The organism is Psychrobacter sp. L7, assembly GCF_002810365.1.
In the GTDB taxonomy this organism is placed as follows: domain Bacteria; phylum Pseudomonadota; class Gammaproteobacteria; order Pseudomonadales; family Moraxellaceae; genus Psychrobacter; species Psychrobacter celer.
This window is the reverse complement of sequence record NZ_NEXR01000007.1, coordinates 1-57,671: the sequence shown is the minus strand read 5'-3', so window position 1 is coordinate 57,671 and position 57,671 is coordinate 1. Positions and strand designations below refer to the sequence as shown.

At 47.4% G+C, this 57,671-nt stretch carries 42 protein-coding genes, 2 tRNA genes and 1 other RNA gene (1 of these 45 running past the window's edge); 20 read left to right on the top strand and 25 right to left on the bottom strand.

The features are described 5' to 3' along the window. A protein-coding gene (locus tag CAP50_RS08860) for a L,D-transpeptidase family protein (protein ID WP_172953105.1) crosses the window boundary here: on the bottom strand, positions 1-1,356 show its 5' portion. 60 nt of this gene lie to the left of the window's left edge; the window shows 1,356 of its 1,416 coding nt (coding positions 1-1,356); its start codon is at positions 1,354-1,356; its stop codon lies beyond the left edge, outside the window. 365 nt (positions 1,357-1,721) lie between these two features. On the opposite strand from CAP50_RS08860, the gene prmB reads away from it, so the two are divergent. Then, complete coding sequence (gene prmB / locus CAP50_RS08855) at positions 1,722-2,897, top strand: 50S ribosomal protein L3 N(5)-glutamine methyltransferase (RefSeq protein ID WP_075101710.1); 1,176 nt, start codon at positions 1,722-1,724, stop codon at positions 2,895-2,897. 103 nt (positions 2,898-3,000) lie between these two features. Beyond that, complete coding sequence (gene aroC, locus CAP50_RS08850; RefSeq protein ID WP_075101709.1) at positions 3,001-4,104, top strand: chorismate synthase; 1,104 nt, start codon at positions 3,001-3,003, stop codon at positions 4,102-4,104. Positions 4,105-4,206: 102 nt separating this feature from the next. Here the strand turns inward: aroC and CAP50_RS08845 are convergent, their stop codons facing one another. From CAP50_RS08845 to CAP50_RS08835, 3 genes are all read right to left on the bottom strand, one after another. Then, a complete protein-coding gene (locus CAP50_RS08845) occupies positions 4,207-4,407 on the bottom strand; it encodes a hypothetical protein (protein WP_075101708.1) in 201 nt (66 codons plus the stop codon). Positions 4,408-4,523: 116 nt separating this feature from the next. Continuing rightward, the gene (gene creC / locus CAP50_RS08840) at positions 4,524-6,236 is read right to left on the bottom strand and encodes a two-component system sensor histidine kinase CreC (RefSeq protein ID WP_075101707.1); all 1,713 of its coding nucleotides are present in this window, start codon (positions 6,234-6,236) and stop codon (positions 4,524-4,526) included. A 46-nt stretch (positions 6,237-6,282) separates the two neighbouring features. Then, complete coding sequence (locus tag CAP50_RS08835; protein ID WP_075101706.1) at positions 6,283-7,098, bottom strand: response regulator; 816 nt, start codon at positions 7,096-7,098, stop codon at positions 6,283-6,285. Between the two features lie 311 nt (positions 7,099-7,409). Here CAP50_RS08835 and CAP50_RS08830 point away from each other — a divergent pair, with 311 nt between their 5' ends. Beyond that, positions 7,410-8,081 carry an alpha/beta hydrolase gene (locus CAP50_RS08830; protein ID WP_075101705.1) on the top strand — a complete coding sequence of 224 codons (672 nt, stop codon included), beginning with the start codon at positions 7,410-7,412 and terminating at the stop codon, positions 8,079-8,081. A gap of 85 nt (positions 8,082-8,166) precedes the next feature. Then, positions 8,167-8,525, top strand: a transfer-messenger RNA (tmRNA) gene (gene ssrA / locus CAP50_RS08825). A gap of 20 nt (positions 8,526-8,545) precedes the next feature. Here ssrA and CAP50_RS08820 read toward each other — a convergent pair. The 9 genes from CAP50_RS08820 to CAP50_RS08785 form a co-directional block, all read right to left on the bottom strand. Then, positions 8,546-8,731 carry a hypothetical protein gene (locus CAP50_RS08820; RefSeq protein ID WP_075101658.1) on the bottom strand — a complete coding sequence of 62 codons (186 nt, stop codon included), beginning with the start codon at positions 8,729-8,731 and terminating at the stop codon, positions 8,546-8,548. Between the two features lie 668 nt (positions 8,732-9,399). Next, a tRNA-Leu gene (locus CAP50_RS08815) sits at positions 9,400-9,486 on the bottom strand. A gap of 126 nt (positions 9,487-9,612) precedes the next feature. Further along, a tRNA-Cys gene (locus CAP50_RS08810) sits at positions 9,613-9,686 on the bottom strand. A 177-nt stretch (positions 9,687-9,863) separates the two neighbouring features. Further along, positions 9,864-9,998 carry a putative transporter small subunit gene (locus CAP50_RS12835; RefSeq protein ID WP_208855952.1) on the bottom strand — a complete coding sequence of 45 codons (135 nt, stop codon included), beginning with the start codon at positions 9,996-9,998 and terminating at the stop codon, positions 9,864-9,866. Positions 9,999-10,092: 94 nt separating this feature from the next. Beyond that, positions 10,093-11,760, bottom strand: a complete 1,668-nt coding sequence (locus tag CAP50_RS08805) for a sodium:solute symporter family protein (RefSeq protein ID WP_075101635.1) — start codon at positions 11,758-11,760, stop codon at positions 10,093-10,095. 912 nt (positions 11,761-12,672) lie between these two features. Then, positions 12,673-13,749: a formate dehydrogenase accessory sulfurtransferase FdhD gene (locus tag CAP50_RS08800; protein WP_083608563.1), complete on the bottom strand. Its 1,077-nt coding sequence runs from the start codon at positions 13,747-13,749 to the stop codon at positions 12,673-12,675. A gap of 127 nt (positions 13,750-13,876) precedes the next feature. After that, positions 13,877-16,249: an FdhF/YdeP family oxidoreductase gene (locus CAP50_RS08795; protein ID WP_075101634.1), complete on the bottom strand. Its 2,373-nt coding sequence runs from the start codon at positions 16,247-16,249 to the stop codon at positions 13,877-13,879. A 197-nt stretch (positions 16,250-16,446) separates the two neighbouring features. Then, on the bottom strand, positions 16,447-17,370 hold the full coding sequence (locus CAP50_RS08790; protein ID WP_100749771.1) for a c-type cytochrome: 924 nt from the start codon (positions 17,368-17,370) through the stop codon (positions 16,447-16,449). Further along, entirely contained in the window at positions 17,367-18,752 is a 1,386-nt protein-coding gene (locus CAP50_RS08785; protein WP_083608562.1) for a cytochrome c, read from the bottom strand. The genes CAP50_RS08790 and CAP50_RS08785 overlap by 4 nt, the downstream gene beginning before the upstream one ends. 199 nt (positions 18,753-18,951) lie before the next feature. Between CAP50_RS08785 and CAP50_RS08780 the strand changes: the two genes are divergently transcribed. Then, positions 18,952-21,033, top strand: a complete 2,082-nt coding sequence (locus CAP50_RS08780; protein WP_075101631.1) for a PhnD/SsuA/transferrin family substrate-binding protein — start codon at positions 18,952-18,954, stop codon at positions 21,031-21,033. A gap of 147 nt (positions 21,034-21,180) precedes the next feature. Beyond that, positions 21,181-21,858: a response regulator transcription factor gene (locus CAP50_RS08775; RefSeq protein ID WP_083608561.1), complete on the top strand. Its 678-nt coding sequence runs from the start codon at positions 21,181-21,183 to the stop codon at positions 21,856-21,858. 91 nt (positions 21,859-21,949) lie between these two features. Here the strand turns inward: CAP50_RS08775 and CAP50_RS08770 are convergent, their stop codons facing one another. The 6 genes from CAP50_RS08770 to CAP50_RS08745 all read right to left on the bottom strand — a co-directional run bounded on the left by CAP50_RS08770 (position 21,950) and on the right by CAP50_RS08745 (position 30,314). Continuing rightward, positions 21,950-22,744 (bottom strand): ABC transporter ATP-binding protein, encoded by a 795-nt coding sequence (locus CAP50_RS08770; RefSeq protein WP_100749770.1) that lies wholly within the window; start codon positions 22,742-22,744, stop codon positions 21,950-21,952. A gap of 66 nt (positions 22,745-22,810) precedes the next feature. Continuing rightward, positions 22,811-23,710, bottom strand: coding sequence for an ABC transporter permease (locus CAP50_RS08765; RefSeq protein ID WP_075101629.1), 900 nt, complete (start codon positions 23,708-23,710; stop codon positions 22,811-22,813). Positions 23,711-24,006: 296 nt separating this feature from the next. Next, positions 24,007-25,044, bottom strand: a complete 1,038-nt coding sequence (locus tag CAP50_RS08760) for an ABC transporter substrate-binding protein (RefSeq protein ID WP_075101628.1) — start codon at positions 25,042-25,044, stop codon at positions 24,007-24,009. 108 nt (positions 25,045-25,152) lie between these two features. Next, on the bottom strand, positions 25,153-26,196 hold the full coding sequence (locus CAP50_RS08755; RefSeq protein WP_075101627.1) for an ABC transporter substrate-binding protein: 1,044 nt from the start codon (positions 26,194-26,196) through the stop codon (positions 25,153-25,155). A 302-nt stretch (positions 26,197-26,498) separates the two neighbouring features. Then, positions 26,499-28,568: a methionine--tRNA ligase gene (metG, locus tag CAP50_RS08750; RefSeq protein WP_198411613.1), complete on the bottom strand. Its 2,070-nt coding sequence runs from the start codon at positions 28,566-28,568 to the stop codon at positions 26,499-26,501. Between the two features lie 330 nt (positions 28,569-28,898). After that, positions 28,899-30,314 carry a GntP family permease gene (locus tag CAP50_RS08745; protein ID WP_075101626.1) on the bottom strand — a complete coding sequence of 472 codons (1,416 nt, stop codon included), beginning with the start codon at positions 30,312-30,314 and terminating at the stop codon, positions 28,899-28,901. A gap of 356 nt (positions 30,315-30,670) precedes the next feature. On the opposite strand from CAP50_RS08745, the gene CAP50_RS08740 reads away from it, so the two are divergent. The 8 genes from CAP50_RS08740 to dcd all read left to right on the top strand — a co-directional run bounded on the left by CAP50_RS08740 (position 30,671) and on the right by dcd (position 38,597). Next, positions 30,671-31,384 (top strand): CoA transferase subunit A, encoded by a 714-nt coding sequence (locus CAP50_RS08740; protein WP_075101625.1) that lies wholly within the window; start codon positions 30,671-30,673, stop codon positions 31,382-31,384. Positions 31,385-31,559: 175 nt separating this feature from the next. Beyond that, positions 31,560-32,189: a CoA transferase subunit B gene (locus tag CAP50_RS08735; protein WP_075101624.1), complete on the top strand. Its 630-nt coding sequence runs from the start codon at positions 31,560-31,562 to the stop codon at positions 32,187-32,189. A gap of 50 nt (positions 32,190-32,239) precedes the next feature. Further along, the gene (locus tag CAP50_RS08730) at positions 32,240-33,040 is read left to right on the top strand and encodes a 3-hydroxybutyrate dehydrogenase (protein WP_100749769.1); all 801 of its coding nucleotides are present in this window, start codon (positions 32,240-32,242) and stop codon (positions 33,038-33,040) included. Between the two features lie 259 nt (positions 33,041-33,299). Continuing rightward, positions 33,300-34,652 carry a magnesium transporter gene (mgtE, locus tag CAP50_RS08725; RefSeq protein ID WP_100749768.1) on the top strand — a complete coding sequence of 451 codons (1,353 nt, stop codon included), beginning with the start codon at positions 33,300-33,302 and terminating at the stop codon, positions 34,650-34,652. Between the two features lie 195 nt (positions 34,653-34,847). Continuing rightward, on the top strand, positions 34,848-36,080 hold the full coding sequence (gene apbC / locus CAP50_RS08720) for an iron-sulfur cluster carrier protein ApbC (RefSeq protein WP_075101724.1): 1,233 nt from the start codon (positions 34,848-34,850) through the stop codon (positions 36,078-36,080). A 94-nt stretch (positions 36,081-36,174) separates the two neighbouring features. Beyond that, a complete protein-coding gene (locus CAP50_RS08715) occupies positions 36,175-36,600 on the top strand; it encodes a hypothetical protein (protein ID WP_153045438.1) in 426 nt (141 codons plus the stop codon). A gap of 23 nt (positions 36,601-36,623) precedes the next feature. Further along, a complete protein-coding gene (locus tag CAP50_RS08710; RefSeq protein ID WP_075101620.1) occupies positions 36,624-37,745 on the top strand; it encodes a DUF2804 domain-containing protein in 1,122 nt (373 codons plus the stop codon). 276 nt (positions 37,746-38,021) lie between these two features. Next, on the top strand, positions 38,022-38,597 hold the full coding sequence (dcd, locus tag CAP50_RS08705) for a dCTP deaminase (protein WP_075101619.1): 576 nt from the start codon (positions 38,022-38,024) through the stop codon (positions 38,595-38,597). 152 nt (positions 38,598-38,749) lie between these two features. On the opposite strand, the gene CAP50_RS08700 is transcribed toward dcd, so the two are convergent. From CAP50_RS08700 to CAP50_RS08675, 6 genes are all read right to left on the bottom strand, one after another. Continuing rightward, a complete protein-coding gene (locus CAP50_RS08700) occupies positions 38,750-39,175 on the bottom strand; it encodes a ClpXP protease specificity-enhancing factor (protein WP_075101618.1) in 426 nt (141 codons plus the stop codon). A gap of 190 nt (positions 39,176-39,365) precedes the next feature. Beyond that, positions 39,366-39,980 (bottom strand): glutathione S-transferase N-terminal domain-containing protein, encoded by a 615-nt coding sequence (locus tag CAP50_RS08695; RefSeq protein ID WP_075101617.1) that lies wholly within the window; start codon positions 39,978-39,980, stop codon positions 39,366-39,368. 329 nt (positions 39,981-40,309) lie between these two features. Further along, complete coding sequence (locus CAP50_RS08690; RefSeq protein ID WP_075101616.1) at positions 40,310-41,026, bottom strand: cytochrome c1; 717 nt, start codon at positions 41,024-41,026, stop codon at positions 40,310-40,312. Beyond that, complete coding sequence (locus CAP50_RS08685; protein WP_172953106.1) at positions 41,026-42,231, bottom strand: cytochrome b; 1,206 nt, start codon at positions 42,229-42,231, stop codon at positions 41,026-41,028. Before CAP50_RS08685 ends, CAP50_RS08690 begins: the two co-directional genes overlap by 1 nt. A 22-nt stretch (positions 42,232-42,253) precedes the next feature. Continuing rightward, complete coding sequence (gene petA, locus CAP50_RS08680) at positions 42,254-42,838, bottom strand: ubiquinol-cytochrome c reductase iron-sulfur subunit (RefSeq protein WP_075101614.1); 585 nt, start codon at positions 42,836-42,838, stop codon at positions 42,254-42,256. Between the two features lie 469 nt (positions 42,839-43,307). After that, positions 43,308-45,248 carry an ATP-binding cassette domain-containing protein gene (locus tag CAP50_RS08675; protein ID WP_075101613.1) on the bottom strand — a complete coding sequence of 647 codons (1,941 nt, stop codon included), beginning with the start codon at positions 45,246-45,248 and terminating at the stop codon, positions 43,308-43,310. Positions 45,249-45,488: 240 nt separating this feature from the next. Between CAP50_RS08675 and CAP50_RS08670 the strand changes: the two genes are divergently transcribed. The 6 genes from CAP50_RS08670 to CAP50_RS08645 all read left to right on the top strand — a co-directional run. Further along, a complete protein-coding gene (locus CAP50_RS08670; RefSeq protein WP_100749766.1) occupies positions 45,489-45,746 on the top strand; it encodes a SlyX family protein in 258 nt (85 codons plus the stop codon). Positions 45,747-45,914: 168 nt separating this feature from the next. Beyond that, a complete protein-coding gene (locus tag CAP50_RS08665) occupies positions 45,915-46,991 on the top strand; it encodes an RNA-guided endonuclease InsQ/TnpB family protein (protein ID WP_100749765.1) in 1,077 nt (358 codons plus the stop codon). Positions 46,992-47,182: 191 nt separating this feature from the next. Next, positions 47,183-48,412: an OmpP1/FadL family transporter gene (locus CAP50_RS08660; protein ID WP_100749764.1), complete on the top strand. Its 1,230-nt coding sequence runs from the start codon at positions 47,183-47,185 to the stop codon at positions 48,410-48,412. A 683-nt stretch (positions 48,413-49,095) separates the two neighbouring features. After that, on the top strand, positions 49,096-50,481 hold the full coding sequence (locus CAP50_RS08655; RefSeq protein ID WP_075101610.1) for an OmpP1/FadL family transporter: 1,386 nt from the start codon (positions 49,096-49,098) through the stop codon (positions 50,479-50,481). Between the two features lie 254 nt (positions 50,482-50,735). Then, positions 50,736-54,419 carry a transferrin-binding protein-like solute binding protein gene (locus CAP50_RS08650; RefSeq protein ID WP_100749763.1) on the top strand — a complete coding sequence of 1,228 codons (3,684 nt, stop codon included), beginning with the start codon at positions 50,736-50,738 and terminating at the stop codon, positions 54,417-54,419. Between the two features lie 691 nt (positions 54,420-55,110). After that, on the top strand, positions 55,111-57,671 hold a 2,561-nt coding region (locus CAP50_RS08645), incomplete at its 3' end, for a transferrin-binding protein-like solute binding protein (protein WP_172953103.1).

The window sequence follows — 57,671 nt, the reverse complement described above, 5'->3', positions numbered from 1 at the left end:
GTTGGTCAGACGCACACAGCCTGCTGATGCTTGACGGCTGATGCCTTCAGGCTTTGGCGAGCCGTGTAGACCATATGATGGCTTAGACAGACCCATCCATACGACGCCGACTGGATTGTTTGGGCCTGGTGGCAGCATGTGTACTTTTTTCTGCGAGCCTTTACCGACAGTCGCTTTGTACCAAGGCATTTTGACCTTATTGATGATTTTGAAGGTACCTTGTGGAGACGGGGTGGCGTCACTACCTACGGTGGTAGGATAAGTGGCCACAAGCTTGTCACCATTATAAGCATACAGTGTTTTGTCGGCTTTGTTGGCGACTACGCGGTTGATACGTTGGTTGAGAGGGTCTCGGGTGTTTAGGACAGTGATGGTCTCGCCCGCTTTGTAGGTTTTGTTTTTATTGAGTTTGTCCAAGTAGCGAATGTCCATATGAAAGCGCTCAGCCAGCATCTCTTTGATGTCTTGGTAGTATAGGCCTTTCATTTTTGACTTGGCTTCTGAGCCTGCAGGTGTACTGGCAAAGTTGGTTTTGATGTCGTCATCAGTCAGTGTATAAGTCACCAGTACCGGCTTATTGGCGGGGATGTTTTTGGTTAAGGCATTCCACGTTTTTTGATCCATCCTGCCGGTGGCAGGCAAGCCTTTCATGGTTTGAAAGTTGATCAATGCTTTTTTGCTGTTCATGCCCCAGCCACCATCGATAGAACCAGGAGAGGCATGGTTCCAATCTAGCAGTGCCTGCATTTTTATCGTCATCGCTGAGTTGACTTTCATGTTCGGCGACCAAACGGCGTTGTTGACTTGTTTGGCATAGCTTGACAAGTTCAGCGTGGTATAGCGCTTACCGTTTTTGTCTTCGATGCTTTTGATGGTAGGATCGTCGCTGAAGTCTTGGCGTTTTTCGTTGTCTGGTAGCTCAAAAGACAGCGGGTCAGAGGAGTCGATAGCATCGATATTGCTAGGCGCAGCAACGGCTTGGCCTTCACTGATGTCATCTGTGCGCTCAGACTGCTCATCCTTTAGAGTCAGCTCGGCGGCACTCATATTATCAGCCGCGTTTGCCTTGGGGGCGGCATCTGAGGCTTGTTTTGAGTCAATCAGCTGCGTCATGCTGTCGCTTGAGGCGGATTTGTTTGGCTTGACGCTGGGCGTCGCATCAGTCGCTCGCGGCTCGATTGCGTGACTCCGGTTTTCTTGCACATCAAGACTGACTTTTTGTGCAAGACTTGGTAGGGTCTCAGCCGTACGTACTGGCAATGTGCGCGCGGTCTCATCGGGCGCGGCAAACGCGCTAACACTGGCGCTAATGATAGCGATTGAGATAGCGGTAATAAGTGGCTTTTTTTTCATCATATGACGTTACTTGTGGTTGCTACTAATGGGGTTATTATGCGCATAATTGTGGCGCTTCGCAAACTTTTGATACATGTTTTTCTATCTTAAGACGTCTAAACGTCAACTGCTGACGTATTCACTACAGTTGGGCAATAATATAGTGAAAATGTGTAGACGGCCAAGTAAGCTGCTGAGGCAATCTGATACATAAAAGCAAATAGAAACAAAGATAAATGTGACAGTATAAATGCAAGTATTGGCGCAAGTTACGGTTTGCGTCTATAATGGTAAACGAGATTTTTATTTAGTAGATCGGCTTTTATTATCAGGCGATTTAATCCATCCGCATGCTATCCGTGAGCATGCAATCAGCAAGGTGCGATATGTCAGAAGAGCAAACAATGAGCGCAGAAGCGTTTCAAAATCAGTACTTCAATGAAGAGGGCGCGCAGGTCGCAGAAGGTGATATGGCGTATGATTTAGAGACCGGTCTGCTCGGTGAGCATGAGCAATTTGCCAATTTACATGCTGAGCTTGCAGAAGCACGTGAGCAGCTTGTGAGTATTCGTGATTTTATCCGTTTTTCGGTCACCCAGCTGCGCAATTATGATGTGGTCGTCGCTCAAGGCACCACGGATGAGTTTGCCGAAGCCTCTGCTATCGTCTTACATTCTTTGTCTTTGGACTGGTCGGCCAATGAGCAGATCCTCGATTGTCGCCTGACGTCTTCAGAAAAGCAGCTGGTGCTTAGCTTATTGGAAGAGCGTATCGCTGAGCGCAAACCGTTAAGCTACTTAATCAACTTATCGTACTTTTGTGATTTACCGTTTTATGTCGATGAGCGTGTGCTCATCCCGCGCTCGCCCATCGCCGAGCTGATTCGCCAGCAGTTTCATCCGTACTTTGAGGTCAATGAGCTGGCCAAACCGCTCGGCGTCGATGTCAATGAGCAAACCTCGGTATTTTATGACCATGGTTTGGACATCAAACAGCTATCACAGCCTGAGCGTATCTTAGACCTATGTACAGGCTCTGGCTGTATTGCCATTGCGCTTGCGACCCGTTTTGTCGACGCGTTGGTTGATGCAGTCGACATCGATAAAGGGGCGCTAGAAGTGGCGATGGTCAACGTTGATCATCATGAGCTTGGTCATCAAATCAATGTCATTGAGTCAGATTTGTTTGCCAAGATACCTGCTGAAAATCAATACGAGCTAATCGTTACCAACCCGCCATACGTCGATGCTGCCATCATGGCTGATTTGCCGCCTGAGTTTTTATATGAGCCTGAGCATGCATTGGCGGCAGGTCAAGACGGTTTGGACTTGGTACATCGTATCTTATTTGAAGCGCCAGATTACTTAAGTCCTGAAGGCTTGCTGGTCTGCGAGGTGGGCGATAGTGAATGGGCGCTAAAACAAGCCTATCCTGATATCAGTTTTGACTGGTTAAAATTTGCTCGTGGTGGTCATGGGGTATTTGCCATGACTTATGATGAGCTGGTGGCAAACCGCGAGCTGTTTGCCGCTTATGTGCAGTTATTGGATAGCGCGCAGTAGTCGTATGTAGGCGGTGCTGTTAGATGACAAATAAAAGCGGCGACCATGCGTCAATACCTCAACAGGATAGCGCGCAATAGATTTTACGGATTTAAGGACAGATATGGCAGGCAATAGTATTGGGCAGGTTTTTACCGTCACGACGTGCGGTGAGTCACATGGCGCTGGATTAATGGCCATTGTCGATGGCGTGCCACCTGGTTTGGCACTGTCGGCAGAGGATTTGCAGGTAGATCTGGATCGCCGCAAGCCAGGCACCTCTAAATACTCAACCCAGCGCCGTGAGGCCGATGAAGTCGAGATTATCTCAGGCGTCTTTGAAGGTAAGACCACAGGCACTTCGATCGGGCTGCTGATTCGAAATACCAATCAAAAATCCAAAGATTATAGCGACATCAAAGATACCTTTCGCCCCGGTCATGCCGACTATACATATAGTATGAAATACGGCTTTCGCGATTATCGCGGTGGTGGACGCTCGTCAGCGCGTGAGACGGCGATGCGGGTAGCGGCTGGTGCTATCGCCAAAAGATACCTGCAAGATCGCTTGGGCGTGCAAATCCGTGGCCATGTAACGCAGATAGGCGATCAATATAGCAGCGTCACTGATACTAGCCAAATTGACTGGGAGTTTGTTAATAGCAATCCGTTTTTTACGGCAGATAAAGACGCTATTGGTCGGTTTGAGGCTTTGATAGACAGTCTGCGCCGCGAAGGAAGCAGCTGCGGCGCGCGTCTAGAAGTGATCGCCAGTGGCGTGCCTGTGGGTCTGGGCGAGCCGGTATTTGACCGTCTGGATGCGGATATCGCTCATGCCATGATGAGTATCAATGCGGTCAAAGGGGTGGAGATTGGCGATGGCATGGCGGTAGCAGGGCAGTTCGGTCATCGCTCTCGTGATGAGCTGACGCCAGAGGGTTTTACGGCCAATCATGCTGGTGGTATTTTGGGCGGTATTTCATCAGGACAAGATATCCGCGTGAGCATCGCCCTCAAGCCAACTTCTAGTATCACCACGGCTGGCAAGAGTATCAACACCCAAGGCGAAGCTGTCGACATGCTGACCAAAGGTCGTCATGATCCTTGCGTTGGGGTACGTGCCACCCCCATCGCCGAGGCGATGCTAGCGATTGTGTTACTCGATCATTATCTGCGCCACCGTGGTCAAAACGCCGATGTCGAGCCGCCGGTGTCCTCAATTACGTAATATCGTGAGATAGCATCAGTTATCTAGCGTATCAGCCCTTTAGCGTCTTTAGTGTGCCATGACTAAAAATGCTAAAGGGCTGTTTTGTGAGTGGTCAATCAGTTACGCTGCCAGCGGATAGGTATCAATCGCCACGCACTGCTGATGCCGAAATATCAATAGTAGCTGCTGACTGGGTATGGCAAGCCAATGACCAAACGCGATACTATCTATCCCTTGGCCGGATAAAGTCTGAGCACAGCACTGACGGCTTTGCCCCACTAAGTTTTTGACAACAGACGGATGCATTAATAACTGTGACATGCGGTCTCTACTCCTAAGATAAGTGATGAATGTGTATAACGTCATCGTAAGACAAGCGAGTAGAAATCCTGTGCAGTTCTGATGAAAAATCTATGAATTGGTATAACGGGTGTGTTTTAAGCCAGCGGTAAGGTAATGCGTACGCTGACACCAGCGTTTGGACTCTTGTCATGTCTAGCAAAGGCTTGCTCTGTGCCGATATTACTGATCTTCACATGACCGCCATGGTGTTCGATCACTTGCTTGACTAAGGTGAGGCCCAGCCCCGTGCCTTTTTTAAGGGCTGTATTAGCCTGATCAGGTGCTGTCTGCGGGCTTTGATGCGAGAGACTAAAATAGCGATCAAACGCTTTAGAGAGGGCATATTCGGGCAGTGGTTTGCCATCATTAAAGATATCAATGGTCACGGTTTTGTCGCTACTATCGTGAGCGTGGCTATACACAGTAAGTGTGACCTCAGTGTTGGCAAAATAAATGGCATTATCTAACACATTTTGTAGCGCTTGTACCAACCAAAACGGATCAGCAAAGACATGCGGATTTGTCAACGCATTGGCTTGTATTGGAGTGTCAGCGATGACTAGGTCAGTCACGCATTTATCCTCACTATAAATCTTGATAGGTGGTAGATTTTGTTGTTGTAGTTTGGCGCTGTTGTTTTTTATGAGGGTTTGCAATACTGGCAGTACCGCTGTCAGTTGCCGATTGAGCCTAAAGGTGGGTTGTTCGACCTTGGCCAGTAGTAATAAACGATCAATCAGTTGCTGCATTTTGATGCTTTGTTCAGCGACCGAGTGGTTTAACATCTGCCGATCTTCTGCATCTAGTTGCTCATCTTCTAATAGCTCGCTACTAGCACGAATGGCAGTTAGCGGGCTTTTGAGCTCGTGAGTTAGGGTGTGGACATAGTCGGTGACATAGGCGCGGTTTTCTAACCGATGTTTCATAGACTCGATCGTATCTGTCAAGCTGTTGAGCTCATGACCGAAATAAAAATAGGGTTTTTTGGTGTCTTCAGCTAAGGCATTGGTGTAGTGCGTGACCAAAGTAATGCTCTGTTTGAGCCACCATGCCACCAGTCCTGCGAGGATAAGAGCGGCAATGCTCATCAGCAGCGCGGTGATGAGCATGCGATTGCGGGTATTATCAAGATAGGGCAGCACGCTATCGACCGGTTTGCCAACACTGACGACACCGATCACGGTACCCCTGCTATCGATGATAGGCTGCGCTACATACATAATAGAGCTACCACGAGTGCTATCGATATCTGCCGTGCTCCTCGCGCCGTAGCGCCCTTGCAGCGTAAGGTACACATCATTCCAGCGGCTATAGTCCTGACCTTCGGCATTGAGCGGGGCAGGTAGAGAGTCGTATATGACCACGCCATTTGCGTCTGTTACATAAACGCGAGAGTTGCTATTGTTTGAGGGCGCTTGGGTAAGCTCGAGGGTAGAGCTCGCGGCTGAGGTATGCTTGAGCGTCGCATCAAGGGTGGCTTGATAAGTATCATCGTACAATTGCCCTGATGACAATGGCAGCTGTAGCGTCGCAGCCAGCAGTTTACTGGTATCTAGCAACGTGTCTTCGATGACTTGTTGGGCGGTGGGTTTGACGTAGCCAAACAGCTGCGTGAAAGCGACCACACCGCAAATGCTTAGCACCAATGCGACTGCAAGCCAAATCCGAAAAAATATGCTCAAATTTAGCAGGCGTTTCGGACTGCGGGTTTGTTGCGCGGTCCCAATGGGGTGCAGTTTGGCATACCAATTGCTCTGATTGGCAGGTGTTTTTTCAAGATGACGATGACTCTTATCAGGAGCGTTCATGTCTTTAGCACTTTAGTAATATCATAAATTGAGTATAGCGGATGAGCTAAGCTGGGCATAAGGCATACCCCAAACCGCGATGCGTGTAGATAACATCGCGGCTAGGATCGACGATCGCCAGCTGCTTACGGATGGATTTGATATGACTGTCTATCGTCCGTGCGAGGCGATGATCAGGATAGTCGCTTACCGCATTTAGCAGCTGCTCACGGCTAAAGACTTGGTTGGGCGCTTGTAATAAGGTTAATAAAATCTTACGCTCGGTATTACTCAGCTCCAGTTTTGTATCTTGCCACATCAAAGAGTAATTGAGCGGCTGGTAATGCCAGATGCCAGATTGACACTCAAAGCTCAAGGCTTGCCCTGATAGATGATGAGCAGGAGTGTTGCCAGATGAAAGGGTAGATACATGCTGATTGGCGTTCTCAGCCGCCTCAGTAACAGTCGCCGTGGCCGCTGATTGCTCAAAGAGCAGCTGCTCACGACGCCAAATGGCTTTTAGGCGTGCGACCAGCTCACGAGGGCTAAAAGGCTTGGCGCAGTAGTCATCGCCGCCCATCTCTAGTCCCAAGATACGATCAACCTCATCGCTACGCGCGGTCAAAAACACCACAGGTATATCTTTTAATCGGCCGATATCTGGTGTATGGCGTATCTGTTGACAGAGACTGAGCCCATCACCATCGGGCAGCCCAACGTCTAAAATAATAGCCGATAAATCTTGCGCCTCATTACTGTGTAGCATCGGCAATACACTACTGGCGTTATCGAGCCACGTTATCTGCCAGCCCTCACGCTTGCAAGTAACTTTGAGCGACATAGCTATCGCCGGATCGTCTTCTACCAGTAAAATATGAGTCATAAACGTAATATCTTTATTAAAGGGTGCCTGCTATATAGGGCACTGGTGATATGAGATTGAAAAATATAAATAAGGCGTCATACAGTAGTGAGCGCAGTGTTTGATATCAGTCGTACTTGCTCTGCAGCAATTGGTATCAGTTGTAGCAGAGTCTATAATTATCGTAGCACAAAAGCTTGGCTGGATTTTGTCAGTCAGTGCAAAACACTGTGAAAAATTGATGAAAATAATAGGGATAAAGGCGATACAAGCGCCATCTCAGTTCTATATTTGATGCATATTTTATGCTTTATAAAGGGAAACTAGCGATAATGAGTAAGTATCTAGACGTGGTCACCGCCGAGCACAATCCGGCGCAAAAAAAGGTAGACAGAGCGGTCATTTGGTTACATGGCTTAGGGGCCAGCGGTCATGATTTTGAGCCTGTGGTGCCGCAGCTCGGACTGGCTGACGACATGGCAGTACGGTTTATCTTTCCGCATGCGCCCAAGCGTCCTGTCACGGTCAATGGTGGGATGGTAATGCCGGCTTGGTACGATATTTTGGAGATGAGTCTTGAGCGCAAAGTTGATGTGACACAAATTGAGACATCTTCGCAGCAGATTCGCGATTTGATTGCTCGTGAGGTTGAGCGCGGCGTCAAGCCTGAACATATCGTTATCGCTGGGTTTTCGCAGGGCGGGGCGGTCGCTTATCATGTGGCACTCAGTCATCCAGAGCGCTTGGCGGGTCTGATGACGCTCTCTACCTACTTAGCAACCAATGACAATATTGAGTATAGTGCTGCCAATAGAGACCTACCGATTTTGATTGAGCATGGTACGCATGATCCAGTCGTACCCGTGATGCTAGGCGAGCAGGCGCAGCAGTTATTAGCGAGCAAAGGCTACAATGTTGAATATCATACTTATCCGATGGCACATCAAGTCTGTATGCCGCAGATTCAAAACATCGGCAAATGGCTAAACACCGTCTTGGCTTAAGATGATTCGCTGTAACGTAATGTAATAAGGGTTATGTATAGGTTGAAAAACCATCAATAAATCCTATATAATAGTCAGTCTTATTGGGGATGTTCTGGCTTCGACGCTGGTGATGAAACTTAATGATGCATGTCGAGAGTGTATGTCCTCTCGTTAATCAAACATATATTGTTATAGTCGCAAACGACGAAACTTACGCTCTAGCAGCTTAAACCCTGCTTACTGCGCTGCCGATTACCTATAGTTGGTTAGCCCAGTTGAAGCGTCCGCATATAGGTTCGCCACAAGTGATTGTCTCAATCGCTTGGGTTCAAAAGTAGAGAATCGTCCAATCCATCCTGACTGTCGGATCGGTGCGGATTAAAACCAAAGACAGAAACTAAACATGTAGATTCATGAGCGTAATGCTGGCGGACGCGGGTTCAACTCCCGCCATCTCCACCAAATATTTTAAAAAAAGTCAGTCACTTAGGTGGCTGGCTTTTTTTATGACAGGCTTTTAGGTAATGCTGACAGACGACCGTTGCCTTGGTTTTTTCTTGCATGGTCTGCATGCCAAGTAGGTCGTAGTGCGCGAGGTGATAAATCAGCTCGGTGCTTTGTTGCAGCGGCTGCCAAAAAACCAAAGGGAATGTGTAAAAATAAGCCAATACGGTTACGCATACCAAGCTACCGACTTTTTGATACCCATACCTGTTATTGAGGGAGAAGGACGATCTGTTAGGTGGTTTTTGATGAATGGGCTAGGAGTGGCGCTGTTCTTTAGAGACGGTTGAGACTCCAGGTCTCCTTGTACCGCAGCGAATCCCACTTCATCAGTGATATTATCTCTAATAAATATCGAAAAAATCGGCTTGTCAGTTTGGAGGTGCTGTAACAGCGTGAGGTTTACCTGTTTTAATATTCAATTTGGATATGGCGCTACCACCGTTGACATAATGTGATGAGCAGTCCGAGCCAAAGTAGGATTTAGCCGCTAATGCAGAGTAGCAGAGTGTGGTTTGTCTTTTAGTATAAAATCAGGGTATGACCGACATGCTCGACGAATGGCGTGTTTTATCTCAATCAGCGCAGTGTTATCTACTGACACCGTGCTTATTACGTCACGTCATTAGCGCCGCTTTGGTGAGTGTTATTAAGGCTGCTCATTGCTATTTGTAAGCCGTGTGAAGCAGTAATCGGCAGATCCATAGGTATCAGAATGTGCTCCGATAATAGGTTTGCTCGATTTGTTATCAGTTCTGTAATTTATGTAGTTGACATAAACGCAAAAAAACCGCAAATCGTTACGATTTGCGGTTTTTCTGTACTGCTATAATGGTACCCGGAGCCGGACTTGAACCGGCACGCTATTGCTAGCGAGGGATTTTAAATCCCTTGTGTCTACCAATTTCACCACCCGGGCAAAACTTGTGTTATCTATACATTAAAAAGCGTTGATAGTGCTTTTCGCTGGTAAGATAAGTGGTCGCTATTATAAGCGGTTATGCTGATAATGCAAGCCTAAATTAACATGACGTTAATAAATAATTGGAGGCTGGAGTCGGAATCGAACCGGCGTTAACGGAGTTGCAGTCCGCTGCATGACCACTCTGCCATCCAGCCAATCAAGGTGGACTATATTAGCAAAAATAATTTAAATTACAAGTCATTTTTTGGCTAAAAATAGCTTATTTGTTCACTTGTGCTGATTTTAGTGCTTTTTTATGAGTTTTTTACGTATTCAGGCTCATCAGTGAGCCGGACCCACTGATGAGAGTACTGATTATTGAGTATGTACTTTTATAATATCTCTTCGTTATTACGTTTGGCTCGTTTGATATCGCGATAAGTCGCGGTACAAATCAATACCAGCACGCCGAGCGTAATGGCTGGCCAAATTAAAATATATAAGCCGTAGATAAAGACGTTGTCCATGATATCTCCTTATAGTATTTATGAAGGGTTGCCTGTGCAGCTGGTCACATATTGACCAACTGCCAAACCCGCAAGCGGTGCTCGCTACCTGTGTTTATGAAAGCTCAGAGGTCGATGCCTTGGCTTTTTTATCATAATCGCCAACACGTTGATTGATTAAAGCAAAATCAAAGTGTTCATCACCCATGAGGCTAACGATGATACAAACGATGGTGCTGGCACCATAGGCCGTTAGTGAGGCCAGTAGTACCATGTACTGACGTAAGAAGCCTGTGGCAAAAATGAGCATCAGTACCAGCGTGATCGCTGCCGCTACCATGCCGATTTTACGACCCAAAAAGCCAAAGACCATCAGTCCAATCACGACTGCGGCGCCCACACTGGCCAGTATTTCAAAGAAAAGGGCAGTAAAGCCTGTCATCGGTAGCAGCTCAAAGCGTACCACACAGAATAGCAGCAGGCCGATGATGACCGCCGAGGTAAAGGCGGCATTGGTCACGCGGTTCCAAAACACACTGGCGATGACCGGGAAAACAATCGCGCCCCACAGCGCCCCTACAAAGACCAACATCACCAAGATATCTAGCTTAAAGCTGGCAAAGATCAGTCCGGCAGCGGTGGCGATAATCATCGTGCTACGACCAACGAGCATCATCGTTTTAGGCTTGACGCGGCCTTTGGCAATGTTTTTGCCATACACGTCCGCCATCATAATGGTCGATAATGCCGACAAATCCGAGTCGGCTGTCGATGATAGTGAGCCAATGACCAAGATAAAGAACAAGGCGATAAATACAGGGTGCAAGTAAGTGCTGACCATCTGCGGGATGAGGTTATTCATATTGCCATCTAGTGGCTCGATACCGATGGTCAAAGCCATCAATCCGATCATACCAAGACCGATGACGATACCAGCATAGCCGACTGTGGCGGTAATAAAGGTCTGTTTAATCTTAGTCTTATCGATCGCAAACAAGCGCTGCGTGATGGTTTGGTTACCAATCGCATAAGCAAGTACAGCGACAAAATAGGGCGCCCCTTGCTGAAAAAACGCTTCGGATGAAAAGAAATCCTGCTGTTCAAGCGTGAGGTTAGAGAGGCCATCGACCATGACTTGTGGCCCGCCCATCGCAAACAGTACCGCTGGAATAATGACAATACCGATGGCCATCAAAGCGACCAATTGCGCAAAGTCTGTAAAGACGGAAGCGCGAAACCCTGAGGTTAAGGTATAGCTTAGCACCCCGATACCTGCAATCATGACCCCTGTCTGAAACGATAATGGCGATAATACCGACACCAATGCCCCAGCCGCAGTAAAGTTGACCATCAAGCTAATTAAGCTGCCCATAAGGTTGGATATGGCTAAAATTAATTGGCTTGATGAGCCATGGCGGGCGTGGATAAGCTCACCTAAGGTATGACCATCGGGCGCAAGCTCACGAAAGCGCATACCAAAAGGATAGATGAATAAGATCATCAGCGCGCCCCAAAAGCCGTAATGTATCGGCCCTGACACGCCATACTTGTAGCCAGAGGTCGCCGCGGCATAAAATGATGCGGCCCAAATCCAAGTAGCGGTCATACTAGCAGCACCCATGCCAAAGCCGACACCGTGGCCTGCTACCATAAATCCTGAAGTGGTTTCTTTGTCTTTTTTGATCAGCAATGACAACAAATACGTGCCGCCATAAAACGCTAACAACAATAAAATAATGGTTAACGATGAAAATTGGAACAGTGACTCAGTTTTCAAATTCATACCTCGCGATTATTTTACATAAATAAAAGTTTAATAGGATATCTCTACCCAAAACTGTTAAGAATACAATAAAGCCCATAAAATTCTTATGTAGAGGCATCACACAGTGCTAACAGTTGGCCGTCATAAAAAGCGGTCAGCGCCGATCCAAATGTAGCGCGCTGGCGCACTTGGTGTTTTAAGAGTAGATCCTGCAACCTGTAAATGACAACTGCCCATTGACATCATGCCGGTTACTCACTGTTGTACGTCATTTGAAAAAATCACATGCAACAGTGAGCCATGTCTCACAAAAATCGCAGGGCAGTCATCAGCATGCGTCTATTGATGGATAATCCATCACGCTGTCAAGTGGTCATACTTGATAGTAGCTGGCTGCTATAGAGCGCTGACAAGGCAGGTATCTACAGCAAAATTATGGATAAGCACTCAGCCATCTGCTGATGACGATGCTAAGTGTAGACAGCTTTATCGGCTAATATTATGTATAGCCGGCTGAAATACACCCAAGCATGAGCGAATTTTTGCCCATGATTAGGTAATTGACGCATTACCTGTAGTTAAGTATCAAACACGCTACAGCCCTGATGCGTCGCACCATAGGCTCGGTATTTATAAATAAAACTACAGCTATGTTAACTATGTGTAACATACTCGTGCGCTAAGGGTACCCTATTCTGCCGTGAAGCTCAAATCTATCGGTCAGTTATTTATCATCAATGACCAAAAGGCAGAGACCGACCTCAAGAAAAATGGCATTGACAAATGGGGTTTATGAAAAGGTGTTTGTGAGGGTGTCAATAAGGCTAACGTATTGAATGGTGGCAGTATTAAATGCTCAATGTGAGGGTATCAAAGTAAACGAATCGGTGATAACGACAGGATTTAGAAAATGTGGTTAGGCAATACTCATCAAATACCAGTGTAGTAGGTGACTCTATTGTCACGCAAAAACCCAGCCAGCCCCAAACCATAGCGCTGGGCGACCCGTACGGCCGTACTGGTGGGCGCAGACATGCCAACAAGCCAAGGGATACGCCCACGAATCGATTTTTGTACCAGCTCGATAGACAAGCGTGAGGTCATCAGCACACAGTCTGCCTCTCGCTTGTTGCGCAGCTGCCAGCCAATCAGTTTGTCTAGCGCGTTGTGGCGGCCAACATCTTCAAACAAATACAGCTGCTCGTCATGCAGGGTCGCTGCAGCGTGTACCGCCCCTGTTAGCTGATGGGTATGTTGCATGGCAGTGATTTGCTGGCGCATATCCAATAGATAATCCAGACGCGGGCAGGCTGCCTGAATTGGTTGGCTATCTTGCGTATAAGCGCTCAAATCAGGTAGGGCTTGTGTCAGCCCCGTGATACCGCACATACCGCAGCCCGTTCGTCCCGCCAGTTGTCGCTTTTGGGCTTGGATGCGCTGATGGCAGCGTTGGCTCAGTCTGAGCTCTACCACATAGACGTCATAATCTTGCAGCTGTGTGAGAAGTGTCTCAAGCGTATCTGGCAAAGCGGCTGTATCTATTGCATTGTTTATAGGCGAGTTTTTAATAAGGGGCGCTTGTGCCCATGGTTGGCAACTGGCGCTGTCTGTCAATTGGGTGACTTCCCAATCGAGCAGCTCATGGCTATGCTCGATCAGCCCTTCGCTAAACAAAAACCCAACCGCCAAATACTCTAACTGATGAGGGCTGGCCATTAAGACGGCATAATGGATACCATTGATAACGATAGCGACAGCTGCTTCCACTGCCAAGTCCGCCGATTGCTCTTCACTGTGAAGCTGAGACTTATCCATTTGTCCAGTATTGTCTGGCATACGGCTATTGGCAAAGGTAGGTTTATCGGGCAGATAAAAATGCTTTTTCGCACAGTGGCTGCGGGCGAGTGGGACGGTGGTAGGCGATCTCGTAGAGACAGGCAGGGTGTTTTTTAGCGGATAGCTTCGCTCATTATCACTCTCAGGTATGGGGTTGCTTTTGCTTATCATGATGACTCAACACGCTTTATTGCCATGACAGATCGTCTGGCTGTTTTGGAATAACAATCAATATGGATAACACACCCATACGGCGCTATGCTAAGCGCCTTTATGGGACACGGCCTACGCTGACAATTTATGCTGATAGTACAGGGTCAGATAATCGCGCGGCTGTCGCAACACGCTGCAAAACCACCGTTGTCGATTTGTAGGCAGGTATGTGCGAGTCTGGCGCATGGGTATCCAAATCAAACAGGTCGTTACATTCAGGATAATAGGCGGCGACGGCATTGGCGGCGATATCCATTTCAGTCAATATGAGCGGCCCTAGTACGCGCGGCTTGTTTTTATGCGCTGTGTGGCTTGAGCTGCTGGCGTGCCGCGATACCATTACCTGATCTCCTTTTTGCCAGCCTAGGCGGCTCATCTCGTCTGGATGCATAAATAGCACGTCGCGGCGGTTGGTCTGGCGATAGCGATCGTTATAGCCAAAAATCATGGTATTAAATTGATCATGACTACGTACACTGGTCAATTGCCAGATTTTTTGTTCGATATTTTGGTCGCTGTCATTGCCAGAGGAGTTTAAGCCATCATTTAAGGCAGCGGCGGTGTCGGCCATTTGGGCTGCGACATAAGTGATGGGGTATTTCGGCACGATAAACTGTGCTTTACCACTGTCTGTATTCCACATGCGGTGGCGCGCTGGGTGGTATAAATGAAAACCGCGCTCGGCTGCCCGAATGCGCGTGTTGAAGTTCTCAAAGCCGTCAATCGCTTGGGCGATATAGTCGCGAATGAGATCGAAGTCGGTACTCATCGCCTGCCAAGGAATGTCGGTATCAGTCTTGAGCACATGCGTGGCGATATCGGCGACGATCTGCGCCTCGGATTTGAGCGCGTCGCTGACGGGTGTTAGGGTGCCTTGCGTCGGGACAATCTGACACATAGAGTCTTCGATGGTGGCAAACTGCTCACCTTTGGCCGTCACGATACGCTCAGTACGCCCTAGACAAGGCAGTATTAGGTTATGCGCCCCTGGGTAGAGCATGGTTTCATTGAGCTTGGTGCCCACAAATATATTGAGCTGTGTGGTGGTGAGTGCTTGCTCGATAGCGCTGGTATCGGGGGCGGCCACGGCATAGTTACCGCCCATACTCATAAAGACTTTGAGTTTGCCGGCGATCAATGCTTTGGCACCTGTCACCACATCAAAGCCTGCTGCTTGCGGCATTGGGCGCTTAAAGACGCGCGCTAGGCTGTCGAGTAGCTTTTGCGCTGGGCGCTCATGGATACCCATGGTGCGATCGCCTTGTACGTTAGAGTGTCCACGCACAGGAGATGCGCCTGCGCCCTCAATGCCAATCATACCCATCAATAATAATAGGTTGGTAATCATCGCTACATTGTCATCGCCTTGTACATGCTGAGTGATGCCCATGCCCCATGTGCAAATGGTCGCTGGACTATCGACGACCAACTTAGCAAGCCTGATAATCTCTGTCTGAGCGATACCGCAGCCTTGCTCGATATCCGTCCAAGATTGCTCGGTCAGCCATTGTTTTAATGGCTCGAACCCTGAGGTATGCGTTGTAATAAAATCGGTATTAATTTTATTATTCTCAATCAGCCATTTGGCAATGCCGGTCAGCAGCGCCGCATCGCCGCCGATTTGGATTTGCACGACTTCATCGACCATGGTGTCGCTTTGGCCTGCTGCCATATGCGTGGGTTTTTGTGGGTTTCGAAACTTACTCAAGCCTTGCTCGCGCATGGGGTTTATCGAGAGGATTTGGCAGCCTTGCTCATGGGCATGAGCGAGCATTTCGAGCATGCGCGGATGGTTGGTGGCGGGGTTTTGACCAAACATCAATATGAGCTTGGCTTGCTCAAAATCCTCTAGCATGACTGTCGCTTTGCCGACGCCCAGCTGTTTACCGAGCATTACTGAGGTCGGCTCATGGCACATGTTCGAGCAATCTGGTAAATTATTGGTACCAAAACAGCGTACAAACAATTGATACATAAAGGCTGGCTCGTTGGTCACGCGCCCTGAGGTATAAAATAACGCCTCATCTGGTGAGTCAAGTTGACCTAATTGCTCAGCGATACACTGATAAGCCGCCTTCCAAGAAATCGGTACATAGCGATCTTGTGCGGCGTCGTAATATAAAGGTTCTGATAAGCGCCCGCTATGCTCAAGCTCATAGCCCGACCAGCCTTGTAGCTCGGTGACGGTATGCCGCGCAAAAAATTGCGCATCCGCCTTTTTCGTCATGGTTTCGCTGGCGATGACTTTGATGCCGTTTTCGCAGACGTCGATGCGCTTGTGTGACTTATGGTCTGGCCACGCGCAGCCTGGGCAGTCAAATCCGCCTTTGGGTTGATTGCTTTTTAGGACGCTGACACTACCGCGTAAAAAGGTCTGATAATCCATCAGTTTGCGTGTCGAGGAGATCAGCGCAGGCCAACCGGCAGCAGGGTGGGAGTAAACAGGAATTTTGCGCATGACAGACCTCATCGATAAATGGCGGCATAATAGTGGTATTTCATCACTATATAATGCTCGCTGTACCGTGTGTAGCAGTAGTAACCATAGATAACAAAAAACCTTTAAGAAAAGCGCGTTTTCTTAAAGGTTTGCTTTGTTAGAGTGGTTTTATCAACAGCAAAGAACAACCACGGAGAACGCCGCGTTTAGGGCGATCAGTAGCGCGCGTCTTTGGGTTTTTTACCACTGGGCCAGTCATTGACTTTGCCTGCAAAATCAGGGCGCGGCTGATGGGTAAAAAAATGCGCCACGTCGACAGCATCTTGATCGCTTAGGACATTGCCGTGGCCCCATAGCCCTTTGGTCTGAATGCCCATGGGCATGTTGTATTTAATAAAGGCGGCAGCTTTATAGGTGCGAGCCATGCCTGCGCCGATATTAAAGGACTCATCGCCCCATAATGGCGGAAAAACGATGTCACCGCGACTGTCTTTGAGCCCTTCGCCATTGTCGCCATGGCAAGTCGCGCATTGTGCCTGATAGATTTGCTCGCCGCGTATAGGGTCCGGTGTCAATGAGGTATCGACAGCGCCTGCGTTTTTGATATCGACTTTGTGCTCTTTTGGCGTGTTTTGTGACAGCCATTTCATATAAGCCATCATCGCCTGCATCTCAGGTGACTCACGGTCTAAGGGTTTGCCATTCATTGAGCGCTGAAAACAGCCATTGATACGGGCTTCTAGATCGATTTCTTTGCCAGCACGCGGCATCACCCGTGGGTAGGTGTTATAGCTGTTGATATAGGGGTCGCCAAGCGGGACTTTGCCTTGTGATATATGGCAGCTATTACAGTTCATCTGCGCGCCGACGTGCTCTGGTAGCAGGCGCTTGGTTTCGTTGAGGAGCCGTTTGCCATAAAATATTTCCTCAGCATTTGGCTCATATAAGATGGCAGTGTCTTGCGGCAGTATATATGTGCCGATGTCTTCGTTGGCATCGTCGGCTGTGACCGTGTTAAATTCAGGCGCATTGCGCTCAGCAGGGGTAGGATTGGAGCAGCCACTGAAGGCGCCTATACTGATGACACCTAAGACGGCATAAACCGCGGCGCGCGGCCATGTAAATAGTAAATGGGTCATTGGTTTGCTCCTTTTTCTGCAGCGTCAATGCTTAGGTCTGGGGCGATATCGGTACTGGTTTTTGGTTTTTTGGCGAGAAAGGCGCGCATTTTTACCACGTCATTGACGTCGATTTTGGGCGCTTGGTTGGTCCAGCTGTTGCGAACATAGTTGACCACCTCGGCCACATCCGCATCGCTTAAGTTAGAAAACTCAGGCATGGTAAATGCCATACGGTCATAAGGGGTCTTGGGCATCCGGCCGCCGCTTAAGGTGATTTGCAAGACGGAGTCCGCGTTTTTAGAATACACCGCGCTATTACCATCAAGGGCGGGGAAGATACGGGCGACACCTTGACCATCGGCGCGGTGACACACTTGACAATACTCTGCGTAGAGGATTGCGCCGCGTGAGTCATAGTTGCCATCTAACAGTTTTTGCGTGGTGGTGTCTGCTTTATTCGGCAGGGTTTCTTCTTTGTTTGGTGCAGGGCTTAGGGTTTTGAGGTAGGACGACATGGCGTTGATATCGTCGTCAGTCATGTATTGGGTGCTGTGCTCGACCACTTCAGCCATGGCACCAAAGGCAGCAGTGGTGTCGGTACGGCCAGTCTTAAAGAAGTCGTTTAACTCTGCCACTGTCCACGTGCCAAGTCCGCGATGCTCGCCGCGTATGCTTTTGGCACGCCAGCCATCGATGACCGCGCCGCTTAGATATTTGTTGGAGTCCGCGTTACTGAGCGCGACCTCTTGAAAGCCGATACCGCGGCCAGTGTGACAAGAGCCGCAATGTCCAGGGCCTTCGATTAAATACTGACCACGAGTCAAGAGCGCATCGTCCGTCTCAGGGACAAACTCACGCTTGCGATCAAATAACACCTGCCAGTAGGCTAAGGGCCAGCGCCAATTGGCCACTGGTGGTAGCTCGCTCTTTAGGTTAGCTTGCTGAACGGGTTTGACATCAGACATAAAAAACGCATACATCGCGGCCACGTCCTCATCTGGCATCAGCTGATAAGACGGGTAGGGCATCGCAGGATACAAGGCTTTGTTATCACGTCGTACCCCGTGTTTGACCGCATTTTTGAAATCATCAAAACTATAATTGCCGATGCCCGTGTCTTTGTCGGGGGTGATGTTGGTTGAGTAAATCGCCCCAAGCGGCGTCAGCATCGGTAGACCGCCTGCATAAGTCTCGCCGTCAAGCGTCGTATGACAAGCGACACAGTCTGCGGTACGGGCGATGTACGCGCCTTTTTTTATCAAGGTCGGGTCGGTGATATCGACCTCGATATTGCTCGTGCTGGTGCGCATATTTGGCAGTAATTGTCCAATAATAAAGGCAATGACCAGCCCGATAATACCGATGATCAAGATAATCAGTGGCCACTTTTTGTTTTTCATCCGTCCACCCTCCATAAGATAGCTGTGTCCAGCCCACCGTGCCCTAGGATTGCATACGGTGCGCATGACGATTTAAAGGTCGTACTATGATGATTGAGTATAGGGCAGGCGCGCCAATGGCGATATTGTGGAAAACCACATTATAATTGGGGTTTTGGTTTATAATGTCGACTGATAGGTCCAGTGGGAAGTGAGCACGATGTACAAAGGCTCTAAAAATAAGGCGGCGTGGCATGCGTCTGTTGGTGCCGTCTTGCTGCTTGTGATGACGTTATATAGTGGGGTAGGTGTCGCGACAGCATTTGCGCAGACGTATTATTTGGGTGTGCTAGCGCCGCAAGGCGAGAGAGCCGCGCAAGATCGCTGGCAGCCATGGTTAGATGATATCAATCGGCAACTCGCCGAGGACACGGTGATATTAGTGCCGTTGGCATTAGAAAACTGGCAACAGCAAATACAAGCCAAACAGTTTGCATTTGTGCTGGGTCCGCAAGTTCAGTTTATAAAAATGAATACCACTAAATGGCGCTGGCTGGCTACGTTGCAGGCGCCGACAGTGTTGTCTGAGCCGGCGCTGTCGGTCGATGATAAGGTGCAAGGCTTTCGGGCACATACGCTCACCCAACGTGCGTCGCAGGCGACGGTTAGCTTGGCTCAGCAGTTTCGCCAAATACCTGAGCCGATAGCGCAGCAACAGCCCAGCGCGATGGAAGCGGTCGCCAGTGCCTTATGGGTGGCAGCCGATAGCGACATATATCGTTTGTCAGATTTACAGCGCCGTACGGTGGCCGCAGTCGATGCCGATGCGTTTGGTGGATATTTGCTGGGCGCGCATTTACTACAGCAAAACAGCATCACGCCCAGTCATTATCACGTACAGTTCACCGGCTATCCGATTGAGCGGAGTTTGCAGGCTTTGGCCCATGGCAGGGTCGATGCTGCCATCGTGCCGCTATGCTTAATGGAGGAGATGACGCGGCAAGGGAAAATACATGCCAAACAATATCGTCTACTGCATCCAGTCGCGACCGCATCAAACTGCCAGTCTTCTACAGCGATCTATCCCAACTGGACGTTGGCCGCCACTGAGCAAGCACCGGCGGCATTGGTACGGCAAGTCAGTCAGCAGGTATTTGCCCCGCCGCCAGCAGAGCAAATGTCTACGGCAGGGCTGCGCTGGCTACCTCCAGAGTCTAGCATGGAGGCTGAGCGTGTCTTATATGAGATGCAGCGTCATCCAGCCCAAAAACCGCTCAGCGCTCATTTGCTCGACTGGATACAAGCGCATCGGCTGGGGGTCGGCGTGCTGGTGTTTATTATTTTGATATCGACCATCAATTATGGCTGGATGAGTTGGCTGGCATGGCGTCGACGCCAAAAAATACTGACGCAAAACCGTCTCATTCGTGACTATGATGAGCAGCTGCGTCAATCAGAGCGTTTTGCGGTCATTGGTGAGATGAGTGGTGCCATCGCCCATGAAATCAATCAGCCGCTGGCAACCATCCAAAACTACGCACAAGGACTGCTAATACGGCATCAGCATAAGACTAAGACAGAAACAAATAATAAAGAGACACAAAATGCCTTAGAGCAGATCGTCCATGAGACCAGACGTGTCGCGGCGGTCGTCAACAACATCCGTAGCTGGGCAGGACGTCCGCAGCGGAGCGCCGCCGATGACGTGAGGGTCGACATCATAGCGACCTATCGGCAGTGTGTTTTATTATTGGGTGATAAAGCGAGCGGTATCGATTTTTGGCTGATAACCGACTATAAAGGCGTGACCCTGCCGCATCTGCTCTTAGATCAACTGCTCATCAATACCATGAGCAATGCCGCCCAGCAAGGTGCGACAAATATCTCGTTACGCTGTCAGATAGATAGCCGCCATGACAAAAAGTGGCTGGCGCTGCATGTCAGTGACGACGCAGGAGGGTTTGATGTGCGGCAATTGGCTCAGTCTCATCAGCACGAGGCTGCATCTGGATATTATGCCGCGCAGTCGAGCAAAGCGGACGGTCTGGGGCTGGGTCTGATGATTTGTCAGCGGCTGTGTAAGTCCATAGAGGCACAGATAGCGCTAAGTAATATCGAAGTAGCCGCAGAGCTCGATAAATATCCTGTGGCAAACGCTCAGACCTATCGCTTTCGGCGTACCTTACAGGGTAAACTGCAGTCGCTCCCCGCGCATCTAGGCCAGCCGCCAGCAAATACGCTGGGCGCGCAAGTCTCTTTTTATTTGCCGCTGTCTGTAATAGATAGAAACAACAGGCAGTAATATAGCCAGTTGAATAGAAAACGGTTATAAATTGTGAGGCGTGATGGGGATAAGTTTTACGTGTGTGCTGCATGCCTTCGATGCTGCGCAACCTATATTTAAAAACACCATCATTTATCATCACTCAATTGGGCCAAAAAGGTTTATATGATTTTCTCCCCTTTGACACACATCTCTGAGCAGGGTCAAGATACGCCTATGATGTCATCTGACCACGTACCAAAAACCAGCGCTGAGCCCCTTGTCGTTCATATCATCGATGATGAAGAAAGCGTGCGCCTCTCTTGTGAGTTTTTACTTGGGAGTTTGGGGGTGCAAGCGCAAGGATGGCCGAGTGCGTTAGCGTTTTTGCAGCAGGTAGATATCTATCGTCCCGCTGTCATCATCAGTGATTTGATGATGCCGGAGATGAGCGGGCAGGCGCTACAGGAGTATCTGAATACTCATGATAGCCCTATGGCGCTCATCGCTTTGACAGGTAATGGCGAGATTGCTGATGCGGTAAATATGCTCAAACAGGGCGCAGCCGACTATTTAGAAAAACCCATAGGCAGTCAGCGTCTACAGCAAGCGTTGGCACAGGCGCAAGCATTAACCATCAAGCGTGCCAAACTGTACGAGATTCGCAAGCTGTATGCTCAGCTGACGGATAAAGAAAAGCTGGTAGCCGATGAGCTGCTACAAGGTAATATCAATAAAGTCATCGCCGACCACTTAGATATTGCCGTGCGCACAGTCGAGGTGCACCGCTCACAAGTGATGAAAAAGATGCAAGCGCAGCATGTCAGTGAATTGATTCAAAAGCTGGTGCTGCTTGACGCTTAGGGCATGTCCTTACTGGTGACTCATTTTGCGGTCTACTTACCAGCTATCGAGGACCTATTTTTAAATAAGCACTGTGCATAACATCAATGACTTAGCTTAAAATCAGGCTATCATCTTCGACCTTTTCACCACGGGTTTGCTCGAACATATCGAGCAGGTCATGGACGGTCATGCCGCGACGAGTGTCTCCTGCGACATCTAAGACCACTTGGCCTTGATGTAGCATCACCGTGCGCGTGCCGTGCGCCAGCGCCTGCTGCATAGAGTGGGTGACCATCATCGTCGTAAGGCTGTTGTCTGTGACGATCTTATCAGTCAGCTCCAAGACAAACGCTGCTGTCTTCGGGTCAAGCGCGGCCGTGTGCTCATCTAGCAATAAGATTTTGGAAGGCTGGAGCGAGGCCATCAGGAGGCTAACTGCCTGACGTTGCCCGCCTGATAGCAATCCCATGCGGTCAGTTAAGCGGTTTTCTAATCCCAGTTTGAGTACGGACAGCTTTTCGCGAAACAAATCACGGTTATTTTGGTTTAAGGCAAAGCTCAACCCACGCTTGCCGCCGCGTTTGTACGCCAGTGCCATGTTTTCTTCGATGGTGAGTGCCTCGCAGGTGCCCGCCATCGGGTCTTGAAACACGCGAGCGACCCAGTGCGCGCGCTGATGCGCGGTTTTTTTGGTGACATCAATACCATTGAGTAAGATTGAGCCACTATCGACACGTGTGGTACCACTGACAGCATTCAAAAACGTGGATTTACCGGCACCATTGGTACCAATCACCGTCACAAACTCACCATCAGCAATGTTGAGATTGATGCCGCGTAGCGCCGGATTTTCGATAGGCGTGCCTGGGTTAAAGGTTAACCGCAAATCTGTGGCTTGCATCATAGTCGTTATTCCTTATTGTCACTTTAAGACAGTCACTTCAAGCTTATATTGCTACTTTACCCACTATTAAGCGCGAGCCTTACGAGATAAAAACTTGGTTTTGGCTTTTGGTAGTACCAGTGCCAGTACCACCAGTAGGGCGGTGATTAGGTTTAAATCCTGCGGACCAAAGCCGATGCTACGTAGTGTATCGCTCGATAGCGCCACCTGAATAAACAGCTTATATAGTACCGCCCCGACGATAACAGCAAAGGTAATCAGCCAGATACGCTTGGCAGGAATGATGGTCTCACCGATGATGACGGCTGCTAGACCAATGACAATGGTACCGATACCGATAGAGATGTCCGCGCCGCCTTGTGTTTGTACAAACAAAGCACCTGCCAGTGCGATTAGACCATTGGATATGGCCATACCGATGATGGTCATCCATGAGGTGTTGATACCTTGGGCTTGTGCCATCCGTAGGTTGGAGCCTGTGGCGCGCATCGACAAGCCAGTTTCAGTGTTATAAAACCAATCTAAAAACAGCTTGGCCAGTAAGATCACCACCCCAATGATCAAGCAGCGCATCCAATAGCCGTTGCCATCGGTTACCAAGCTGCTAAATACAGTGGTCTCACCAAGGAGCGGTAAGTTTGGCGCACCCATGATGCGCAAGTTGACAGAATATAGCGCGACCATCACCAAGATACTGGCAAGTAGCTGCAAGATACCCAGCTTGACGTGGAGCCATGCCGTGACGATACCTGCGACTGATCCTGCGAGCATACCAAACGCGCAAGCTAGCCATGGGTTGATACCAGCGACGATAGAGATACCAGCGACAGCGCCGCCGAGCGGAAAACTGCCATCAGCCGTCAGATCAGGAAAGTCGAGCGTACGAAATGAGATCAGGACGCCAAGTGCAACAAGGCCATAAATCAGACCGCTTTCAAGCGCACCAAAAAAAGCAATTAAAGACATAAGAGATCAGTAAGTCATAACCAAGTGTCCGGCGCGTGAGAGTCACATAAATGCGCGGCGATTGCCACACTCATATAAACGCCAAACAGCTAAGCGGTGAATTTAACAGATTAAACAATCTGCGGTTAGGGTAAACCAAAACATATCACGATGAATAACGATCATAAGCTACCTTGGTTTTAATTATATAGCCCCATCGGACAAAACCAACGACAGACAGCCATGAATAGCGCTGTCTGTTTGGTGGTTTTGCTGATAGATAGACGCTGCTATGTGACGTCAAAGATAAAAGGCCGTTATTCTATCACTTCTTTGGCGTTATCGATAACCGCTTGTGACAAAGTAATGCCTTCTTCAGTCGCATGTTTTGGACTGACATACAAATCTAGCGCTTGCGGCGTATAGACAGGGATAGCGCCGGCTTTTTCACCATTTAAGATACGCACAACGATTTTGCCAGTTTCGCGGCCAAGATCGTAGTAGTTGACGCCCAACGCCGCCACCGCACCGCGCTCGACTGAGCTGGTGTCTGAGGCAATCAGTGGGATCTTACTTTCTTTGGCGATTTGGTATAGCGACTCATAAGCCGACACCACGTTGTTATCGGTTGAGGTGTAAATCATATCCACCTTACCCTCAAGACTGCGGGCGGCCATGGCGATGTCGTTACTACGCTGTGCTGGCGCTTCATGCACATTGATACCAAGTGGCGTCAGCTTTTCTTTTAGGTTTTTTAGGATGATGGTTGAGTTGACTTCACCTGGGCTATAGACGTAACCGACGTTTTTTAGGTCTGGGATGATCTGACGCATCAGCTCGATTTGCGGCTCATAGGGTAGCGCATCTGATGCGCCAGTGACGTTGGTGCCTGAGCCATCAAGTTTCGGTACTAGCTTGGCGGCGACAGGGTCAGTCACAGCCGAAAACACCATCGGAATGGTGCTGGTCGCTGCCGCAACAGACTGAGCGGATGGGGTGGCAATCGCGACGATAGCGTCTGGCTCATCCGCGACGAACTGCTTGGCGATCTGTCCGGCTGTTGCCGTATTGCCTTGTGCGCTTTGAAAGTTAACCGTTAGGTTTTCACCGTCTTTAAAACCTGCTTCATCGAGCTCGTCGATCACGCCTTTACGTACGTCATCTAAGGCAGGATGCTCGACAATGGCGGTAATGGCGACCGTTTTCATTTGCGTGGCGGTACTGTCTGTCGCACCGTCAGTACTGTTGGTGTCTTGGGCTGTCTGATTACAGCCAGTTAAGATCGCAGTACAAACGCTGCCTAATAACAGCGCCTTACTGAAGTTGAAATGACCAAAACGGTTTTGATAAAACATAGCTCTCACTCCTGAAAATAATAATGTGTCCGTACATTATTTAATAAATGGGTAAAGGATAACGTCAGTTGACTGTGTCATACAATTACTGCATCACACGCCCTATGACTACTGCGCAGTGGCTTGTGCTTTTTTGTCGATATTGATGGCGTTTTTTAGCAAATCCTCACTCAAGCTGACGCCTTGCTCAGCGGCATGCTTTGGACTGGCGTACAAGGTTAAGGTGTTCATGACCTCAGGCTTGATGGCACTCACGGTTTCACCATTTAGCACGCGATAGACCATCTTGCCTGTGGTACGACCAAAATCATAATCATTGACCCCAAGTGCGGCGGTCGCGCCGCGTCGTACGCTAAACTCGTCCGAGGCAATCACCGGAATATCCAGCTCGTTGGCTGCGCCTGCCATGGCTTCAAAGGCGGATACCACGTTGTTGTCAAGCGAGGTATAAATGACATCGGCACGACCTGAGAGGCTGCGCGTTGCCATGGCGACATCGGTTGGGCGATTGGCCGTGACATCTAAGATAGTAAGGCCATAATTTGGCGCGGCTTTTTTGAGCTGATCGAGCACCACCACAGAGTTGACTTCACCTGGGCTATAGACATAGCCGATGGTTTTGGCATCGGGGACGATTTTTTTGATATTGTCCAGTTGCGGCTCGATAGGCAGCTCACTTGATAGGCCAGTGACATTTGACTGGATAGGCACATCATTGGCATCGATGAGTTTCGCCGCCACAGGGTCTGAGATGGCGGTATAAATCACAGGGACGGTTTTGGTAGAGGCCACCACTGACTGTGCCGAGGGCGTCGATATGGCGACGATGGCATCAGGGTTGTCGCCGGCAAACTGTTTGGCGATTTGCCCTGCGGTGGCAGTATTACCCTGCGCACTTTGGAAGTTTACTGTGAGGTTTTGACCTTCGATGTAGCCATTATCAGCCAGCTCATCAATGATACCGCGGCGCATCTCATCTAGCGATGGATGTTCGACGATCTGGGTGATGGCCAAGGTCTTGGCAGGTTTGTCGGCATCAGTACCAGCGCTATCGGCGGCGGTGTCGGTGGCGTCTGAGCAGCCCAGTAGTCCAAGGGCCGCGCTCATGGCGGCACCATATAGGCTAAAGCGTAAAGTAGTAGCAAAGGTCATGTTATTCTGGCTCGTCGGTTAAAGAAGTGCAGGTTACCCGAGTCAATATTATGTACATGCTGAGATAACGGGCGAACATAAAAGTAATCAATCCATGATTATTACGTCCATATTATGACAGTAATGTAAGTTATCGCAATAAAAAATTAAGGCGAGTTCGTCATGAGTCATCTCGCCAAATATATTGACAATGGGGTTTCTCAGCTTTTATCGGCAAAAACGCAAAAAAGACGTCACTTGGACGTCTTTTTTGAAACAAAAAAATCATAAAGGTACAAAGAGCATGACGCTCAAAACCGACTTTACGCTAACGTATCGCCAATCACGCAGTCATCTGGCAAGGTGACGACCGTAAGCCCTGTCTTTGGATGACCGGTTGAGAGTACCATGCCTTCTGAGACACCAAACTTCATCTTGCGCGGCGCCAGATTGGTGACGCAGATCACCTTTTTATCCAATAACTGCTCAGGCTCATAAAATTTACGAATACCGCTAAACACATTGCGCGGAGACTCTTCGCCGACATCTAGGGTAAATTGCAATAGTTTGTCCGCGCCTTCGACATGGTTGCACGCGACCACGTGCGCCACTTTCATCTCAACCTTGGCAAAATCCTCGATACCGATATAGTCGTCTGACTCGCTTGCGTTGTCTGCGGCAGAAGCCGGCTGATCAACCGCTGGCGTCTCACTCTGGGTTAGCGATGCTTTGGAGTCTTCAATCATGGCGGTGACGTCTTTTTCTTCGATACGCTGCATGAGTGGCTTGAATTTATTGATTTTATGACCCAGTAGCCACTCATTGCGGCTGGCAAAGCTTAAGTCTTCAATATTCAAAAACGTTTTGGCATTGGCGGTCAGCTCAGGCAATACTGGCGCCAAATAAACCATGAGCTGACGGAAGATGTTGATCGCCACCGAGCAGACGTCTTGCACCTCTTGTTCAGTACCTTCTTGCTTGGCAAGTGACCATGGTTTTTTGCCATCGATATATTCGTTGGCCTTGTCCGCACACTGCATGATAAGGCGCATGGCACGGGAGAACTCGCGGTTTTCATAAGCGGCGGCAATCTCATCGCCCGTTTTGGTGATGTCTTCTAATAACTCAGGCTCAGCGCAGGCCTCTGAGAGCATCCCGTCGTATTTTTTGACGATAAAACCGGCGCTGCGACTGGCGATATTGACCACTTTACCCACCAAGTCAGAGTTGACCTTTTGCATAAAGTCTTCTAAATCAAGGTTGATGTCCTCGACCTTGTCCGACAGCTTGCTGGCGAAGTAATAACGCAAATACTCTGGGTGCAAGTGCTCGGCATAAGTCTCAGCTTTGATAAAGGTGCCGCGTGACTTACTCATTTTTTCGCCATTGACCATTAAGAAACCATGGGCAAAAACGCCCGTTGGCGTGCGGAATTCACTACCGGCTAGCATGGCAGGCCAAAATAGCGCATGGAAATACACGATGTCTTTACCGATGAAGTGATACACCTCGGTTTTATGCTCATTTTCCTGTGCCCAGTAGCGGTCAAAGTCCAATTCGTTTTCGGTTCCCTCTCGCTTATCACAGAGGTTTTTAAAGCTGGCCATGTAGCCCACTGGTGCATCGAGCCATACATAAAAGTATTTGTCTGGCTCATCGCTTGGCGTATCAGGTATCTGAAAACCAAAATACGGCGCATCGCGCGAGATGTCCCAACTGGTGAGACCCGCTTCAAACCATTCTTGCAGCTTATTGGCGACCGAGACTTGCAAACGCTCATCACTGCGGGTCCAGTCTTTTAAAAACTGCTCAAATTCTGGCAAATCAAAGAAATAATGCTTTGAGGTTTTGAGTACCGGCGTGGCATCCGACAACGTCGAATAAGGGTTTTTTAGCTCGGTGGCATCATAGGTGGTGCCGCAGACTTCACAGTTATCACCATATTGGTCTGGGCTAGCGCATTCTGGGCACTCTCCCTTGACAAATCGATCGGCCAAAAACAATTGTTTTTCGGGGTCAAACAATTGCTCGACATCCTTTGTGCTGATGTGGCCGGCGTTATTTAGACGACGATAAATCAGCTCAGAAAACTGTTTGTTTTCTTCTGAGTGGGTGCTGTGGTAGTTGTCAAATTCAATCAAAAACTTCGCAAAGTCTGCTTCGTGTGAGGCTTTGACCGAGGCGATTTGCTCTTCTGGCGTGACGCCATTGGCTTCTGCTTTGAGCATGATGGCTGTACCGTGCGCGTCATCGGCACAGACATAAGTGACCTGATGGCCTTGCGCCTTCATGGCACGTACCCAGATGTCTGTCTGAATGTATTCTACAAGGTGCCCCAAATGGATGTAGCCATTGGCGTAGGGCAGCGCACTGGTTACTAAAATCTCACGCACTTTTATCACCTATATTTTTGTATAAATGGGTTGATTATCAAACGTCACACGCTGTTTATAAAGGTATGATGATGACGTTATCAAGGCTAAAAACTTCTAAAATAAGCAAAAGTCTAAAAAGTGTGCCTATGATACCGTAATTCGGCCAAATTTGTGATATTCCTTAGTAATTAACGCTAAGTGATGGCTGAATCTTTATAAAAAACCAGCATCGCTTTGACATAAAAAACCCACCGAGCGCAGGCTAAGTGGGTGGTATTCGTGGTTATCATCAATCGAAAATAAAACGACTGTAGAGTGAGGTGCGCTAAGGCTAGGCGAGCGGTGCGATCAAAAAGAACCAAACATCGTCCCTAAGATGATGATAGCGACCACTGCGACCAGCGGAATCACGATGGTGACCATGGCTAGGTTGAGATACGACTGCTTATGAGTCAAGCCACAAATCGCCAGCAAGGTGATGACCGCGCCACTGTGCGGCAAGGTATCCAGACCGCCTGCTGCCATGACCGCCACACGGTGCATCAGCTCAGGGTCGATACCAGCATTGACTGCCATTCTAAGATAGTCTTCACCCAAGGTTGAGAGAGCGATACTCAAGCCACCAGACGAGGAGCCAGTGATACCTGCCAAGGTCGTCATCGCCACCGCTTCTGAAATCAAAGGATTGTCAGGGTTTAGGTTTAAGATGCTATCACGAATGATAAGAAAGCCTGCGAGTGAGGCAATCACCGCGCCGTAACCCACTTCCGACGCCGTGTTAAAAATCGGCAACATCGAGTCGTAAGTACCACGGTTGATGGTTTTTTGTAGATTATTCCAATGACCGATACGCAGCACAATTAAAACCGTACAAGCAACGACCAATGAGATGATAATTGACCAAAGGCCAAGCGAGCCTGCGATATTGAGATCAGGGAACTGCGCTTGTAAGGCGCTAAATTCCATTGACGGAAAGATGAAATAGGTCAGAACGGCGTTTAGAGCAATAACCAATACCAATGGAATCATAGCGACGGTAAATGAGGTGTGGTGCGTACTGAGGGTTTCGGTTTCTTTTTTAACCGCACCAACACCGCCCACATCTGTTTCGTCATGCTGACCATAGCCTTCACCTGCGGCATTGGCTTTTTTGGCGCGTGTCTGTAGCCATAGCCAGCCGCAGACAAACATAATGGTACCGCCGATGATACCCAGTATCGGTGCGGCAAAAACATTGGTATTGTAGTATGGGATTGGGATGGCGTTTTGAATGGCTGGCGTGCCTGGTAGCGCTGTCATGGTAAAGGTAAAGGAGCCAAGCGCAATCGCCGCTGGAATCAAGCGCTTGGGTACATCTGCAGCCTTAAATAAATCCTTGGCGATTGGATAAATGGCAAAGGCCACAACAAACAACGACACACCGCCGTAGGTCAAGATAGCGCAGACTAAGATGACGGCGAGAATGGCTTTGCTGGCACCGAGTTTTTCGACCACAGTATTGGCGATCGCTGTCGCCGCGCCTGAGTCTGCCATCAAGCGCCCAAATAGCGCACCTAGCAAAAATATGGGGAAAAACTTAAGCAAAAACCCACTTAACGCGCCCATAAACACATCGGTATAAGCCGGAATACTGCTAAGAAAGTCGCCCGACAGTAATACGGCCAGCGTCGCCATAATCGGTGCTAATATCAGCACTGAATAACCGCGATAAGCAAAGAACATCAATAATAATAATGTAATGACAATAGCAAATGTGCTAAACATAATCGCCCTCCTTGGCAAAGTTCAATCAGCGAGTATGCAGGGCATGTTTATCGGGGTCAATAAAATTAATCAAAATATGTGATTTTCGATTTTTTATCAAACATTAATCTAGAATAATATGATATTGACTTACCTCATACCCCGCCACTGTGCTGTCTCGTTCGTTCTTAGTGTTATTGTCTTCTCGCTACGAGATTTATATGTTAAGTTAGCATAAGTATTTGATATATGATATATCGATATAAAGTGTATTAATATAAATTTAAAACAGTCAATACGCTATTGATTGGCACAGTAAATAAATCATGATAGATAATGGACGTTAATAACAAAAACAGACTTGCAAGGAGATAAGCATGAGTCGCTCAAAAGTATACAGTAGTGCCGAAGAGGCGCTAAAAGGTGTGGTAAGTGATGGACAAACACTTGCTATCGGCGGTTTTGGTCTGTGCGGTATTCCTGAAGCGTTAATCGAAGCGCTACGTGATAGCGGTGTCAAAGATTTGACTTGTATCAGTAATAACGCCGGTGTCGATGACTTTGGCTTAGGATTACTACTACAAACCCGTCAAATTAAGAAAATGATTTCGTCTTACGTCGGTGAAAACAAAGAGTTTGAGCGTCAATACTTGGCCGGCGAGTTAGAGGTTGAGCTGACGCCGCAAGGCACCTTGGCCGAAAAACTGCGCTCAGGCGGTGCAGGCATTCCTGCATTTTATACCGCCACAGGCGTTGGTACGTTGGTCGCTGAAGGCAAAGAAACCCGTGAGTTTGACGGCCGTACGTATGTGCTAGAGCATTCACTGCGCGCCGATGTGGCATTGATTAAAGCGCAAAAAGCAGATAAGGCAGGCAATTTAATCTTTAATAAGACCGCTCGTAACTTCAACCCAGATTGCGCGATGGCAGGCAAAGTGACCATCGTCGAGGTCGAAGAAATCGTCGAGACAGGCGCTCTTGACCCTGATGACGTGCATCTACCTGGTATCTTTGTGCAGCGTATTGTCTTAAATAATAACCCCGAAAAACGTATCGAAAAAACCACCACGAAAGCCGCTGAGAGTGCTTAGTTAGTGGTTTTATCCGAACCTTTCAAAGATGACGTTAATAATAGAATATTGTAATACCACTTCTAAAAATTGAGCAGCAAGTAAGATAACTCTAAGTGCTACATTTTGTAGACTAAGCGAGTTTGATGCCGCTAATCATATTTCTTGGAGTGATTATAAAAATAAGGAAATCACCATGGCATGGACAAGAGAGCAGATGGCACAGCGTGCCGCACAAGAGTTGCAAGACGGCTATTATGTAAATTTGGGCATCGGACTACCGACCCTCGTGGCCAACTACATTCCTGATGATGTGGATGTTTGGCTACAGTCTGAAAATGGCTTATTAGGTATTGGCGAGTTTCCAACGGCGGAGAATGTCGATGCCGATTTAATTAATGCAGGCAAGCAAACGGTGACCGCAGAGCCGGGGGCCAGTTATTTTAGTAGCTCAGAGTCGTTTGCCATGATTCGTGGCGGTCATGTCAATCTGGCAATATTAGGCGCGATGGAAGTGTCAGAAAAAGGGGATTTGGCCAACTGGATGATTCCCAAAAAAATGGTCAAAGGCATGGGCGGGGCGATGGATTTGGTCGCAGGCGTACAGCGCGTGATTGTACTGATGGAGCAAGTCAACAAACACGGCGACCCAAAAATCCTTGCAGAATGCGCGCTACCCTTGACGGGCAAAGGCGTGGTCGATCGTATTATCACCGAGCTTGCAGTGTTAGACGTCACCCATGATGGCCTAAAGCTGGTGGAATTGGCAGAGGGTGTCAGCTTTGAGGAGCTACAAGAAAAAACGCCAGTGAGCATTGTGCAATAACGGCGGCCAACAAAGACTGAAAACAGCCAACTGATAAAGGATGATCGCATATGGCGACCCAATTACAACAAGATTTGACAGGCAAAGTGGCCTTAGTCACAGGCGCTGCAAGCGGTATCGGACGCGATATCGCCGAAACCTATGCCAAGGCAGGCGCTGCGGTTGGTATTGCTGATATCAATCTGGCCGCCGCCCAGCAAACGGTTGATGCCATCGAGTCAGCTGGTGGCCGTGCGCTGGCAATCGCCATGGATGTCACCGCAGAGCAAGCGGTGGGTGAGGGCGTGCAGCAGCTGGTAGATACGTTTGGTAGTATCGATATTCTCGTCTCCAATGCCGGTATTCAAATCATTGATCCTATCGATAAGATGGCGTTTGCGGACTGGAAAAAAATGCTCGCCATTCATTTGGATGGGGCGTTTTTGACCACCAAAGCGGCCACGCAGCACATGTATAAAGATGACAAAGGCGGTACGATCATCTATATGGGTTCGGTGCACTCGCACGAAGCATCGCTATATAAAGCGCCGTATGTCACTGCCAAACATGGACTCCTAGGGCTGTGCCGTGTGTTGGCAAAAGAAGGCGCGCCTCATAATGTCCGCGCGCATGTGATCTGCCCTGGGTTTGTCAAAACCCCACTGGTCGAAAAACAAATCCCCGAACAAGCCGCCGAAAAAGGCATCAGTGAAGAGTTAGTGGTGAATGACATTATGCTGGTCAATACCGTCGATAAAGCGTTCACCACAGTCGATGATATTGCCCAGCTGGCTTTGTTTTTAGCGGCATTCCCAAGCAATGTCTTTACTGGGCAATCCATCGTCGCCAGCCATGGTTGGTTTATGAATTAATAAAATCCAAACTGAGCCAGTCGCGGGTTTATGGCGCTTTTATATAAATTGATACCATCCATGTTTGTTTGTGGTATCAACTTTGGCAACACTGACCGTGATTGTGATTTGCTGGCTATTTGAGGCGTTTGACCATCATCAGCTTGCTAATAAAAGACCAATCCATTAGGATTTGATTTTATGTTGACTTGAGCCAATTGTATTGGCTCTTTTTTATGAGCGCCTGTTGCCTGACTTCGCGCTGCACGGAGTGACAATGATGAATGAGAAAGATTTTGCAGAAACGTTTGCAGCCAAGTTAAGCGACGCTGTCGCACAGCAGCAAATTGATCAGTCGGTACAGCAGTTGCAAGACCTGCGACCTATCGATAGCGCTGACGTACTGGCATTAATGACGCCTACGCTTGCGTGGCCATTACTACAGCGTCTGCCCAATCGTGCGACAGTGTTTGCCTACTTAGCGCCTGATATTCAGGTTGCCATGGCGCAGGTGTTCCCGCGGGCAAGCCTAGCAAAGATTGTCGGCGAGATGCCCGCTGATGAGCGTACCGATTTATATAAGCGTCTCAATCAAGCGCAGCGTGATGCCCTGCTGCCAGCGTTGGCACAGGCAGAGCGCGAAGATATTCGCAGACTCTCCGCCTATGAAGAGCGTACCGCTGGGGCGCTGATGACCTCAGACTATGCGACCTTGAGCGCTCAGATGAGTGTCGCTGAGGCATTGGCCGCGCTACGCTTAGAGGCGCCGGATGCTGAGACCATTTATCATGCTTATGTCATCGATACGGCGCGCAAGCTGTTGGGTGTGGTGTCCTTGCGTGTATTGATTTTGGCATCGCCTGAGCAGCGTATCGCCGATCTGATGATGAGTAGCGTGGTGTCGTGTAATGTCCATGATGACCAAGAGGACGTCGCCAAAACCATCGCGCGTTATGATTTGATCGCCTTGCCCATTACCGATGAAAGTGGCGCTCTGGTCGGGATCGTCACTCATGATGATGCGATAGATGTGGTCAATGATGAAGCCACCGACGATTTTCATAAGTCGGGTGGTGTCTCGACCATGGTCGGTAAGCTAAAAGACGTCAGTATCCGTATGCTCTACCGCAAACGGGTGTTTTGGCTGGTGTTTTTGGTGTTTGGTAACTTACTATCTGGTTTGAGTATTGCAAATTTTGAAGAGGTGATTGCCGCCAATTTAGTGCTGGTGTTTTTTTTGCCGCTATTGGTCGATAGTGGTGGCAACGCCGGCTCGCAGTCTGCAACCTTGATGGTACGGGCGCTGGCCACGGGTGATGTGGTGATGCGCGATTGGTTTTCCTTGCTTGGCCGAGAGGCTTTGGTGGCATTGATGCTCGGTGCGACCATGGCGGTGACGATCTCTATCATCGGTTATATTCGCGGTGATGCCGTGGTGTCGCTGGTGCTGGCGCTTAGCATGATGTCGGTGGTGATGATTGGTTGTGTGATCGGCATGAGCTTACCATTTGTGCTGAACAAATTAGGCTTTGACCCTGCCGCCGCCAGTGCGCCTTTAATCACTTCAGTGTGTGATGCATCGGGGGTGCTGATCTATTTATTTATCGCCTCGAAGTTTTTGGCGATTAGTTGATTTGGTTTTTTCCATAGGTATCGTCGGCGCGCGTGTTCCCACTGGCATTGTGGTTTTTTTATAGCGTCAATTGAGCTACACTGTCGGATAATAAGGGTAGACAAAAAGCTGATGATGTATTATTGACCAGCGCGACGACGGTATTGCTCGAGTTGTCCTACCGGCCCACTTGCAAAATAGGTAGTCATGATAGCCATGTTTAATTTTATGAAAAAAAAGCCCAAAGCCGAAACACCGCAGCAGCGCGCCGAGCGTGATAGCGCGGTCGATAAAGTCTTGCTCGGCTATGAAGTCGGCACCGTTAGCATCGCCACGATGGTGACGGGACTTGAGCGCGACGGGCAAGTGCTCACTTTAGATTTGCGCTTACCCAAAGACAGTAACCCTGAACAGATACAACAGGAGCTGGGGCAACTGCTGCATCCGCATGGTATCAGAACCATTCATATGAATGTGCGCCTACCAGCCGATGCTAAAGGCGCCGGTGCAAGCTTGCCCAAAGCGCCGCCCAAATCGATGCCAAAGACGACAGATGCCATGGCCACTCACGCCAAACCTGCTACCCAAGCAGACCAAGAACCGACAAGCAGCGAGCCGCCGATTACTAAGGCTGCGCCGACGCAAGCATCGCTGGCAGCGCACCCACGTATTCGTCATATCATTGTGGTGGCCTCAGGCAAAGGCGGCGTCGGCAAATCAACGACGACAGTCAATATTGCTTTGGCATTACAAAAGCTTGGCAACCGTGTGGGCGTGCTAGATGCCGATATCTACGGCCCTAGTATGCCAACGATGCTGGGTGTGGCGGATATCAAGCCTGAGCTAGAAAACGAGCAGTTTGTGCCTGTCGAGGCGCACAGTATGGCCATGCTATCGATAGGTAGCTTGCTCGATAGTGACAACACTCCTGTCGCGTGGCGCGGCCCCAAGGCCACGGGCGCCCTGATGCAGCTATACAATCAAACCAACTGGCCACAATTGGACTATTTGGTGATTGATATGCCACCAGGTACAGGTGATATTCAGCTGACATTGGCGCAGCGTATTCCTGTCACAGGGGCGGTGATTGTGACAACACCGCAGCATGTGGCCTTGATGGATGCGCAAAAGGGCGTTGAGATGTTTCATAAAACCAATATCCCCGTACTGGGTGTGGTGGAAAACATGGCCTTGCATACTTGTAGTAACTGCAACCATACCGAGGCCATCTTTGGCAGCGGCGGCGGCGAGTTTATCGCAGAGCAGTATCAGGTGCCGCTACTAGGCCAGCTGCCACTTGCCAGTGGTATCCGCGCCCAAGTGGACAAAGGGGTGCCAAGCGTTTTGGCTGACGATGAGTTTGCCTCTTATTATTTGAGCATTGCCAAAAACATCGAAGCCAACATTGCAAAATTTGCCAAACCAGTCGATGATAAGCGGATTTTTTGATAGGTTTTGCGCGCTACTCGAATAATAGCAAGATAACCTAAGCGTATTTTTCCATTTTTTCCATAAAGAACGTGGTTTACAGCAAGGAAGTATGGTGAGCGTATCGATTTATCGGCGTTATTTGGACGATATTCCCAAGCAGTATGTGTTATTAAAATTGTTGCGCCCGCCGATATATGTGATCGAGCTTTCAAACAATCAAATAATTGCCGTTTGCTATAACAAAGATGGTAGTAGCAAACGGTATCAAATCAACGCCGAATTTAGCAATCGCCGCATGGTGATCGCTGACTTCAATAAGTTTTCAGCAGTGTTGGCTGAGTTATTAAAAAAATTTCCTCGGCACTTTTTATGGACGAGCGCGATAGCCGCTACCGATGTGACACAAACGCTGACAGATGGTTTGACCGATATAGAGATTAAGGTGATAAGAGAAGCCATTTGGGTGTCTGCAAGACAAGCAAAAAGAAGCGTCATAAGCACCACCGTTGGCTACCAGGGACGGGTAGTCTCACGATAAAATTTGGCTAGGATGCCGTAAACATGAACCAAAACCCCAGCCCTAACGCACAAAATCAGCCGCACTCATCTGTGAGTGCAAGACCAGTTATTGAACAGCTTATCCAAGAGGGACAGCCCTCTTTTGGGGTGTTTACGCAAGTCAAAAGCATCAATTATCTTGACTACCACAGTCATCTGATCTCGCAAAAGACGCTGCCAAACTGGCGAAAAGACCTCAAAGCCAATCAATTTTGCTTTATCCAAATTATCCAGCCGCCTTATCGCATCTGTTTGGCACTGGCGACCATCAAGCTTGCTACCAGTGCCTTTGTCTATCTTTATAACGATGAGACTGATGAGCTAGAGGTTTGTGAAGCTTTGCAGCCTTTGACGCGGCAGACGCAGCTAATAGGTGATTGCTATCAAGGGCGAATGGCATTTACCCATAATAAGCTGACCGTAACGTTGGATTTTACGCCTTCACAAATCGCAGTAGCATTGGATAGTAAACACATTACGCTTGATGCGACGCTACAGCGGCAAGCGCAGCCACTTGCGATCTGTACTCCAACGGGCAGGCGCGGCTGGACATACACGCAAAAAGAGCCACTGACAGCAATCATGGGACACATGCGTATCAAAGAAGCGTCAATACTTAATATCGCTGCGGTTACGGCTGGCAGCCAAACCAAGCAAATAGATTTTGATGCGTCTGCAATTGCCAATCTAGATTGGACGCTGGGCTATATGCGCCGCGAGACCAATTGGTTTTGGACATGTATCAATCACTATTTGCCCGATGGTCGCCATTTTTTATTAAACTTATCGATGGGTGTCAATGAAACGGGTATGAGCGAAAATGCCTGCTGGCTAGATGGGCAGATACATTATCTACCGCCTGTGATGTTTGTACGTAAGGACTTGCAGGCAGTTGTGCCAAGTACTTGGCGTGTTTATCATCAAAACCTTGGCTGGAGCAATGTCGATATTGATTTGACCTTTACGCCCATGACTGTCTATCAAAAAACCGATAACTTTGGCGTGGTGGCCAGTATTTTCGAGCAATGGCTTGGCTGGTATAGTGGAGAGATACGGCTGGGCGATACCGCCATCAGGCTCGATCATGTCATGGGATTGGCAGAAGACCATTTTGCCAAATGGTAGCCTAGAGGTCTTGCCTGCTTTTTATAAAGTTACTCGGTTGACTCGGGTGTTAAAAGTTTGGTTGTCAAGTAGTTTGGGTGTTAAGGGTTTGGCTGTTAAATGGTTTGCATGATAAATAGTGACAGCTCTATAAATTCAGCGCTCAATTCCGTATAATCACCGCTACCAATATACGAAGCGTGTCTCTTAGAGGGTGACAATCATGATAGCCTCTGGGTCATTGATGCGCTATCGTCAGCGCCCAACCCCTATATTATTATTTGCTAAGGAACAAAAATGTCTATCAAATCTGACCGCTGGATTCGCAAAATGGCCGAAGAACATGGCATGATTGAGCCATTTGAGGCGGGTCAAGTACGTTTCAACGATGCAGGCGAGCGTTTGGTCAGCTACGGCACATCAAGCTACGGATACGATGTACGCTGTGCCCCTGAGTTTAAAGTTTTTACCAATGTACACTCTGTGGTGGTCGATCCCAAAAACTTCGATGATAAAAGCTTTATCGATATTGTTGGTGATGAGTGCATCATTCCGCCCAACTCATTTGCGCTGGCGCGTACCGTTGAGTACTTTCGCATACCGCGCGATGTCCTGACTATTTGTCTTGGTAAGTCTACTTATGCACGCTGCGGCATCATCGTCAACGTCACGCCACTTGAGCCTGAATGGGAAGGGCACGTGACACTTGAGTTTAGTAATACCACCAATCTACCTGCGCGTATTTATGCGGGTGAAGGGGTTGCACAGATGCTGTTTTTCCAAAGCGATAGCGATGATGTATGTGAAACCAGCTATAAAGACCGCGGCGGCAAGTACCAAGGCCAACGCGGTGTCACGCTACCAAGAACGTAATTGGCAGCCGCTCAATTATCGCTGTTTGGCGATAGCTTAGGTCTTTAGCCTTATAGAGTAAAGTTATAGAGTGTTAAATAAGCAAAAAGCCAGTCATATGAACCATGACTGGCTTTTTTCGTGGGCTAAAACCAAGGTGTTGGAGATTTCTGTTACTTTAAGACTTTTAGACCCGCTTTGTTATCGCGTTTGGGTTTAGGCTTGTCAACCTTGGCCGTCGTGTGCTGCTCTTCTGGCACATAATTATCATACTCGTTTGGATCAAAAAACATGCCTTGCGAGTTTTCTTTGGCATAGATACCCATCACCGCCGTCAATGGCACCCAAATCTCTTGTGAGACGCCACCAAAACGAGCGCTGAACTGGATATAGTCATTGTCTATACGCATATTGCCTGTCGCACGGCTGGCAATATTGAGCACAATACGACCATCTTGCACATGTTCAGTTGGTACCTGGACGTTTTTGGCCGTCGCATCGACCATCAGATAGGGCGTCAGCGCATTGTCCTCTATCCATTGATAAAGGGCGCGTACCATATAAGGACGAGTTGGAGTGAGAGAAGTGGTATCGCTCATCTAATGATTTCCTATATTAAATATGGGGTATGAGATAAACGGTCATCTATGACAACAGTCTACTATTTTAAATAATACATTGTTTACAACAGACAAGTATGGCGGGACTGATTTTTGCGTCGTCACTGTCTGTTTGGTTTTTATTGTTTTTACATTTTTTATTTTAAGACAGACATCGAGCGTTGTCTAATTAGCGCACGCTTCTTTGAAAGCTCTCACGCTCAAAGATACGCTGCTGGTAGTCCAATAAAGGCCGACTGATCGCACGCGGTAGCGCTATGCCCATGTCTTCTAGTCGCCACAGTAAAGGCGCTAACAACACGTCACACCAGCCAAAGTCATCTGCCATAAAATAAGGCTTATGCGCAAACAAAGGCGCAAGCGTGATTAAAGAATCACTGAGCTGTTTTTTGGCAATGACAGCTTTCGCTTTATGAAAACTATCAGGATGTGTCAGTAGCTGCTTGCCGAGCACCAGCCAATCATGCTGGATGCGCCATGCCAATTGGCGAAACTGTGCGCGCTCTTGCGGGGCTTCAGGGAGCAGCTTATTGGTATGGTAGCGCTCTTCTAAGTATTCAAAAATCACGTTGATTTCATAAAGGGCAATATCACGCTGCTGCAACACAGGCAGGGTATGATAGGGGTTTAGCTCAGTCAAGTCCTCGGGGCGCTCAGAGTGCAAACGTGACAAATAATAGTCGAGCTTTTTTTCTTCAAGTAATAGGCGCACCACATGACTGTCGTAGCCGTCATCAGCATATAAGATTAGCTGACTACTTGGAATGTCGTTTGCATCAATCATGAAAGCTCAATGTTCATAGTAAAGGATGTCATCGTAAACAAAGTAGAGCCGATTATCAAGCCAGCGTACGTAAACGCGATGGATGAGTGCCATATGGATAGGTGTTTGTCCTATTATCAGTCTCTATTATCTACGCTATCCTCGATTCGATATAAAAACGTTTCATTGAGCGACTTGATAGCCATGTATCTGATTTACTTGGATCAAACTATATAGTAACACGTACAAAATACGGTGCGGCAAAATGAAAAAAGGCACTACCAGAGTAGTGCCTTTTTGTGTCTATTATGACCAAGTTTTTATAGCGATAGGCTATGTTTATGATTCTATTATTTTACGTCTTTCCAGAACTCTTTATTGAGTAAGTAAACTGGGATCAGTAATACTAACAAGAATAAAATTACAAAGAAGCCAATCACTTGACGGTCATGACGGACAGGCTCTGCCATCCACGCCATAAAGTTGACCAAGTCACCAACTTCAGATTCAAACTCTTCAGCACTAAGCTCTTCTTGCATGTTATGCAATACGTGCGGCATGGCCGCGTTTGCCAGTACTAAGTTGTTTGAGCCCCAAGGACGGCTTGGATCTTCATAAAATGACAATAGATAAGTATAAACCCAGTCATCACCGCGTAGTCTGGTTTCAAGCGATAAGTCTGGTGGCGCCGCCCCAAACCATGCTGCTTGGACATCAGGGTCAATCTCCGCTGTGATATGGTCACCGATTTGATCGGTGGTGACCATTAGGTATTTTTCGACCAGCTCAGGTGGAATATCCAAGTCTTTGGCGATGCGCGAATGACGGACGTACTGTGCAGAGTGACAACCAGCACAGTAGTTCATAAAGATTTTTGCACCGTTTTGTAGCGAGCCTTTATTGGTAAAGTCAATGGGGGCTTCACTACAAGCCAAATGTTCTACCACGCCGTCGGCATTGGTGAAAGTACCACATCCGCCGCCGCCTGCTGCCAGCGCACTACCAGCAGTCAAACTCAATGCCGCGCCTAAGCCTAGACCAGCTAGGGATTTGATTAGCGTGCTCATTAGTGACCTCCGGTAACGCGTTCTGGTGGCTGTTTACACTTCTCGATTGCAGTGTAAAACGGCATCAACAAGAAGAACAAGAAATACAGAATGGTGAATATACGTGACATGATCGTCGCAGTTGGCGTTGCAGGTGTTGCACCCAAGTAGCCTAGTACTACAAAACTAATAGCAAAGACAGTTAGTGCAATCTTAGACAAGATACCTTTGTAGCGTATTGAGCGTACAGGTGATCTGTCGAGCCATGGTATCAAGAATAGTACAGCAATGGCTGCACCCATGGCGATGACCCCGCCCAGCTTACTTGGAACCGCACGCAAGATGGCATAGAACGGTGTGTAGTACCATACTGGCGCGATATGCTCTGGTGTTTTTAGAGAGTTCGCTGCTTCAAAGTTAGGTGGCTCAAGGAAGAAGCCGCCGCCCTCAGGGAAGAAGAACACCACCGCAAAGAAACAGATAAAGAACACTACGATACCCACCATATCATGCACAGTGTAGTATGGATGGAATTCGATACCGTCTAATGGTACGCCGTTTTTGTCTTTTAGCTTCTTAATATCGATACCATCAGGGTTGTTAGAGCCCACATGGTGCAATGCGACAATGTGCATAAAGACCAAGCCCACAAGGACCAATGGGATAGCGACAACGTGTAGCGCAAAGAAGCGGTTTAGGGTGATACCTGAGATGATATAGTCACCACGTACCCACTCAGCAAGACCGTCACCAATCACCGGCAGCGCCGCAGGAAGGTTTAAGATGACCTGAGCACCCCAAAATGACATGTTGCCCCAAGGGAGTAGGTATCCAAAGAAACCTTCGGCCATAAGAGCCAAATAGATGCCCATACCGATGAGCCAAATAAGCTCACGAGGTTTCTGATATGAGCCGTATAGCAGTGCTCTAAACATATGCAAATACACCACGACGAAGAACGCTGAGGCGCCAGTCGAGTGCATATAACGGATGAGCCAACCGCCTTTAACATCACGCATGATGTATTCTACAGACGCAAATGCGCCCTCGGCACTAGGGTTGTACATCATCGTCAACCAAATACCGGTCACCAACTGGTTGACCAATACGATCATTGACAATACGCCAAAGAAGTACCAAAAGTTAAAGTTCTTTGGTGCATAGTACTTTGACATGTGGTATTCATAGGTTTCAGTCGCTGGGAAACGCGCGTCTACCCAATGCATTAACTTTTTACCCATACTCATATTAAGCCTCCCCAACCGTCAAGATGGTACCGTCCATGCTATATTCTGGAACAGGTAAATTCAGCGGTGCAGGAACGCCACTATAAACACGGCCTGCTAAGTCATATTTTGATCCGTGACAGGGGCAAAAAAAGCCGCCGTACCAGTCGTTACCACCCAAATCGGTCGCGCCCACATCAGGACGGTAGTTCGGTGCACAGCCTAAATGCGTACACACGCCTTCGACCACCAAGACCTCTGGTGTTAAAGAACGCTCTGGGTTTTGGCAATACTCTGGTTGTAACGATGCCTCTGAATTAGGGTCAGATAGTAATGGCTTAACTGACTCAAGCGTGCTCAACATGTCTTCGGTACGTTTTACCACAAAGATCGGTTTACCGCGATATTTGACGACAATCATCTGTCCCGCTTCAATAGAGCTGATATCTTGGGTGACTGCAGCCCCTGCAGCCTCAGCTTTAGCGCTTGGGTACCAAGAGCGGACAAAAGGTGTTGCCACAGCAGCTACCCCAGCTGCACCAATTGCGGCAGTTGAGGCAATAAGAACTCTACGGCGTTGTACGTTAACGCCTTCGGCTTGGCTCATTAATACTTCCTCCAGGTGAATGAAATGGGATTATCCCACACTGGGTTTGTGGCTTAGAAAATATACAATATCAAGCCACTTTAGCTGTGCCTAATTTTGCTAATTGTTGCTATTCTAAGCTATTTCGGTGATAAAATAAATTATTGCGTTAAAAATAAAGCAACTTTGAGAGAACACAGTATAAGGTTGAACACGGTAACCCATACAAAAAAGCTGGATTATCAACGTCTAACATCCGTTTTGTTTCGATAAAGGGCGCAAAGGCGCTTCAAAGGTTTTGCAAACGATGGTCACGTGATGACCTTATAATCAATAAGGATATTCAGCAATAGCGAATGATACTTGAAATTTAGGCAATGTTCACTAACTTTCAGTACTTAAGCGTTAAGTCTCTCATTGTCAATCAAAAATCACCACTTTAGCGACGAAAGCGGTGATTTTTTATTATCCTAAACGCGTCTCTAGGCGATTAGCCTTCAAGCTCACTCCAGCGTTCAAGCTTGCTCATCATCTCCTCTTCGATGACCAACAAGCGCTCACTGGCGGCCGTCGCGGCATCAAAGTCGGTGGTAAACCATGAGCCATCAGCCAGCTTGTCTTCTAGCGTTTTTTGTTCGGCTTCTAGCGCCGCGATTTCTTTGGGTAAGCTATCTAGCTCGCGCTGCTCATTGAAGTTGAGCTTTTTGGCGGCTTTATTTGGCTTTCCAGCGTCAGCTTTATTGGCTGATTTTGACGTTTTAGTATTGCTAACGGGTGCTTTTGCGGCGCGCGCGGCTTCCTCGCGGTTTTTTTGTATCAAGTACTCTTGATAACCGCCGACATACTCTTTGACGATGCCATTGCCATTTTCATCCGTGTCAAATACCCAAGTGGAAGTGACCACATTGTCCATAAATGAGCGGTCATGACTGATCAGCAAGATGGTACCGTTAAAGCTGCTGACCGACTCTTCTAATAGCTCAAGGGTGGCCATATCCAAATCGTTGGTCGGCTCATCAAGGACTAATATGTTGGCAGGTTTTAATAATTGCTTGGCAAGTAATACGCGGTTGCGCTCACCACCTGATAAGGCCTTGACAGGTGTCCGCGCGCGCTCCGGCGCAAATAAGAAGTCCTGCAAATAGCTCATGATATGGGTTTTTCGGCCGCCCACTTCGACAAAGTCCGAGCCCTCTGAGACGTTTTGTGCGACGCTTGCCTCAAGGTCGAGCTGATCGCGCAGCTGATCAAAAAAGGCAATTTGCAAATTGGTGCCAAGCGTGACGCTGCCGGTCTTGGTGACCTCGTCATCCGACATATCGAGTAGGGCTTTGATTAACGTGGTTTTGCCTGCGCCGTTAGGGCCGACAATTCCAATCTTATCACCGCGCATGACCATGGTGCTAAAGTCATTGACGAGTACATTGCCATCATATTCAAGATGTAGGTTTTTGACTTTACAGACCATCTTGCCGCTTTTTTCGCCTTCACCCATGGTGATGTTGACGTTGCCGACTTGCTCGCGGCGGCTTTTTCGCTCTTCGCGCAGAGCTTTTAGCTCGCGTACGCGGCCTTCGTTACGGGTACGACGGGCTTTGATGCCTTGACGAATCCACACTTCTTCTTGCGCCAGTTTTTTATCAAAATTGGCATTGTTTTTTTCCTCAGCAAGTAGCTGCTGCTCTTTTAGCTCTTGATAACGAGCGTAGCCTTTGGCACCTTGGGTGACGTCATAGCTGGTCAATTGGCCACGGTCAAGCTCTACAATACGAGTCGCAAGTTTATCAACGAATGCTCTATCGTGGGTGACAAACAGTAGAGTTAGACCTTGCCAATCAAGCAAGAAGCGCTCTAACCACTCAATACTATCAACGTCTAAATGGTTGGTTGGCTCATCTAATAACAATACGTCAGGTTTGGTGACCAGCGCACGCGCGAGCAAAACGCGGCGCTTACGGCCTCCAGATAGCGAGGAGAGGTCGTCCTCTGGGTCAAGCCCCATGGTGGTGATTAGACGGGTGGCATCGCGCTCTAAGTCCCAGCCATGGACGGCGTCGATATCATGCTGCAAGGTCGCCATGTGCTCGCAAGCGTCCATGTCGCCATTGGCGCACATCTCCACTTGCTTATTATAATTGATCAGCAGCTCAGCTGTGCGGCGGCTACCGCCCATGACGATATCAAGTATGCGTCCGCTCGACTCGGGGACGTCTTGCTCGAGCATCGCAACGCGCATGCTACTATTGGTGATAATCTCACCACTATCTGGCTGCAGCGAGCCATTGATCAGTTTAAATAAAGTAGATTTACCTTCGCCATTGCGACCGATTAAGCACACACGCTCGCCTGCATTGATGGAAAAATCAATACCATCGAGAATGGGAGCGACGCCAAAGGCTAAGTGAATGTCTTTTAGATGTATCAGTGCCATAGAGTATCTTAAGCTTATATAATAGTGAGGTAGGGGTTGTTGCAAAATTGCCAGCAGTATAACATGCCACCGCATCACTGTAGTGCGCGTAAGTGGTTTTATCAACACTATTTATTACTTTGCATAGTGGCTGCGATTTAATGCCTGTCATCAAGGGTGACTGGTTATTATTGACGCTGCTGCAAATATGCTGCCGCCGAGTCTATTTGACCTTCTATTTACCATTATTTAGAGAACAACATGAATCAATTCAAAGATAAAGAGGACAGGTTTGGTATGCAAGATGACTTGCAAGCCCAAGTAATCGATTTACAAACGAGCCTAGCGCATCTTGAGGTCACTGTCGAAAGGTTAAATGACGTCATTACGCGACAAGATAAGGATATTCATACATTGCAGCGTCAGTTACAGCTCATTTATAAGCAAATAGACAGTCAAGCTACTGAAGTGGGTATTGCACCATTTGATGTGATGGCAGATAGACCGCCACATTACTGATTTCTAAACCAATATCTGATGCAGGACTGGATGTTTTTTGTTTGACTGTTTTATCATCCAGCGCCGTAAAACCACGTCCTTCTAGGGCGTGAATATCAGGCGTCAGTTGTTGTCGTACAATATTGTGAATCCCTTGATACCCAACTGTATTAATATCATAATGATTCCATGAAAACGCTCAAGCTACGCATCAAAGACAAACACGCCACTCAGCTCAATATCTTGGCTGGGGCGGTTAACTTTGTCTGGAATTATGTTAATGAGCTAAGTTTTAAACATCTTAAACGCACAGGCAGATTCTTTTCAGCTTATGATTTGGCCGCTTATACCAAAGGCAGTGGCGAGTATTTAAACTTGCACAGCCAAACCTTGCAAGCCATCTCTGAAACCCATGCCAAGGCTCGTAAACAGTTTAAAAAAGCCAAACTCAACTGGCGCACCAACAACCCAAAGGCCAAGAGAAGAAGTTTGGGCTGGATTCCTTTTAAAAAGACCGCGATTAAGCATATCAGTACGCGCCAAAGCGGTAAAAAGTCTCTAAAAAGCACCCTACAATTTAGCTTAGCTAACCGTCAAAAGCTGACCATTGATGTGTGGGATAGCTACAATTTAGCCCTGTACAGCATCAATACTTGTGAGTTGGTGCAAGACGCACGAGGCAGATGGTATGCCTGTATCACCGTCAAAGAATTTCCAAAGATTAAGTGTGGCACGGGCCAAGTCGGTATTGATTTAGGCTGCAAGGATTCAGCAGTCAGTAGTGATGGCGATGTTCTAACCACTAAGCTAACCCATCAATATGCTGAAAAACTGGCCATTGCCCAAAGAGCTAAAAACAAAAAGCGGGTTAAGGCGATTCACGCCAAGATTAAAAATACCCGTCAAGATCTGATCCATAAATTCACATCAAAGCTTGTTAAAGCCAACAGCCTAATCGTTGTTGGTAAAATCAAATCAACATCATTCACTTCATCCAAACTGGCCAAATCCGTCTATGACGCAGGTTGGTTTGAAATAAAGCGGCAATTGGATTATAAATGCGCGAACGCAGGTTGCCACTATATCGAAGTCAATGAAGCGTACAGCACCCAAATCTGCTCGTGTTGCGGCTCTCGCCAAGACAGTCCGAAAGGTAGAGAAGGTCTTGGTATAAGAGCATGGTTTTGTCGTTCTTGTAAAACGACCCATAACAGAGATGTTAATGGAGCAAAAAACATTCTCGCGGTCGGGCTTGGCCGTCTTTAGTAGGAATCCCCTCACTTTAGGGAGGGGAGGAAGTCAATAGATGAAGATACTGTTCAGTCATAAACAAGAAATAATGTGTTTTTGTAGTTGTTTTCGTGTGCCAAAATCTTTACTATCTTCACCCTCGGATGCTGCTTACTCATAAAAGTCGGGTTAAGTAGTGAAACAATGCGGATGTTTGGAGATATACAATGCGCGCAACTTTTCATTTAAAAACTCTCACAGTAGCTGTTGCTGCTCTATCTGTCGCTAGCGTTGCTAGTGCTGCTGGTCTTGATCGTTCAGGTCAAGACATCACCGCATTTCTACAAGATGGCACTTATGCCGAGTCTGTTTATACTTATATCGATGCTGATGTAAGTGGTAAAGACTCATCAGGCAATAAAATTGATGACATCGCAGAGTCTTACGATTTCTTTCGTTATGGTGTAAAGACCGATATCAATGATACTTTTAGTATCGGCATCCTATATGACGAGCCTTTTGGTGCGGCAGCTGATTATAGTGGTAACAACAATTTTGTAGACCAAAACCCTCTTTCTCCAAGAAACGGTGAAGGTACTAACGTAGAAGTAAGAACTGAAAGCATTACAGGTATTCTAGGTGCAAAACTTGGTGAAAACAAAAACCTCCAAGTCTATGGTGGTCCCGTTGCTCAACGTGTCAAAGCTGATGTAAAGCTACGCGGTACAGCGTATATTGCTGCTAATGGTTACACAACCCATATTAGCCCTGATCAAGACTATGGTTGGATCGCAGGTATGGCATATAGTAAGCCTGAGATTGCGCTAAAAGCGGCGTTGACATATCGCTCTGAGATTGAGCATAGTGCGAAAGCAGCTGAAAGCTATCCTGTCGTTGATAGTGGTGCGATACCAGATCCTATTGTATCAGCACTAGGACTTTCATCAACTCGAAGTGATAGTATCGATATTACTACTCCTGAGTCAGTTAACTTTGATTTCCAAACGGGTATTAATCCAACCACATTAGCCACTGCTAAAGTGCGCTGGGTACCGTGGAGCGACTTTGCTATCGTACCGTCGTTATACAACGATGTAAGTAAAGTTGCTACGCAAGATGATAAAGGCTTGGCATTAGTAAGCTATGATAAAGACCAGTGGCAGGTTGAGTTAGGTCTTGCCAAACGTCTAGCACCAAAGTTTGCCGTTAGTGGTACTGTTGGTTGGGACAGTGGCGCTGGCGACCCTGTCACTTCACTAGGCCCTATCGAAGGCTATTATAGTGTCGGTCTAGGTGGTAAATACGACATCACAGAAAACTGGGCAGTGTCTGCAGGTGGTAAATACCTACGGTTCGGCGATGCTGATGGTCAAGTTCCAACCAAGCAAGTCGTCAGCAAATTTGAAGACAACGATGGTTTTGCGCTGGGTGTGAAGTTGTCTTATCAAGCAAAATAAGCACTAAATCAGTTTAATTTTAAACTGAGATAAATACTAAAAAAGCGATCCATTATGGGTCGCTTTTTTTTGGCAAAAACAAATAATATGGTCAGCCTTACTGGTGAATAAACATATGATTCTTTTATTTAGAGTCGACCATAGATGAGATTTTTGCTTAATCAAAATGTCAAATAGCTAGTTAATACTTATCAGTCAGTGAACGATTGTTTTAATACTTTACTGTGCTGTTCTTTATAAAAATGGTGGTCTAAAACGGCCTGCTTTTTTTACAAAAAAAATTTTATAAAATATATCTATTATAATCAATGAGATATAGTGAATCATATAAGGTGGTATATAGACGACAAGAAAGCGTTTGTGAGGTAAAAAATGCCACATTATTGGCTCAATAGAACAGTGGTGAATATTCTATTAACATAAATCTATCTTTGTAAAATCTCTAAAAGAGTATTGCTATAGTATAGAAGTTTAATTATGATACTGAAATCAGTTACGTTGTCTTACATAGCGGTAATGTCTGATAACAACGAAAGTAAGGTTGCGTAAATCATCGTTACTTTCGACAGTTAAGTCGTTTGGCAAAGGATTGCATAGCATCGGCTGACGTTACTAGTACAGGTCACTAGTCTGTATAGTCTCCGAGCTACTTGCCAGTTATTTTATTCATGGAGGATATCTAAGTGTCTCAAAATTTTCCTATCTCTAAACTTACCCTCGCTCTGATCACGCTATCGGCTGCTTCGTTGACGCAAGCTGCTGGCCTCGACCGTTCTGGTCAAGACATCAAAGGCTTTTTTAATCCTGGTACTTATGCCGAGATTGATTACGCTTACATTGATACTGATGTATCAGCCCATGATAATGCTGGTGCTATCACTACTCCAGGTGGTGATATTAATAATGGCATTACTTCGACAGAAGAGGCTTATAGAAAAGGTAAGTCAACTGGTGATGCAACTCCAGATACATATAGCTTTATGCGCTATGGCGTCAAAACCGACATCAATGAAAACTTCAGTATTGGTGTGTTTTATGACGAACCATTTGGTGCAGAAGTAGAGTACTCTGGCGATAGCACGTTTGTCTCTCAAGCAGGTAAGGATACCATTGCCGACTCATCAACTGGGACATCCGTTCCAAACGAAGTTATCAACTCTTCGGTACTAGACCCAGATTACGACAAAAATACCAACGTCAGTGTACACACTGAATCATGGACAGGTTTGATCGGTTATAAGTCCAATGGCTTTCAAGTCTATGGCGGTCCTGTGATGCAAAAGGTAAAAGCAGATGTGCACTTGCGCGGTCAAGCATACGGTCCGTTGACAGGCTACGATGCTAATGTGAATAGTGACACTGACTATGGCTGGGTAGCAGGCTTGGCGTATAGCAAGCCTGAAATCGCCTTAAATGCTGCCTTAACGTATCGCTCAGAGATTGATCATAAAACCCCAGTGGGAGAGAGAATACCTCTATTAGGGTCACCTCTACGAGATACAGCATTAGGCAAGCTTGGGATTGATCCAGACTCTGCGCTTGGTCAATCAATCGGTGAATATGCCACCACTGATGCGACAGTCACAACGCCTGAGTCTGTGAACTTAAATATCCAAACGGGTCTAAGTGAAAAGTATCAGCTATTAGGTACATTAGATGTACGCTGGGTACCATGGAGTGATTTTACCATCGTACCACCATTATACAATGCTTACTCTAAGGCTGCAGTTCCAGAAGGCCTGCCATTATTATCTTATGACAAAGACCAATGGAAAGTCGACGTGGGTCTAGCCAAACGTTTCAATGAAAAACTAGCAGGTTCGGTCGTGGTTGGTTATGACTCTGGTGCTGGTGATCCGGTGAGCTCGCTTGGTACTATTGAAGGGTTTTATAGTATCGGTGGTGGCGTAAAATACAATGTCACTCCTGAATGGGCGGTATCTTTGGGTGGTAAATATCTGAAGTTTGGCGATGCGACTGGACAACTACCTAACGGTAGTATCGTCAGCAAAGCTGAAGACAATGATGGCTATATCGCGGGCGTAAAGCTGTCTTATCAAAGCCAATAAATTGTGATATCTGACTATCTGAAATCTAACTATAACGGCTTATCTAGCTTATGAGCCAGATAAGCCTACATCACGTCGATACATGTATTTAATTTTTAATAAATGAACGTTTGCGTCATGTTTTATCAGCAGGTACTCGCTGCAATAAATTGACTTTGCAAACTAAATTTGATTATCTATATATCGTACAGACCCATCCTATGTCGTACGAATAGGTAAAGGACTATCTATCAATCATCCATGGAGGAAGAAGAATGTCACCTAATCGTCATTCAATCTCAGTTGTATCAACCGCTAAAAAACTAAAAACTCCACTTAAAGCCAGTGTTGTCCTTTTGACGTCAATGATTTTGGCCGCCTGTAATACAACAGATGAGCCTTCTTATAATCTTGATGATGTCTTTAGCCCAATACCTGGTGCTACCGATAAGCAACTAGAAGAAGCGAAAGCTGAAGCCGAAAAAGCAAAACAGGAAGCTCAAAAGGCGAAAGAAGAAGCTGAAAAAGCAAAAAAAGAGGCCGCCGAGCAAATAGCTGCTGCTGAAAAAGCAGCTGAAGAAAAGGCGGCATCGGCCCTCAAAGCGAAAGAAGAAGCTGAAGCTGCTGCTGCTGCTGCTGAAAAAGCAAAAGCAGATGCCATTAAAGCAAAAGAAGAGGCTGAACAAGCATTAGAGGATGCATTAGCAGCTGGGGGTGGTTCAGAAGCGCTTCAAAAAGAAGCTGATCGCAAGGCGAAATTAGCAGAAGAAGCGGCAGCTGCCGCCGACGCCGCTGCCGCTGCCGCTAATACTGCCCAGCAAGAAGCAGAGGCAGAAGCGACTGCAGCTGCAGCAGCACAACAAGCTGCGCAAGATGCAGCATCAGATGCTGAAATCAAAAACGCTGCTGAAACTTCTAAGTCTGGCGTTCAGTCATTAGATATCAATGCAGGATCAATTGGTTTATTCAAGACAACGACCAGTGACTTTACCGTTAGTGAGGATGGTACAGTCGTTAATGCTCGAGCTGACCTAGCCTCTGATAATCCGGAGACCGAAAAAGTAGATGGATTGCTACCACAAGTGCCAATAACGACATCAGGTGCTGATGATACTCAAGTTGCTAATTCTAATGGCTTTATGAGTCATAAAGACAGTACGAGTATTAATGCGTTGGGCATGGATCTACCACTGACTTATACTTCGACTTATAAAGATTTTGGCAATGATGAGATGCGTATTGGTCACATTAATGGTTCGGTTGCCGCGTTAGGACAGACATTACCAGTCAATGGTGTCGTCGTTATTGGCAACGCTACTGAAGCTGCTAACGTGCCAACAGAAGGTAAAGTAGGCTATACAGGGGACGCAACCTATCGTGAATTGGGTTTAGATAAAGCTATTGAGTTTGGGACTTCAGTATTCACCGCTGACTTTGTGGCCAAAAACGTAAAAGGTGACCTAACCTTTAGTGATAAAACAATCGGTCTAGAAGCAACTATCGATGGTAATAAGTTCTCAGGAACTAAAGACGGCTATAACGCAGATGGTGGCTTCTACGGTGGCGATGCTCAATACTTAGGTGGTGTTTACGAAGGTAAAGGCGCTCAAGGTACTTATGGAGCCAAGAGTGACAATCAAACCGCAGCTGAGCAGGCAGCTAAAGATACAAAAGCGCAAGCAGAAGCTGCTGAAAAAGCGTTAGCCGCTGCCCAAGCAGAAGCGGCGGAAGCTCAAGCTGCTGCAGAACAAGCTCAAGCTGATGCGGCAAAAGCGAAAGCCGATGCCGAAAAAGCACAAGAAGCGGCTGATAACGCTGGCAGTGGTGGCGATGATCAAGCACTGCAAGATGCTTTAGACAGAGCAGCCGCCGCAGAAGAAGCGGCGAAGAAAGCTAAAGAAGACGCAGATGCAGCAATCCAAGCAGCAGCAGATAAAGCGCAAGAGGAAGTTAAAGCGGCACAAGATAAAGTAACAGCGGCTCAGTCAGAAGCGAGTGCAGCTAAAGCGAGTGCAGCCGCTGCTGTAGCCGCCGCAGAAGCAGCCGAAAAAGATGCCGCTGCTAAAATAGCCGCTGCAGAGTCAGCCGCCGCAGAAGATGTAGCAGCAGCTAAAAAATTAGCCGATGAAGCTAGATTAGAAGCTGAAAAGGCAAAAACTGCTAAAGAAACAGCTGAAAAAGAAGCACAAGAAGCAGAAGACAGAGCAACTGCAGCAGCTGAAGCACAAGCAGCAGCTGAAAAGAAAGCTCAAGAGCTGCAAAAACAGCTAGATGCGTTAACGCCAAAATTTGAATCTGCAGCTGAAGCTGAGAAATCAGGTGTACAGCATTTATCTGTTGATGCTACTGCATTAAGCAAAGACATAGGTGTTAAAACAACCACGACCCGTGACTTTGAAATCAGTAGCACCTCAGATGTCGATGCTCGTGCTGACCTAGCACTTGAAGGTGTTCTTGAAGTACCAGCAGTAGCAATCAAAGTTTCAGGTGACAATGACTCAGCTACCGAAAATGGCTTTAAGTCTTATGAAGGAACAGCCAGTGTATTAGGTGAAGGTGATTTAGCTTATACCTCAATTTATAAAGACTTCGGTGATAACGGCGAGATGCGTATTGCCCATATAGATGGCACAGCAGCCAATGGCGCTGTACCTGTAGATGGTGTGGCTGTAGTGGGTAATAAGACAGCAACGCTACCGACAGAAGGTACGTTTGAGTATGCTGGTGATGCCACCAATCGTAAAGTTGGAGTAGACAATGCGATTGAATATGGCAGTTCTGAGTTCACGGCTGACTTCGTCAATAGTAAAGTTGAAGGTAAGCTTAACTTTATTAAAGCTGGTGAAATTGGGCTATCAGCAGACATCGACGGTAATGAATTCTCAGGGGCGGCCGCCGATGAGAGTGGCTACAATACTGAAGGTGCTTTCTACGGTGAAGATGCCAACTTTATTGGTGGTATCTATGAAGGTAATGGCTCACAAGGTACCTTTGGTGCAGAGAAAGGCGGATCGCCAGCGGACCTTATCGACCCAACGCCAACGCCAGAAGCGCCTACTAACCCAGATGTAGCGGCAGATACTGAAATGACAGGACTGCAGAGCTTTACGTTATCAAACGGTACTGCGATTGGTTTCAGATCATTCTGGGACGATAAAGATAATAAAGCAAGTGATGACAGAAGCGACACCTTTACTAACACTGGAGACGGCGACAACTTTACTGACTTTGAAACCTTAACTGCTCGTGCTGACTTAACAAAGCCTGATACAGTGAGTAACTCAGTTACCGCGACAATTGCCTCCGCTAATGATGGCGCTTATGCTGATAATACGAATGGTTTCAAAGAGTATAATGGCTCAGCTACTGTCAGTGTCGTAAAGCCTATTTCTACTAACTTGACACTGCCTTATAAATCTGTTTATAAGAACTTCGATAGTCAAATGCAGATCGGTCATATATATGGTGAGGCAGATTCAATCCTAGGTCGTTCTGCACGTGTATCTAGTGTTTATGTACAGGGTAAACTGACTGCTGCTGAAGACATGGCGTATATGAAAAACTTAGCTCAGTTTAACGCGGAGAACGGTGGCGATGGAATTGTTCAATATACAGGTAATGCTACCTATATGGAGAACTTGCATTTTAATGATCCAAACCCACGTCCAGGTGTAAACGTTAATGGTGTTTCAAACTTCGATGTAGACTTTGTTAATGACTCTCTGACAGGTAACTTAGCGTTTGCTGATATCAATAAGAATATCGATATTAGTGCTGATATTAGTGGTAACACCTTTGCTGGCACAAATGGTAATGTGCAGACCTCAGGTGGTTTTTATGGCGAAGATGCTAAATTCTTAGGTGGTATATATCAAGAAGCATTAGCACCAGGTGGTTCAGGAACAGAAGCTGGAACAGGTACGACCTTCCAAGGCACCTTTGGTGCAGAAAAGCAGTAAGTTAATCTAAAATTTTATGATATAAAAAAAAGCGCCTTCGGGCGCTTTTTTTTGTTTATAAAAACTATAAAAGTACTGCTTAATAATAGACTTAGGTTTGTGTTTTTATTTGGTTTTATAAAGTATCTAATACACCGTATTAATCATAATGGTGGTAATACTTTTTAAGTATTGCGGTAAATTTAACTAAGTATTCTTGCTTGTAGAGATATTGTTTTTCTGATTTTAAATTAATTGGGTAGAAATTAATAAATAAATGAGGTCTTAATAAGTTTATTTTTTATTAAAAAATATTGATTATATATTTTATATAATATATTTATGGCTAATATAACAAAGTTTCGTTATTTACCCCAAAGCATTGATTTTGCTATACTTTTGGTTAATATATTTTTATAAATATTGTAACTAATAAATGAAGAGTGATATGAATATGTAATATTTAAATTACTATTATTGAGTTTGGTAGGAATGAGTATTTTATTAAATTTAAGTAAAAACCGATTCAAAACATATCGTTTAAAAGAAATAGGAAATTAATTGGTAACCAAAGGTTACATTGTTCATAATTGTAGATATATTTATTGACTTTTTATAAGTGATTTGTTTATCTATGCGTGGCACCAGATATTTGTTGTGCCTAGTATGGATAAATAATGGACTGTTATCAATTCTTCATGGAGGAAGACGAATGTCACTTAACCGTCATTCAATATCTGCTGTAGCGACAGCAAAAAAACTAAAAACGCCGCTGAAAGCTAGCGTCGTTATTTTAACCACTGTAATCCTAGCATCATGCGCTAGTGATGGTGGAGACAGCATCACGCTCAAGCCATCCCCTACAATACCTAAAGATGACAGTGAAACTGCAGGAGGAGCAGAAACTGAGGGTAGCGGCGTTGATACTGGCAGTAATGCGCAAGCAGAAGCTGCAATAAAAGCGGCCGAAGCCAAAACGAAAGCTGCTGAGGAAGCGTTAAAGCAGGCAAAGGCCAAAACGAAGGCTGCAGAAGACGCACTTAAAGCTGCTGAGATGAAATTTGGTGTTGAGTCACAAAAGGCGGCAGAAGCGTCACAAAAGGCGATTGATGCAGCAAGATCAGAGGCAGCAAAAGCGAAAGCCGCAGCAGAGGCTGCTAGGGTAGAAGCAGTCGCAAAGATTGAAGCAGCCGCAAAAGAAGCTGAAGGCAAAATTAAAGCGGCGAAAGAAGCAGCGGCTAAGGATGCCGTAGCAAAGGTGAAAGCCGCTGAAGAAAAGGTAAAGGCTGCTGAAGCTCGCACCAATGCAGCTGAAGCTCGAGCCAATAAAATAGCAGAGTCACTGAAAGCTGAGGTAGTGGCAAAAGAAGCAGCCGAAGCTAAAACCAAAGCAGCTGAAGCTGAGACTAAGAAAGCTCAGGACAAAGTTAAAACAGCAGAAGAAAAGGCCGCCGCCGCCATAAAGGCCGTTGCAGCTGCAAAAGCTGAGGCAGATAAAAAGATTGCAGCTCTAAAAGAAGCAACAGCCAGTCAGGTCGCTGTCGCTGAAAAAGAAGCGACAGCGGCAAAAGAAGCGCTTAAAACTGTAAAAGCACAAGCAATTGTAGCGGCAAAAGCAGCAGCGAAAGCGGCAGCTGATGCAGCAGCAGCAGCAGCTAAAGAAGCAGCAGCTAAACTCGAAGCGGTCAAAAATGCCTCAGAAAAAGAAATTACTGCTGCAAAAAAAGCAGCCGCAGACGCTCAGGCGCGCGCTGATAAAGCTGTCGAAGATGCCGCTACTGCTCAAAAACGTGTAGAAGAAGCGGAGGCGATTGCTAAATCAGAGGCTGATAGAGCAGCCTTAGAGGCTTCACAAAAGAAACAGGCGATAAAGCAAGCTGAAGAAGCAAAAGCAGAGGCATTAAAGGCTAAGGATGAAGCAGTAAAAGCAAACAAAGAAGCAGCAGATTCTAAACAGTTAGCTGAAAAAGCTAAGGCGGACTTAGTAGCTGCCGAAGGAGCACTTGCTAAAGCTGAGAAAGACCTAGAAGAAGCGTTGGCAAGTGGAGGTAATCCAGAAGCTCTACAGGCAGAAGTGGATCGTCGACAAGCTGCCCTTGACGCGGCGAACGCTAAAGCCATAGCAGCCGAGCAAGCCCAAGCAGCAGCGACTGCCGCAGCCGAAGCCCAAGTCGCCGCCGCTCAGCAAGCCGCTCAAGCAGCGCAAGACGCCTTAGCCGCCTCTCAAATCAAGAACGCACCTGAAGCCGCTAAGTCTGGGGTTCAGTCATTGAATATCAATGTAACCCCACTAAGTAAAGTTTATAACACCACCACCCGTGACTTTGAAGCAACGGATAATAGTATCGTAGCCCGCGCAGACATCGCTTCAGAATCAGAACCAGGCAAAGGGGATGGACTATTAGGTAAAGTTGGCGTCACAACATCAAGCAATGCTGACACAGCGCTTGCGAATGGCTTTGTGAGTCATGCTGACAGTGCAGAAGTTTCTGTTCCAGCCTTGGGTCAGACATTGCCTCTAACGTACACCTCAACGTATAAAGACTTTGGCGATGACATGCGCATCGGTCACATTGATGGCAAAGCGGTCTTTAGTGGTGCAGAGTTACCAGTCAATGGCGTAGCCGTAATCGGTAATGCCACGCAAGAAGCGAACATGCCGACTGAAGGCAAAGTTGGTTATACAGGGGATGCCACCTATCGTACCCTAGGTTTCGATAATGCCATCGAATTTGGTACCTCAGTCTTTACTGCTGACTTTGTTGCTAAAAACGTGAAAGGTGATCTTAGCTTTGCTAACGCCGGTAAGATTGGTCTAACGGCTGATATCAATGGTAACCAATTCTCAGGCAGTGCAGATGCTAACGGCGGCTATCTCACTGAAGGTGGATTCTTCGGTGGTGACGCCCAGTATCTGGGCGGTGTTTACGAAGGCAATGGTGCTCAAGGTACCTATGGTGCCAAGAGTGACAAGCAGACCGCAGCAGAAAAAGCGGCTGTGAAAGCACAAGCAGATGCGGATGCAGCCAATGCAGCCATCGCAGGCGTTCAAGCACAAGCTGCTGCTGCCAAAGCTGCAGCAGAAAAAGCTCAAGCTGACGCTGTTAAGGCTCAAGAAGCCTGGGCGATGGCAGAAGAGAACTTGGCAAATGCCGGTAATGGTGAAGACCTACTCGCGGCTGCCCTAGAGCGTGCAGCTGTAGCAGAAGCAGCCGAAGCTGCTGCTTTAGAAGYGGCAACCAAAGCGACAGCAGCTAAAGAAGCGGCCTTAGC

What these genes read in the sequence shown, in the direction of transcription:
- prmB (WP_075101710.1), top strand. Translation starts at nt 1,722, where the DNA reads ATGTCAGAAGAGCAAACAATGAGCGCAGAAGCGTTTCAAAATCAGTAC.
- aroC (WP_075101709.1), top strand. Translation starts at nt 3,001, where the DNA reads ATGGCAGGCAATAGTATTGGGCAGGTTTTTACCGTCACGACGTGCGGT.
- CAP50_RS08845 (WP_075101708.1), bottom strand. Translation starts at nt 4,407, where the DNA reads ATGTCACAGTTATTAATGCATCCGTCTGTTGTCAAAAACTTAGTGGGG.
- creC (WP_075101707.1), bottom strand. Translation starts at nt 6,236, where the DNA reads ATGAACGCTCCTGATAAGAGTCATCGTCATCTTGAAAAAACACCTGCC.
- CAP50_RS08835 (WP_075101706.1), bottom strand. Translation starts at nt 7,098, where the DNA reads ATGACTCATATTTTACTGGTAGAAGACGATCCGGCGATAGCTATGTCG.
- CAP50_RS08830 (WP_075101705.1), top strand. Translation starts at nt 7,410, where the DNA reads ATGAGTAAGTATCTAGACGTGGTCACCGCCGAGCACAATCCGGCGCAA.
- CAP50_RS12835 (WP_208855952.1), bottom strand. Translation starts at nt 9,998, where the DNA reads ATGGACAACGTCTTTATCTACGGCTTATATATTTTAATTTGGCCAGCC.
- CAP50_RS08805 (WP_075101635.1), bottom strand. Translation starts at nt 11,760, where the DNA reads ATGAATTTGAAAACTGAGTCACTGTTCCAATTTTCATCGTTAACCATT.
- CAP50_RS08800 (WP_083608563.1), bottom strand. Translation starts at nt 13,749, where the DNA reads ATGATAAGCAAAAGCAACCCCATACCTGAGAGTGATAATGAGCGAAGC.
- CAP50_RS08795 (WP_075101634.1), bottom strand. Translation starts at nt 16,249, where the DNA reads ATGCGCAAAATTCCTGTTTACTCCCACCCTGCTGCCGGTTGGCCTGCG.
- CAP50_RS08790 (WP_100749771.1), bottom strand. Translation starts at nt 17,370, where the DNA reads ATGACCCATTTACTATTTACATGGCCGCGCGCCGCGGTTTATGCCGTC.
- CAP50_RS08785 (WP_083608562.1), bottom strand. Translation starts at nt 18,752, where the DNA reads ATGAAAAACAAAAAGTGGCCACTGATTATCTTGATCATCGGTATTATC.
- CAP50_RS08780 (WP_075101631.1), top strand. Translation starts at nt 18,952, where the DNA reads ATGTACAAAGGCTCTAAAAATAAGGCGGCGTGGCATGCGTCTGTTGGT.
- CAP50_RS08775 (WP_083608561.1), top strand. Translation starts at nt 21,181, where the DNA reads ATGATTTTCTCCCCTTTGACACACATCTCTGAGCAGGGTCAAGATACG.
- CAP50_RS08770 (WP_100749770.1), bottom strand. Translation starts at nt 22,744, where the DNA reads ATGATGCAAGCCACAGATTTGCGGTTAACCTTTAACCCAGGCACGCCT.
- CAP50_RS08765 (WP_075101629.1), bottom strand. Translation starts at nt 23,710, where the DNA reads ATGTCTTTAATTGCTTTTTTTGGTGCGCTTGAAAGCGGTCTGATTTAT.
- CAP50_RS08760 (WP_075101628.1), bottom strand. Translation starts at nt 25,044, where the DNA reads ATGTTTTATCAAAACCGTTTTGGTCATTTCAACTTCAGTAAGGCGCTG.
- CAP50_RS08755 (WP_075101627.1), bottom strand. Translation starts at nt 26,196, where the DNA reads ATGACCTTTGCTACTACTTTACGCTTTAGCCTATATGGTGCCGCCATG.
- CAP50_RS08745 (WP_075101626.1), bottom strand. Translation starts at nt 30,314, where the DNA reads ATGTTTAGCACATTTGCTATTGTCATTACATTATTATTATTGATGTTC.
- CAP50_RS08740 (WP_075101625.1), top strand. Translation starts at nt 30,671, where the DNA reads ATGAGTCGCTCAAAAGTATACAGTAGTGCCGAAGAGGCGCTAAAAGGT.
- CAP50_RS08735 (WP_075101624.1), top strand. Translation starts at nt 31,560, where the DNA reads ATGGCATGGACAAGAGAGCAGATGGCACAGCGTGCCGCACAAGAGTTG.
- CAP50_RS08730 (WP_100749769.1), top strand. Translation starts at nt 32,240, where the DNA reads ATGGCGACCCAATTACAACAAGATTTGACAGGCAAAGTGGCCTTAGTC.
- mgtE (WP_100749768.1), top strand. Translation starts at nt 33,300, where the DNA reads ATGAATGAGAAAGATTTTGCAGAAACGTTTGCAGCCAAGTTAAGCGAC.
- apbC (WP_075101724.1), top strand. Translation starts at nt 34,848, where the DNA reads ATGTTTAATTTTATGAAAAAAAAGCCCAAAGCCGAAACACCGCAGCAG.
- CAP50_RS08710 (WP_075101620.1), top strand. Translation starts at nt 36,624, where the DNA reads ATGAACCAAAACCCCAGCCCTAACGCACAAAATCAGCCGCACTCATCT.
- dcd (WP_075101619.1), top strand. Translation starts at nt 38,022, where the DNA reads ATGTCTATCAAATCTGACCGCTGGATTCGCAAAATGGCCGAAGAACAT.
- CAP50_RS08700 (WP_075101618.1), bottom strand. Translation starts at nt 39,175, where the DNA reads ATGAGCGATACCACTTCTCTCACTCCAACTCGTCCTTATATGGTACGC.
- CAP50_RS08695 (WP_075101617.1), bottom strand. Translation starts at nt 39,980, where the DNA reads ATGATTGATGCAAACGACATTCCAAGTAGTCAGCTAATCTTATATGCT.
- CAP50_RS08690 (WP_075101616.1), bottom strand. Translation starts at nt 41,026, where the DNA reads ATGAGCACGCTAATCAAATCCCTAGCTGGTCTAGGCTTAGGCGCGGCA.
- CAP50_RS08685 (WP_172953106.1), bottom strand. Translation starts at nt 42,231, where the DNA reads ATGCATTGGGTAGACGCGCGTTTCCCAGCGACTGAAACCTATGAATAC.
- petA (WP_075101614.1), bottom strand. Translation starts at nt 42,838, where the DNA reads ATGAGCCAAGCCGAAGGCGTTAACGTACAACGCCGTAGAGTTCTTATT.
- CAP50_RS08675 (WP_075101613.1), bottom strand. Translation starts at nt 45,248, where the DNA reads ATGGCACTGATACATCTAAAAGACATTCACTTAGCCTTTGGCGTCGCT.
- CAP50_RS08670 (WP_100749766.1), top strand. Translation starts at nt 45,489, where the DNA reads ATGAATCAATTCAAAGATAAAGAGGACAGGTTTGGTATGCAAGATGAC.
- CAP50_RS08665 (WP_100749765.1), top strand. Translation starts at nt 45,915, where the DNA reads ATGAAAACGCTCAAGCTACGCATCAAAGACAAACACGCCACTCAGCTC.
- CAP50_RS08660 (WP_100749764.1), top strand. Translation starts at nt 47,183, where the DNA reads ATGCGCGCAACTTTTCATTTAAAAACTCTCACAGTAGCTGTTGCTGCT.
- CAP50_RS08650 (WP_100749763.1), top strand. Translation starts at nt 50,736, where the DNA reads ATGTCACCTAATCGTCATTCAATCTCAGTTGTATCAACCGCTAAAAAA.